A 40,407-nucleotide genomic window follows, 5' to 3' on the forward strand; every position below is an offset into this window, starting at 1 on the left:
GAGTATAATTTAATTAAATAATTTTATTAATAATATAAAACCACAAAGGAAAGTACAGCATAATATAATAAATAGGAATTTAAGTGTATCATAATTATTCATCATACTAATAAAATAAATGGCATTTTACGAAATGAAGATATATTAATTGTATATTTCATGTATTCACAAATAAATGTAGTTTTAATATTATTTAAACAATAAAAAACACGAATCTCTTTTAAATGTTTTAGAGATTCGTGCATAATGCATATTATTTTTCTATAGAAGTATATTGAATAATGACTTCTTCGATTAAATCAGAATCTAATTCTGCATATTTATTTAAAAATTCAGCGACACTGTGTTTACTGATGTAGTCGTCTTTTTCAAGTGTTTCTTTGTCGTTTTTATCATGATATGCCAATAAATAACATAAAGTTTTAACTAATCCTGAATGTTTCTTATTCTGTTTAGCTAATACTGTTAATGGCTTCACGATACGATCATTTGGACCGACTTTACGAATTACACCACGACCAACTCTAGTAACATCATCTGATAAATAAGCGTTATTAAATCTACCGATTATTTTTTCAACATAGTAAGCTTGATCTTCTTTAGTGAACGCTTCGAAGTTTGAAACAAGATACTGACTTGTTTCGTTTAAAACTTCATGTAAACCATCATTGATTTCTTTATCTTGAATAGCTTCAAGAATCGTTTTGTAACCTTTATATTGGCCAAAGTAAGCTAGGTAAGCATGACCAGTATTAACAGTTAAGAGTTTTCTTTCAATATATGGTGTTAAATCTTCTACATAATGTACATCTTCTAATTGGCTTCCTTGCCATTTTGAAGATTCAACAACCCACTCGAAGAATGGTTCAACGAGTACATCGAGTGAACCTTCTTTTTGACCTTGTGGAACGATGCGGTCAACGGCTGAGTTAGGGAAGGTGATGTTTTTGTTTAAAGGACCTGTAATATCAAGTATTGCTTTTTTGAGTTGATCAGTTGCCATAATCGCATTTTCACAGGCTACAATATTTAATGGTTTGTTTGCGTCGCGTTCTTTCAAGAAAGGAGCAAATGATTTAGCAATGATTGGCAAGATATTGACACCTACAGCGGTTGTGATAACATCTGCTTCTAGTATTGCTGCTTTCAATTCATCAGTTTGTGTTAGGCTATTAATGCCTTTCACACCTGAAACTGGTTCTTTCGTATTTGCTTCGTTTGCGATAACCACATCATAAGCTTGTTCTTTGTTGATTTGGTCAATAACATCGGCATTTACATCGACAAATGTTACGTCATAACCATTGTCATTTAATACTTTACCGATGAATCCTCGTCCAATATTACCAGCACCAAAGTGAATGGCTTTCATTAAAGTTCAACCTCCTCGAAGATAGCTAATATTTCATCTTTAGATTGAGCATTAATCACTCTTTCTACGTTTTCAACTTCACTAAATACAATTGCGATTTGTGAAAGGATATCTAAATGTTCTCCATCTTTACCAGCTATACCTACGACAACTTTTGCTTCATTACCATCCCAATCAACGCCATCTGGAATATGAAGTAAAACTAAACCTGATTTTAATACTTCAGTTTTTGCTTCATCAGTACCATGAGGGATTGCTAAGAAATTACCCATGTAAGTTGTAACAATTTGTTCGCGTTCTTTCATAGCTGCAGTATATTTCTCAGTTACTGCGCCATCTTCAACAAGTGCTTGTCCTACTTTTTCGATTGCTTCATCTTGATTGTTCACTGAAAGGTTCATAAAAATGTTTTCTGGGTTAAATAATTTTGTCATTTTTGGTCACTCCATTTTCGTTAATTTTTGTTTTAATTTATTTAAGAAAAATGATTTAAGTGTGTTTTCAATCAACACTTGATCATTTAACAACTGACTTATATCATCCAAATGTTCTGTTATTAATGATGATACTTCACTCATAAGTTGACCTTGTTCAGAGTTCATAGGTATGAACATTGAGACGAGCCAATTTACCTCTTGCTGTTTATTCTCTAATGTCGTTAGTGTTAAAGGTTTAGTTAATTCAGTTATAATCAGTTGCGGTTTCTTAATAAGCTCATCTGATAAATGAGGTATCGCAATCGGATAACCTGTTAATGCAAAACCTTGAAGTGTTATTCTTTGTTCAAGTTTTTCACTAAATTCATTTGATCGTTCGATAACATCATGTTTTGTTAATGTTTGAATTAAGTAACGATTAAGGTTCGTTACTTTTTTCTTTTCTACAATGATGTTTTGAATTAGTGCGGTACTATCTTTAATGAATGTCATGACATGATCATAATCATCATAAGAAAGGGTATAATCTTCCCCTTGAGTAGAACTCGGTTTTGTAACATTTGTTTGCTGTAACTTTAAAAAATATCTAACACTTTCTGCATCGTGTGTAGGTAACAAAGGATTGACAGTAATATGAGGATACTGGGTATCCACTGCAACTGTTGAAATCATGCCGTCATACTTCTTGATGTCAATTGTCTTTAAATCACTAACCGAAACTTCAGTAGTTTGTGTGATTTCAGGAAAGTTCTGTTTCAGACGGTTCGAAAGGATACGACTTGTTCCAATGCCACTACTGCAAACTACTAAGATATTTAGAGAATGTTGTGCTTTAGCTTCTACCATACCTCCAAAATGTAATGCGATATATGCAACTTCACTTTTAGGAAAATGATAATCACTGAGTACAATCTTTAGACCTGATGAAACGGCATTAAATAGTTGTTCATCATAACTTTCTATCATTTCGGTAAGCGGATTGTAGGTCTCAATGTTAGCCTCTATTCTATTTAAAGCAGGTTCTAAATGTGAACTTAAACCGTTAAACAAAGATGTTTCATCTTTGAAAATAAACCCTTGAGATTTTACGTATTGAATAAGTTCATTAACACGTTGTCCATCTAATTCATTATTTTCATGTGATGTTTCATGACGTCTTCTAGCACCTCTTAAATGCATCGTAATAAATGCAATTTCTGATGCATTAAATGTAACGTCATAAATATTACTCAGTAGATTTGTTAGTCTTTCTGAAACAGTGTATTCATCTGTCGTAATGAGGTCTTGTAATATATCATCTTCAATTTCAACATGACCATCGTGTTTAATTCGCTCAATTGCTAATACGATATGGATGGTTAAAGTTAAATAACTCGCTTCGGTTAATGTGTATGGAAGTGAACCTAACTCATCCATTAATAAACGTTCGACGTTAAACAATCTATCTATATCTACAATTCCTTGTAAATGCGTTTCATTTAATGTGTGATATACGAAATGATCTTCAACTACAGAATAAACGCTATCGCTATCAAGTTTTTCAAGCATAATTCTCGCGAGAAGTTGTCGTTTATCAACTTCATCACCAATTAAAATTAATCCTTCACCACGTTTTCTTTCTAGTGATAAATCGAACAGTTCAAGTTCAGGTGTTAAGTGTTCAATTATTTTATTTAAAGTATGCGTTGACGCACCAATTTCATTAGCGAGACTATACAGTTTTACTGGATCTTTTGATTGAATTAAGTTGTATAAAATAATAACTTTTCGTTCTTCGTCAGATAAATCAATAGTATGTTGTTCATTTAATCTTTGTACAAAACCATCGATATCTTCGGGTGTACCTTCGATTCTTATACCTAATTTAGGCACTCTTGATAACGAAAGATGATAAGTCTTAAGTGTTTCCTCAACGCGTTTCATCTCTCTATGAACAGTTCTTGAAGAAATTCCAAGTGTTTGTGCGATGTCATGAATCGTTAAAAAAGAGTGAAGGCGCTCAGATAGTAATTTGAGAATACTTTTTTCCCTGTTACTGATCATCATTGGCCAACACTCCTTTGTTTAATACTATTTTTTCAATTCATTAATTAATTCTTCATATCTTGGTGAATTCAAGAAATTATCAACTGAAATATGAATTGCTTTAGGATTTTTCTTGATTGCTCTGTCTGTTAATGTTTTTTGAGTAATAACGACATCTGCATCATCTGGTAATTGGTTAATTGCAGTGTTTGTTACTTCAATGTCAGTGAGGTCTGCTTTTTTGAATTTATTTCTAAGCATTCCCGCACCCATAGCACTTGAACCCATACCGGCATCACATGCAAAGATTACTTTTTGAACATGGCTATAATCATGAGCATCTACATTTTCAGTGTCATATTTATCTAATAAATCATCAGCTTCATTAGACTCAGCTTCGTCGTCTGTTTGTTCAGAAGTTGATTCTACATTTTCTTTATTGTTTTCGCCTGTTAATGCACCGCTAACTGAAGATTTCTTGCCTTTACGAGCTTCCATGTCAGCAGTTGCAGCTTCTAAGTCTCCTTCTGGATCTTTCGTGAACTTCAGGATAATTGATGCGATAATAAATGAAACGAGTGTAGCTAAGAATATGCCAAGTAGCATGACTGTATAACTGCCTTTAGGTGTAACTGCAAAGTATGCAAGTATGGAACCTGGTGATGCTGGTCCAGTTGTACCAAAGTTGAATAAACTAAATGTTGCAACACCTGTCATACCACCAAAGATAACAGCGATTAATAATAATGGACGCATTAATACATATGGGAAATAAATTTCGTGAATACCACCGAAGAAGTGGATAATAGCAGCACCATATGATGTAGCTTTAGCTGTCCCTTTACCAAATACCATATATGCTAATAAGATACCGAAACCTGGTCCAGGGTTTGACTCTAACGTATACAGAATGGACTTACCAAATTCTGTAACTTGCTCTGATGCTAATGGTGTTAGTACACCATGGTTAATCGCATTGTTTAAGAACACTGTTTTAGCAGGTTCGATAATAATACTTACAAGTGGTAACAAGTGATGAGATACTAAGAAATCAACACCGACACCGAGCACTTTCATTAAGCCTTCAACGAGAGGTGCTAAACCTTTAAAACCTAGAATTGCCATTACGAAAGCTAGAATACCTGCTGAGAAGTTATTAAATAACATTTCAAAGCCTTGTGGTGTTCTAGGTACTAAGAAAGCATCTACTTTCTTCATTAACCAACCTAATAATGGACCCATAATCATTGCACCAATTAACATTGGTGTATCTGGGAATGCAGCAATAACCCCCATAGTAGCTGTCGCCCCAACGACACCACCACGTAGACCATGTACTAAACGCCCACCACTAAATGCAATTAATAATGGAATTAAGAACTTGATCATCGGATCTACCATCGTCGCAAGTTCTTTATTCGGTAACCAACCATCCGGAATAAATAATGCAGTTATTAACCCCCAAGCAATAAATGCACCAATATTCGGCATGATCATACTACTTAAAAACGAACCAAAAGCTTGAACCTTTGGGCCTATGCCTTTTTTCTTTTCTGTTTGTTCTCCCATGTTAAACACACCTTCCCTTACTTAAAGTAATTTGTACTCCAATGATACGGGGATATGTAGCGGTAAACAATGAATAGTAAACACAACTTTGTCACAAGATAATTGACAGGTGTGACATAGCTCGAAAAATGTAGCGAAAGTAAAACAAAAACATTTTCATTGTAATTATACACTTAAGTGAATGTGCTGAACACTAATAAGAAAAAGTGCGTTTAAAATTTTATTCCTCTATGATGCGTTCATTGTGTAAGTTTATAAAATACACTTCATTATCTGTCCATTCATCAAACTCATAAATGAATTTTTCACGGGTGCATTCATATTTAAAACCTAATTTTTTGATGAGATTTTTAGATGGTTCATTGTCCACATTGATGTGAGCCTCGATACGATGTAATTGAAGCGTATCCAAACATTGTTCTATAATTTTATGCATCGCTTCATACGCATAGCCGTTCCCCCAGAATTGATTGTGTAAGAAATAACCACATTCACCCCATTGGAAATCAGAGCGACTCAAAATTTTAATATCTGCCATGCCAATATGCTGTCCGTTCTTTAAAAATAGTCCGAATATATATGTGTCATCATTTTTAATGAGATTTTGTATATTTTTCACGTAACTGAAGAACCAATCTTTATCACATTCATCCATATTTACTTTGCCTTTATCATGACGATATTGAGAAGGGTGTCTATTATTGAAACCTTCAAGCCATCCTTGCCGGTCATTAACAGTTATCGGCCTAATATATAGCCGTTCAGTTGAGAAATGTAAATCTTTTAGATTATACATAAAATAATCTCCTTTACATTACATATTTACATTAATTGTACGCCTTCTAAAAAATAAATAGAAGCAATACGAAATGAAAAAGAATAAACTAGAATATTTAACTAATATCAATTGAATAACCAAAGCGATAAATACTTTATCTTTGTCTAAGTAGCCAGACTTGAGAATCTAGCAAAATAGGAGAGGTCTAAGTGGCAAGACTAGAGAATCTAGCAAAATAAGAGAGGTCTAAGTGGCAAGACTGAAGAATCTAGCAAAATAAGAGAGGTCTAAGTGGCAAGACTGAAGAATCTAGCAAAATAGGAGAGGTCTAAGTGGCAAGACTGAAGAATCTAGTATAATAGGAGCGCGCTAAGTAGCAATGAATGAAAAAATTCTCCCTTTTTATTATTAATCAATATATATAAAAACCTGAGACACGAATTATGTCTCAGGCTCTTTATAGTTAAAATTATAATAAAATTGTAACTACGAAAAATGTAATAACAGATAGAACAACAGATGTAATAGCCATTGCGATCATTGGTTTGAATGCTTTTGTTCTTAAATCACCAAATGAAACGTTCAAACCTAATCCGACCATTGCCATAATGAGTGTTAAATTCGTGAATGTACTGATAACGCTCATAATACCTTCTGGAATTGTAATGAAAGTATTAACTGCACTCATAATTAAAAATCCAATTAAGAAATAAGGAAAATCAATTTTTTGAGATACTTTGTTAGAAGATCTACTATTCACGATAATTAAGAAAATAATACTTAATGGAATAAGTAAGAATACTCTACCTAATTTTGTTAATAGTCCTATAGATAGTGCGTCAGACCCACCAGCACCAGCAGCTAATACAACATGTGCAATTTCATGCAAGCTTGATCCAGCCCAAATACCGTAATGTGTTGGGTCCATTGGGAATAATACGATGAGTAGAGAATATACTAATGAGAATATTGTTCCCATAATTGCGACTAAACCTACACTAATACCAACATCACTTTCTTTAGACTTTAATATAGGTGAAATCGCGGCTATTGCTGCAGCACCACAGACGCCTGTTCCAACGCCTAATAATAAAACGAGATCTTTATCGCCTTTAATGAACTTATTTAGAAACAGTATAAATAATATAGCGAAAGCAACAACGCCAACATCTAGTAGTAATAATGTTCCACCTTGATTAATTATGGTAGATAAGTTCAATTTCAATCCATATAAAATGATTGCGAGTCTTAATAATTTTTTTGTAGAAAATGCTACACCAGACTCATATTTTGTTGGATATCCTAAAAAATGTCTATATAATATTGCCGTAATAATCGCAATTGCCAAAGCACCAACTTTATTAAAAACTGGTAAATTAGATAATAAAATACTGACAACTGCAATTACAAAAGTAAAACCAATCCCTAAAATGAAAGGCTTATTTAATTTAATGCCCACTGTAATCACCTCAGTTACATTTTAAAGTGAAGATGATTATTTGTGAAATGCTATTTTTAAATATATAATATAACAAAATTGTTATGGAGATGATGTTTTGGAAGATAAACTAAATATACTTAAAGTGATCGTGGAAGAAGAAGGTTTTACAAATGCAGCAAATAAGTTGTTCAAGTCACAGCCGTCTATCAGCAGAGACATCAAAACGTTAGAGGAAAAATATCAAATTAAAATTTTTGAAAATACGCGTAAAGAAATTATATTAACTGAAGAAGGTATGGAACTTTATAATTATGCATGTCAGTTAGCGATTTTAGATGAACAACTACAAACTAGAATTAATACACATAAGGAAGATGTTAAAGGAAAGTTTGTAATAGGGACGAGCCACACATTTGGGCAATCAAAGTTATTAGATTTATCGATATATCTTCAAACAAAATATCCAAGTTTAAACCTATACATCTATGTATATAATTCAAATGAAGTGATTAGTCATTTGAAAGATTATTCAGTTGATCTTGGAATAATAGAAAAACCAGTAATTGATGACAAAATTAGTAGTGAAGTATTAACGAAAGATCGATTATTGTTAATAAAAAATAAAAAAATTAAAGATAGCTTAGATGATATGAGAAGTTATGTCAGGGAAACAGGATCAGGCATTAGATATTATCAAGATATGTTATTACAAGAAATGAATCTCACATCTAGAAAGGTTGTCATTAATGATAATCAACTCATATTAGAACTTGTTAAACAAAATATGGGATATACAATACTTTCTAATTTCTCAATTAAAACTTCAGATAATCAGCATATAACAACACAAGATTTAAATTTGAAAAGAAACTTCTTCTTAGTTGCTAATCACTCAAGATACAAAACAAATAAATTTAATACAATTGTCGATGAAATTAAAAACTACGACTTTAAATAATATAGCGAGATATTTTTCAGAATCTTCAATTTAGTCATATTATTATACATTTCCTAATGATATAATTCGTTTAAAGGAGATGGTAAAATGACAACAAAAGAGCAAAAGTCTAACAGGGTTTTAGATGGTATCGAAACGATTGGTAATAGGTTACCACATCCATTTTTCTTATTTTTATATTTAGCTATTTTTGTAATGATTCTGTCGTTTGTATTTAGTTTCTTTAATGCAACGGTTAAACCACCAGGGACAGATAAAGTACTCGAAGTTAAAAACTTATTCTCTGGTGAAGGCATAGAATATATTTTAACGAATTTGGTAACGAACTTTACTGGATTTGCACCTTTAGGTCTCGTCATTTCTATGATGATTGGTGTAGGTTTAGCTGAAAAAGTAGGTTTTTTAGAATATATTATTCAAAAAACAATCGTCAAAGCACCACCGTCACTTGTTACATACGCGGTCGTCTTTATTGGGATAATGGGGAATATTGCATCAGATGCTGCAACAATATTAATTCCACCACTAGCTGCAATGGTATTCTATAAGTTAGGTAGGCATCCTATAGCAGGTCTAGCGGCAGGATTTGCGGCTGCAAGTTCAGGATTTACTGCAAACTTATTAGTTGTAGGTACAGATGCATTACTTGCTGGTATTAGTACAGAATCTGCTAAAATTATTGACCCAAGTATGGTCGTTTCACCAGTGGCAAACTGGTATTTTAATATTATTTCTACATTTTTATTAACGATAGTTGGTGCGTTAGTTACGACTAAAATTATTGAACCTAGACTAGGTGAATATAAGGGGAGTGTCGATGAACTAGATCAACACGAAGATTCACCTTATGCAAAGAAGGCTTTTGTTCTGTCATTAATTGCCGGTGCAATCTATGTCTTAATATTAGCGATTGGATTGTTTATACCGAATAGTCCGTTGATGGGACCGAAGGGAGATATTTTAGAATCACCATTTTTAGCTGGTATTGTACCAGTGATATTAGGACTGTTCTTAGTTGTGGGTATCACATTTGGTATAGTAGATAAAAAAATCAAATCAACTCATGATATTGGTGGGTTTATGACTGAAGCAGTAAATGATATGTCTGGATATATTGTGTTGATATTTGTTGCGGCTCAATTTATTAGTTTCTTCCAATGGTCCAATATGGCTACTTGGATTGCGATGAATGGGGCAGAGTTTTTAAAGAGTATACACTTAACTGGCTTAGGATTAATACTGTTATATATTGTATTTACGGCATCTTTGAACTTATTAATCACGTCAGGTTCTGCAAAATGGGCATTAGAAGCACCTGTATTTGTACCTATGTTTATGCAACTCGGCATTCATCCTGGTTTCACACAAGCAGCATATCGTATTGCAGACTCATCATTTAATATTGTGACACCTTTAAATCCATATTTTGTTGTCATCATAGCATTTTTAAATAAGTACGATAAGAAAGCAGGTATAGGAACACTTATTTCATTAATGATTCCTTACACGGTCGCTTTTATTATAACTTGGATTATATTATTAACATTCTTCTATTTAACAGGATTACCACTAGGTCCTGGTGTAACGAAAAACTTATAAGAGGTGAGTTAATTTGGAATTGGATAACGCATTTAAAGATTCACTTATTAAACTGAGAAGAAATTTACACGCTTTTCCAGAACAAGGATTTCTAGAAATTAGAACAGCCAATATTGTGAAAGAAAATTTAACTTCATTAGGGTATGAGATAAAGAGTGGTTTAGAAGTGATGAATAAAGATTATTTAATGGGGTATCCAAGTGAAGAAGCATTTAAAGCGCATATAGATAAACTAAACCAGCTTAATGAGGCGTTACCTGATTTTAAAGATGGTTATACGGGAATTGTAGCAACATTGGATACAAACAAACCTGGACCTACTATAGCGTTACGATTTGATATGGATGCTTTACCTATTACGGAAAGCGAAGATAGCAATCATTATCCTACTGCTCATGGATTTTCATCAAAAAATCATGGTTCCATGCATGCTTGTGGACACGATGTACATACTACAATCGGTATAGGCTTAGCGAAGTTGTTGATGGATCATAAAACAGAATTAAAAGGCATCATTAAATTAATCTTTCAGCCGGCAGAAGAAGGGGTTAGAGGCGCGAAATCTATGGTAGAAAGTGGTGTCGTAGATGATGTTGATTATTTTATAGGTTCGCATATAGGCTTAAATGCTAAATCAAATGAAATTATAACATCTGTTAAAGGGTTTCTTGCTTCATCTAAATTAGACGTTGAGATCCAAGGGGTTTCAAGTCATGCTGGTGCAAAACCACAAGACGGAAAGAATGCCTTGTTAGCTGCAGCAACATTTGTACAACAAGTTTACGCGATAGAACGACATGAACAAGGTGCATCTAGAGTAAATGTCGGTACGTTGCAAGCTGGAAGCGGGCGAAATGTCATTGCAGATAAAGCGTATTTACAAATGGAAGTAAGAGGAGAAAATAATATCGTAAATGAATTTATGATACAACGAGTTTATGACATTAAATCTGGAATTGAAGCGATGTTTGGTGTAAAGATAAATATTACAAAAGTAGGAGAAGCAATCAGTATTGAACCATCAGAAAACATGGAACAAACAATTTATTCATTACTGAAAGAAAAATTTCCAAAGTTAAATATTATTCCAAATGAAACGACACCCAGTGGTAGTGAGGATGCAACTTATTATATAGATAGCGTGATGCGTAACGGTAAAGATGCTATTTATATGAATATTGGGAGTGATCATGAATATAACCATCATCATCCGAAGTTTGATGTAAAAGAACATGATATGTTTAACGGCATAAGTTGTATGTATGAAATTGTGAAATTATATAATGGAAACTAATAAAGAAGCCGAGACTATTTGCGTCTCGGCTTCTTTATGTTTAAATTAAAATTGATTTAAATAATTCAATAGCAGGCTGAATATCTTCGGGTTTGATTTTAGCAATTCCGATGACGAAAGTCTTAGCATTTGAATTATCATAATAGTTATCTTGCGATGTAAACCTTTGAATTGTATAAAGTTCTAAACGATGATGTTTAGAACGTTTTTCAATTTCTTCATATGATAAAGATGTTTTAATTTTAACTAAGAAATGCAAGCCAGCTTTCATATCATAAATAGTAATATCATCACCAAAAGTTTGATTCAGAGAATTAATAAATAAGTGGTGTTTTTCAGAATATATATGATGCATTTTTCGGATATACTTTTCATAATCTCCAGATTTAATGAAGAGATGCAAAGTATATGCATTTAAAGAACTTAAATCTGAAATTTGACGCTCCGTTAGTTTATCATATTCTTGTAATAATGAATTAGGCAACACCATATAGCTTATACGTAAACTTGGCATCAATGTTTTCGAAAATGTCCCTAAATAAATGACGCGGTTATTTTTATCTAAACTATATAAAGATGGGATATTGTCTGTACCATATTTAAATTCACTATCGTAATCATCTTCTATAATATAACGTTGTTGTTCAGTAACCCAATTTAATAGCTCTATACGCCTAGATATAGGCATGATTGTTCCGGTTGGAAATTGATGTGAAGGGGTTGTAATGACAAAATCAGGTTTTTGCTGTTTGAGATGATAGATTGATAACCCTTTGTCGTCTAAAGGTATATTAACGACATGTTGGTTCATGTCTAAACATAATTGTCTGAATCGTGCATAGCCAGGATCCTCAATACCAACGCGCATAGGTTGATCAAATAAACTTAATAAACTTCTTAATAAATGAGTAGTACCTGAACTCACGATGATTTGTTCAGGATGACAAGTGACACCACGTTTATAAGAAATAAGTTGTGCAATTGATTGTCTTAGTTCTAAAGGTCCTTTGAAATCAGGCATCTCAGATAATTCTTTATTAAAGAGGTTAAATGCTTCTTTCAATCTTTTAGACCAAACATCTATCGGGAAAAGCGCATTATCCGTAGCCATATGAGAGAAAGAATATCGAAAAGGTAAATCAATCGTTTCTAAAGCACTACCTCCATTTATCGTAGAATCTTGTTGAATAATTAATTTGTTTAATGATTCAACAAAGTAACCTTGACGTTCTTGTGTATATATATAACCTTCAGCAATCAGTTGTTCATAAGCATTTTTGACAGTATTGATGCTCACGTTATAATCCATAGCTAGCTGACGTTTAGAAGGTAACTTTTCATTACTGCTATAATTTTGTGACATGATATCTTGTTTTAATTTATCGTAAATGACCCTGTATTTATAAGATTTAAGCATAATTTTCACCTCTGGTACCATTAATTAGTTCAAACTGGTACTTTTCATTATACCAACATTTTTATTATGATGTGCTTAATAATAAAATTGGAGGGATCATGATGGGTCAAACACAAGAAGAGTTAGAGCATTTACGATATCAATATGTATCAAAAGGGGTAGGTAATGGTAATTTGAAAATTGCTGATTACGCTAAAGGTGCGACTGTAGTCGACAGTGAAGGTAATGAATGGATAGACTTTGCTGGTGCAATTGGAACATTGAATGTCGGACATTCACACCCTAAAATAACTGAACATTTAAAAAATGAAATAGAAAGATTTATATTACCGGGATTTGGTGTCATTATGTATGAAAGCTATATTCGCTTAGCTCAGAAATTGACACAAATTACGCCGGGTACTTTTGATAAAAAAACAGTATTATTAAATTCTGGTGCAGAAGCAGTAGAAAATGCTGTGAAACTAGCAAGAAAATATACAGGTAGACAACAAGTAGTATCATTTATAAGAGGTTTTCATGGTCGTACAAATTTAACAATGTCTATGACGAGTAAAGTAAAGCCATACAAATTTGGATTTGGACCATTTGCTCCAGAAGTATATCAAGCGCCGTATCCTTATATTTCAGAAAAACCAGCGTCATTAACAGATGAGGCATATATCGATATGGTTATTAAAGATTTAAAGACATTCTTTACAGCAACAGTAGATCCTTCCGAAGTAGCATGTGTAGTGCTTGAACCTGTTCAAGGGGAAGGCGGTTTTATTATTCCAGATAAGCGTTACGTTCAAGCGGTTAAATCGATATGTGAAGATAATGGCATTGTATTTGTAGCAGATGAAATACAAACTGGTTTCTGTAGAACAGGTAAGACGTTCGCAATTGAACATTTTGATGTTGAACCAGATTTAATAACGGTGTCTAAATCATTAGCAGCAGGATTTCCGTTAAGTGGTGTAGTTGGACGAAGTGAAATTCTCGATAGCGCACAACCTGGAGAAATCGGTGGTACATATGCGGGGAATCCTTTGGCGTGTGAAGCAGCTTTAAAAGTAATAGAAATTATTGAAGAAGAAAATTTAAATGATAAAGCAGAAACATTGGGGTATAACATTGAACAGGCATTAACACGCTATAAAGATAAATATAATTTTATTGGTGATATAAGAAGGTTAGGCGCAATGGTAGCAATGGAAGTTGTGGATCCTCATACGCTAGCACCAGATAAACAGAAGACAACTCAAATAATTAAAGCAGCTAATGAACGAGGATTATTATTATTATCAGCCGGTATCAATGGCAATGTCATCCGTTTCTTAGCACCATTAGTTATAACAGATAGCGAACTGGAACAAGGCTTGTCTATATTAGAAAACTGCATAAAGTAAAACTTGTTAATGAAAAATAAGGGGGATTGTGTATGAATTCGCAATTTAAAAAATCTATGAACATATTTGATGTTCTATTCTTAGCTATAGGCGCCATGCTCGGATGGGGGTGGGTTGTCCTTTCAGGAGTATGGATTTCAGAAGCAGGTTTTCTTGGTAGTATTATTGCATTTTTACTTGGTGGTATATTAGTCGTCTTTATTGGACTGACATATGCAGAGCTAGCATCTGCAATTCCAGAAACTGGTGGCGGCTTTATATTTGTGAAGAAAGCATTTAGTCCAGGTATTGCCTTTATATCAGGGTGGTCTGTTCTATTTGGCTATGTTTCTGTCATTACATTTGAAGCGGTTGCTTTGCCGACGGTTATCGATTATGTCATACCATTTGAACATAAAGGCTTGCTTTGGAATATTGCAGGTTGGGATGTCTATATCACATGGATACTCATCGGTTCAATCGGTAGTATATTATTAACTTCATTAAATTATTTCGGTGTTAAACCAGCAGCTATTATGCAAACAGTCTTTACGATATTTATAGTAGGCGTGGGCTTATTGCTTGTTTGTGGCGCAGGTATTAATGGTGATTTCACGCATTTGAATCCATTATTTTCACATGGCGCAACTGGAACTATGTCAGTGCTGATTATGATTCCATTTTTGTTTGTAGGATTTGATGTTATTCCTCAAATTGCCGAAGAAGTGAATGCACCATCGAAGAAAATAGGAGGCATCTTAATTATTTCTATCATTGCTTCTGTTATCTTCTACTTACTTATTGTATTCGGTGTTTCAACAGGTTTAACGAGTAAAGAATTACAAACAAGTGAATTAGCTACAGCCGATGCAATGGCAAATTTATTTGGAAATGATGCTTTTGGATTATTATTAGTTTTAGGTGGAGTAGCTGGTATTATTACGAGTTGGAACGCCTTTATTATTGGTGGAAGCCGTATTCTATATGCCATGGCTAAAAACAATATGATCCCAAAGTGGTTTAGTTACATTCATCCAAAATATAAAACACCGACTCATGGCATTTTATTCCTAGGGATACTTGCTTTTGTTGCGCCATTACTAGGAAGACCCGCACTTGTATGGATTGTGGACGCTGGAGGTGTAGGCGTCGTGTTAGGGTATTTACTTGTTGCAATTTCATTTTTGAAATTAAGAAAAGTAGCCCCAGATTTAGAAAGACCTTACCGTGTTAAAAGTGGTAAAGCAGTTGGAATCATCGCCATTATATTAAGTATCGGTTTTATCATTATATATATGCCAGGGATGCCGTCATCACTTGTATGGCCAAATGAATGGTTTATCGTGTTCATATGGTATGGTATCGCAATTGTATTATATGTTATCAAATCAACTGCAAAAGGAGACGTAAAATATGGAAAAAATGAAAATATACAATCCAGCGACAAATCAATTAATTAAAGAAATAAAGATGGATACTGATGAAAGTGTGAAACAGAAAATTCAATCCTCACATGAAGCATTTTTAAATTGGCAAGAAGTAGATGCACATCAACGTGCTGAATTATTAGGAAAATGGTTTGAACTAATCGATGAACATAAAGAAGAACTCGCTAAATTAATTACTGAAGAGAACGGTAAAACTTATAAAGAAGCATTAGGTGAAGTTGCCTATGCTAATAGTTATATAAAGTGGTATCAAGAAGAAGCAAAACGATTATACGGTAGAACAATTCCTGCCAATGCGTCTAACAAGAAAATCATAACAGATAAATTTCCTGTTGGTGTAGTTGGGGCAATTACACCATGGAATTTCCCAGCCGCTATGATAGCTAGAAAGATGGCACCCGCTATTGCTGCAGGATGTGCGACAGTATGTAAACCTGCTAATGAAACGCCTTTAACAACAATAAGAATGGTTGAATTGGCACATGAAGCGGGTATACCGAAAGATGTAATTCAAGTCGTTATCATAAGTGGCAAAAAAGCCGGTCAATTATTTACAGAAAATCCACTGATTAAGAAAATAACGTTTACAGGTTCAACAGCTGTAGGTAAATCATTGATTAAAGGTTCTGCTGATTCAGTTAAAAATGTAACAATGGAATTAGGTGGCTTAGCGCCAGTTATCGTACATAAAGATGCAGATATATCATTAGCTGTAAAACAAACGATTGCGACTAAATTTAGAAATGCAGGTCAAACATGTATAAGTGCAAATAGAATTTATGTACATGAAGATATTGAAAGTGAATATATTAAGCAACTAATAGAAGAAGTACACAATCTAAATGTTGGCAACGGTATGGATGAACAAGTAGATATGGGGCCATTAATAAACCAACAAGCTGTAGACAAAGTGTTAGAGCATATCGAAGATGCAAAATCACACGGCGGTGAACTTTCAAGAACAATTGACGAAATCAAATTAGGTGGTAATTTTGTAGCACCAATTGTAATTCATAATGCTAATTTAGACATGAAAGTAATGCATGAAGAAACATTTGGACCAATTGCTGCAGTCATGACTTACAAAGATTTAGATGATGTGATCCAAATAGCCAATGACACAGAATTTGGATTAGCAGCATATTATTTCACAAATGATTATCGAACTGGATTCTATCTATATAATAAATTAGAATATGGAATCATTGGTTGGAATGATGGTGGACCATCAGCAGCACATGCACCATTCGGAGGTTTCAAAGAAAGTGGCTATGGCCGCGAAGGTGGAATAGAAGGAATTGAACCATATTTAGAAACAAAGTATTTATCTATAGGAAATATGTAAGCTTGTACTAACACGCTAATATAATATAATATATAAAAATGCCGCATTTAATGTAAACTCAATTGAGTGAAAATATTAAATACGGCATTTTTTTAATTGGTAACAGGCAGAATGCGCAGACCACGGATCAGAATTGAGTCTTTCGGTCCAGATAACGGATTATGTGGACCGCAAATGGATTATTCGGTCCAGATAACGGATTATGTGGCCCGCAAACTGGATATACGGTCCAGATAAATGAATATGTGGTCCGCAAATGAGATTTGCGGACCACAGACTAATTACCTAGGTAATACTTCTTTTGGTATAGGATTTTTATATACATTTTTCGACTGGAAGGTTTTAAATTCTTCGTCAACCGATGCTCTAAGGTCTTTATTCTGTAATAATTCTATTGCAGTATGTGCCATCGTCATGGCAGCATTGCTTGTTCCTTCGAAAGCTAAATTGGATAACCCTTGACTGGTCATTTGCCATGTGTGTAAAGGTGTTCCAATTGCGGATGTTGCACACGATACTTGGCCAGTTGGAACAACCCAACTTACGTCTGAAACATCAGTTGATCCAGATAAGATTTCATCGGATGGTTTGTAAGGACTGATTTTATCATAAATATATTTTCCTTCTAATGATTCTTCTGTATCCATGAAACCAAATCCGACTAAACTTGTTATTTTATTTTTTTGTTCATTTTCTGATAACGAATTAAAAATATCTTTAGCAAAATTTTCATCTTCTGAACTTGCATTATATTTATAAATATCATGCATAGATTTGTAAAGTTGATCACCTAACATAGCATTAGGTATGTAATTTGAGCATCCTTTAACAAAATCAATTTCGACATCAGTTTCTGTCATTAACGATGCACCTTTAGCAATTTGTTTAATGCGTTTGTACACATCATTAACGCCGTCTATTGTCTTAGCTCGTATGAGGTATTGAACAGTAGCGGTATCTTGAACGACACTTGGTGAAGAACTGCCTACATCGTGAAGGGCATAATGAAATCTCACATCATCTGTAACATGTTCTCTCAAATAATTAGAACCAACGTTCATAAGTTCCACTGCATCAAGAGCACTCCTTCCTAAATGAGGGCTATTAGCAGCATGAGAAGATATCCCTTTAAAATGAAAATTAACTAAATAATTAGCAAGTGACGATAAGTTCATGACACTATTTGATGGTGAAGGATGCCAACATAAAGCATAATCTACATCATCAAAAGCACCATCTCTCACCATAAATGTTTTTCCGGAGCCAATTTTTTCACCAGGACAACCATAAAAGCGAATAGTTCCATTTAAATGATTTTTAGAAATGTAATCTTTGACCATTGACGCGGCCATTAAAGCGCCTGTACCTAATAAATTATGTCCACAACCATGTCCAACTGCCTTCCCCTCATCATTTTTAGAAGACAAGTTAGGTGTTTGATATAAACCTGGTAGTGCATCATATTCCCCTAAAATAGCAATGACCGGTTTACCAGATCCATATGATGCAATAAACGCAGTTTCAATATTCGCGACATTTTCTTTTACGGTAAACCCTAATTCTTTACAACGAGATATCAAAAATTCTACAGACTGAAATTCTTTGAATTTTAATTCAGGATGATAAAAAAGATACTCACTTATATCTTTAAATTGATTAAGATGATTTTCTTTGAAATCTCTTAAAAAAGTTGTGCGATTCATAAAACATCCCCCTTTGTATGTATATAATTACACTTTATCATAATATTGCGACAATAATAAGCTGTGTGATTGTATGTCGCTATAATTGAGTGTTAATATTTATGTAATACAAAACAACGCTACAATGGTGGAGGGGAATTATATTGGCTTTTGAGATTACGAATTTAAACGAAGATAAAGGGATTGATTTAATTACAATCTTTGATCAAAATTCAGAAATCGTATTAACGAACTATGGGATGAGAATTGTGGATTGGAAAGTTAATGGGCGTTCTGTCGTGTTGGGTCCTGACAAAAATGATAATATTGTTGAATATTATCGTCAAAATCCGTATTTCTTTGGTGCAACAGTTGGGAGATATGGTGGGAGAATTGCAAATGGAACGTTCAAATTAAATGATTCAACGTATGAGCTAGAAAGAAATGAAGATCCACATCATATCCATGGCGGTAGTAACGGTTTACATACACAAATATGTGACTATGAGGTGATAGATGATGGAGATGTAGTGACAGTTACTTATCAAATCACATTAAAACAAGAAGATGATCAATACCCAGGTAATATTGAAGGGACAGTTACACATAGCTATCATTTAATTGATAGAAAATGGACAATCAGTTATGAAGCGACAAGTACGGAAGATACATTATTTAATCCAATGAACCATGTATACTTTAATTTGAATGAGACGGATACTACTATTGATAATCATGTTATTCAAAATGAAAATATTCTTATGTACAACCTAGATGATGACGAAATCGTAAGGTCAAAAGACAATATAAACCTAAACGAAGCAATTGGAAAGAAGATTATGTCTTTTAAAGATATTTTTGAAAGTCAGTTGAATCAAATTAGTAAATTTAATGGAATAGATCATCCAATTCTTATGGAGAATGAGAAATTCACAATTTCAAACGAAGATTTAGAAGTCACTTTAGAAACTGATCGACCATTTGTAGTTGTATTTTCATTGAATGAAGTGGAATGGAATGATACAAACCAGAATATTAAAACTCATGGCGGATTCACATTAGAAGCACAATCAATACCAGACGATATACATTTGTATGGTGATAAAGCACCTTCAATTTTGAGAAAAGGTGAACCATTCAAAAGTGTAACAAGTTATACCATATCAAATCGATAAAACAAAAAGCGAATGGGACACATTAATGTGTTCCATTCGCTTTTTTGTTTTGCTTATTATGATCTAATATCTTTAACGATGTTACCTTCAATTGCGACGATTTTGATTCTGTTTGGGTCTTTTAATACGGAAATATTATCTAGTGGATTTTGATCTAATAATATAAAGTCAGCTTTCTTACCAACTTCAATTGTGCCGAGTTCTGTGTCATAACCTAAACATTCTGCTGCAGTTTTAGTTGATGAAACAATGGCTTCCATTTCTGTCATGCCATGCTCTACCATTAATTCTAACTCTCTTAAATTTGTGCCATGTTTGAATACGCCTGCATCTGTCCCCATTGCGATTTTAACACCGTCTTGATGTGCTTTCTTAAAACTATTAATATGATCTTGCATAACTTGTTTAGACTTATTGATAGAATTTTGGCTCATGCCTAGTTCTGTTGCAAATTCTATTACTGAAAGTGGTGCAAGTAGTGTTGGTACAAGGTACATATCTTTTTCTTTCATTAATTGACAAGCTTCATCGTCTAAATAAATGCCATGTTCTATTGAATGGATGCCTGCTTCAATACATTGTTTAACACCTTCTAAACCTTGTGCGTGTGCCATGACTTTTCGATTATTTCTAAATTTAGCTTCTTGTACGATGACTTTTAACTCTTCAACAGAAAATTGCGTATAATCCGGATGATCGGTTGCGCTGGTTACACCACCAGTTGCATGTACTTTTAATACATCCGCACCTGCTCGTAACATTTCACGCGCTTTCTTACGGACTTCTTCTACACCATCGCAAATTCCGTTTGGCATACCTGGATAACCATCTTGTAAGATAGGTAACTGAATACCTGATTTCGTATAGCTATCTCCGTGACCGCCGGTAATCGTCAACGCATTAATGCTGATTTGTAATCTTGGACCTAGAATCAATCCATCATTTACGGCTTCTTTAATACCTAAATCAGCACCTAGCGCATCGCGTACAGTCGTTACACCTGCATCAACTGTACGTTTTAAGTAATCCATTGCTTTATAAAAATTATACGAAAATGGTGTGGAGAATTTGCTTTCTAATGGGGCCATCTCTAACATAATATGAACATGACTATCTATCATTCCAGGTAATAAGTATTGACCGTTACCTTCTATGACATCTGTATCATGTAAATTTTGACCGATTTCAGAGATAGTTCCATTTTTAATTTTTACATCGACATTGTGCATTACTTCATTACCTGTACCATCAATTAAATGAATATCTTTAATAAGCATGTGAACGCCTCCTATTTGATTAAATAAAGTTCATGATGATGGTCGTTAATACAACAGACGCAACAGTTACAGTTGTAAAACCACCAATTATCATTGGACTTAATAGTTCATTAAATACATCTTCTCTATCTTCTTCATTATCTGTAACAGATCGACTAACTTCTTCACATAAGATGTAATCTCCCGGAAATCCAAATAATGCAGTTAGAGCTACTGGTAATGCTTTAGTAGGTTTCCAACCGATTAATTTTGCACCTACGAAACCACCAACTAAAATACCAATCGTACCAATAATTAAAATTGATAGAATAGCCGGTAAATGTACCCATAAATCGTGAGGCTTAATCCCACCCATTGAGCCAATAACAATTAAAATAATAGATACCATCATAATAGTAAATGACTGATTACGCTCCATTTCCTTCTGTTCAAATAACCCGATTTTTAAACCGATAATACCAAATAATAAACTGATAAGCGTAAAGTGAATACCAGTTAAATCGCCAATAATGAAGGCGATACTTGATAATAGGAACATGATAAACAGTCTAACGACATTGTTTTGTAAAAATGGTTGTTTATTAAAAATATTTTCTTTTTGTTTTGTTTCTTTGTTAGATATAGAGGCAACATTTTTATCATGCTCTCTATTTTCAAGATAATACTTTGAATATTTCTTCATTAAAATTGCACTGAGTGGCATACCTATTACGCCTTGTAACGCTTGAACGATAGCAGGTAATACAATTAAGTTTGCTAAACCTATTTCTTTTAATTTATCAACTGTAATAAGTAAAGCTACAATACCACCTGCGATAGGTCCAACACCGGATGCTGCAGTACGAAAATCAAACATCAGAGTGACAAACAGCAAAATTAAAGTCGTAGATCCTATAATGCCAAATACAGAAATAACAACAGCTTTCCACTGAGATTTCAGAATATAAAGCGGCATCATTGTCCCCATATGCATAATAACAGGTGCAATGACTAACGCACCAAGAGAGGGCAAAATAGCATTATCTAAAATCTTATCAGGTAATATACCTGCCCAACTAAGTAATAAATAACTCACCATAGATGTTAAGAGCATCGGAACACGAGCTTTCGTTAAACTAGAAATAATCTCACCTAATACGATTAATGAAAATAATATCGTCATAGATATAAGTGGTTCATTCACCATGTTTCATCACTTCCCTTTTGAGTATAATGATGTTGATTTTAGCATAATAAAATAGAATAGTTAATAGTGTATTCTAAATATTTAGAATTTTGAGATATATTTACACTAATATTTCAAAATAAAGCACATTACTACTGAATATATGATTATAAAACATAAATGACGATTTATGGTTAGAGGCCCTATTTTGCTAGATTGATGAAACTAGCAAAATAGAAGAGGACTAAGTGGCAAGATTGAGTAATCTAGCAAAATAGGCATACAAAAATTAAAAAAACGCGAAAATCCGCAGTGCATACGGATTTTCGCGTTTTTTTTATTTTCTGTTTTTATTTATATAGTAAATGCACAACAATAATATGATCCAAATTGGTGAGTAGATTAATGCGGATCTCGTATCTTCTGCAAAGAATAATATAACAAGTACGAATGCGAAGAATACGAGTGCTAAGTAAGAGCCTATAACACCGAATGGATTCTTGAGTTTAGATTTCTTATGTAAGTGGGCATCTTCTTTTCTATATTTTATATAACAAATTAAGATGATGGACCAAATGAAGATAAAGAATATCGTTGCTAATGTTGTAACAAGAGTGAATACATCATCTGGAATAAAGTAATTAAGTATTGCAGCAAAGAATAATACAACACCCGAGAATATTAAAGCTGGGTATGGTACACCACGTTTGTTTGTTTTACTTAATTGCCTTGGTGCATGGCCTGTTTGTCCGAGACCGTATACCATTCTACTGTTACTAAATAGTCCACTATTCGCTGCACTTGCTGCTGAAGTTAAGACTACAAAGTTTACTATGCCTGCTGCAGCTGGAATGCCTGCTAATACAAATAAGTTCACAAAAGGACTTTCCGAGGCAGATATTTTATTCCAAGGTGTGATGCTCATAATAATTAATAAACTTAATACATAAAAAATTAAAATACGAATACCAATAGAATTTACTGCTTTTGGTAAGTTTTGTTCTGGATCTTTCGTTTCACGAGCGGTTACACCAATTAGCTCAATCCCAACGAAGCTAAATACTGCCATTTGAAATGCTAATAAGAAGCCCATAGCACCATTTGGAAAAACGCCGCCGTGTGAATATAAATTGTGGAATCCAGATTGTATTCCGGTGCTAGATTTGAAACCAGTAAAGATAAGCCATAATCCGATAACGATTAATAAAATGATTGCGATAATTTTGATTAATGCAAACCAAAATTCAATTTCACCAAAAAGTTTAACGGTTAACAAATTTAGCCCTAATAGTATGAGTACTGTCCCGATTGCTGAAACATATGAAGGTACATCAGGATACCAAAATTGTATGTATTTAGCGACGGCAGTGATATCTGCGATACCAGTTGCTACCCAGCAGAACCAATAAGTCCAACCGGTTAAGAAACCGAATAAATGCCCTAAATAATGTTCGGCAATATCTGTGAAAGAGTTATATTCACTATTAGATAAGAGGAGTTCCCCTAAAGCTCTCATCATAATAAATAAGAAGAAGCCAATTATAATATAAACTAACAAAATCGAAGGACCAGCTAATGAAATACTTTTACCAGCACCTAAAAATAAGCCAGTACCAATCGCGCCACCAATTGCAATTAACTGAATATGCCGATTGGACATACTGCGTTGTAACTCATGATTATCCATTCTTTTTCGCACTCCTTAATCGTAACAATCATTAAAAATTTACTTTCTAAAAATCAATATAAAGGAAATTATACTACTATTTTCAGAATAATCCATGAAAATTAATATTTATACATTTGAGGTGAAATGCTGTGAATTGCAACAGCGCCAATGAAAGCGTTTAATTATATTGTAAAATTTTTCTGGAATTAAGAAGTAAAAGATGAATATAAATACAAATTTAATAAGTTGACCACATCGGTCGAAAGATGTAAGATGTAATCGACCACATTGGTCTAATGTAATGAAGTAGGTGTGTAAAATGAACAAAGCTTTTTATAATTTAGACGAAGAGAAACGCCAAAAAATTATTAATGCAGGATTATTAGAATTTTCAAGTCACGGATTTAGTCGTAGTTCGACAAATCGCATTGTAGCCGACGCAAGTATAGGTAAGGGGATGCTTTTTTACTATTTTGACAACAAGTTAGGGCTCTTTAAATTTCTAGTGGATTATTCTTTAGAGTTTATCAAGACGTATTACTTTAAACAGATTGATATGGAGGAGAAAGATGTATTTGAAAGGTTGACTAAACAAACAAAGATTAAGGCAGAAATGTTCAAAAAACATCCTGAAATGTCCAAGTTTTTATCAAAAGTTCTACTGGAAGCATCAGACCATAAACATATTAGTAAAGCACAACAAGATTTTATAATTCAGTTACAAAAGAAGGTTGAAATAAATTTATATAAAGACATAGATACTTCTTTGTTTCGAGAAGATTTAGACATTGAACAAGCAATAAATATCATTAGATATTCGATAATTGGATTTGGTGAATCTCTTAAGGGACGAGTTACACAAGATATGATTGAGGATAATAATTATGATGCATTCTATGAAGAATATGATTTATTAATTAAAGAGATGCGAAAAATATTCTATAAAGGATAGTGAGCGATGATGACATTATTAAAAGTTAATCAAATAACAAAGTCATTTGGAAAATTTAAAGCATTAAACGGTGTGGAATTTACGGTAAATGAAGGAGAAATATTTGGATTTATTGGCCCAAATGGCTCGGGTAAATCTACTACCATAAAAGCGATACTAGGCATGTTAAAGACAAACTCAGGTACGATTGAAGTGTTTGGAAAAGATGCTTGGACACAAGCAGTTGAAATCCATGAGAATATCGCCTATGTCCCTGGTGATGTTAACTTATGGCCCAATTTAACTGGTGGAGAAGTTATAGATTTGTTTCTAAAGTTAAGTGGTACGAAAAACAACGAGAAAAGAGACGCATTAATTAAGAAATTTGATTTAGATCCAACTAAAAAATGCAGCTCCTATTCTAAAGGCAATAGACAAAAAATAGCACTCATAGCTGCATTTGCAACTAATGCTGATTTATTAATATTAGATGAGCCAACGTCAGGTTTAGATCCATTGATGGAACAAGTCTTTCAAGAATGCGTATTAGAAAAGAAAAGAGAAGGGAAAAGTATTTTGCTATCTAGTCACATATTAAGTGAAGTTGAAAAATTATGTGACAGAGTCGGTATCATTAGAAAAGGTGAAATCGTTGAAACAGGATCATTAAATGATTTAAGACATTTAACGAGAATGCATTTTGTTGTTCAAACGAAAGAAAAATTAACTGCCCTAGAGCAACAAGTGGGTGTACACGATATAACAATAGAAGAAGATACGTATCATTTTCAAGTAGATTCGAAAGAGGTATCTAATGTTATAAAATATTTAGGTCAATTTGAATTGATGAAACTAGAAAGTATGCCGCCTACTTTAGAAGATTTATTTATGCGCCACTACGGTGAAGATATCGAAAGAGGTGAGTAGTGATGAGAAATCTGTTTAATGGTGTTGGTAAATTAACTTTATTTTATTTGAAAACTAATAAATGGAAGATGTTATTTTGGACGTTAGGTGTCGTAATGTTAACACTTATCATTCCACCAGCTTTTCAAGAAATGTATCCAAACAAAACTGATATGAAACCAATAGTGGAAACATCTAAGAATCCTGCAATGGAAGCAATGCTCGGACCAGGTCAATTTGATCATGTGTCAGTAGGTGTATTGTTCACGCATGAAATGTTGCTGTTCACAGGCATATTAGTAGCCATTATGAGTATATTATTTGTTTCTAAAGGAACAAGAGGGGATGAAGAAACTGGACGAGTTGAAATGATTAGAGCGTTACCAATAGGAAAGATGTCCCCTCTAATAAGTTCAGTGATGAGTATGATCATAGTTAATGTAGCTATTGCTGTATTGCTTTCTATAGGGCTACCATTATTAAATATTGATAGCATTGATTGGAAAGGATCTGTTATATTTGCAGTTTCTTTAGGTGTAATTGGTATATTGTTCGGAATGTTAGCGGCAATATTTGCACAGTTAACAGAGACGAGCAGTAGTGTAATGGGATACAGTATTACCGTATTAATCGTATGTTACTTAATACGCGCAATTGGCGATGTTTTGAACGACACAATTTCATTGATATCTCCATTAGGTTGGGTAACGCGTACATTTGCTTATTCCGAAAATAATGTACTGCCATTGTTCTTTATGTTTATGTTGGCCATGATATTCTTATTGATAGCAATGTTACTTTATGCAAGACGTGATTTAGAATCAGGATTATTGCCTTCTAGACCTGGAAAGAGAAACGCCAATCCAATTTGGCTATCCCCACTTGGTATGCAATTTAAATTATATAAGGTAGGTAATATTTCCTGGGCAATTGGAATGTTTATCTTTGGAGCATCTTATGGTTCCATATTCGGAGAACTTGATGCTTTCATTAAAGACAATACGATGTTACAACAAATGCTTGCTGGCAAAGGAAGTAATTATGTTGAATCATTTTTACCGACTTTAATGGTCATATTAGCAATCGTCTCAACAATACCTGCATTGATAAGCCTTTATAAAATTAAAACCGAAATAAATGAACATAGAATAGAACATATACTTTCAAGACCAGTTTCTAGGGTGAAATTTTTCAGTAGTTATATTGTAGTCGCTTTATTTAATTCATTTATTATGATATTTCTTGCTGCATTAGGACTTTATATTGCACAGCGATCTGTATTAAATCACCCATTTCATTTCTGGACAATCATTCATTCAGGAATCGTACACGTGCCTGCTATTATCACGTTTGTCGCGCTCGGTGTGTTATTAATTGGCTGGTTGAATAAATGGCACTTTGTCGTGTACCTATATTTAACTTATACATTTTTTGTTGTATATCTCGGTCAATTATTAAATTTGAATGACTGGTTGAAAAATATTACACCGTTTCAACATATCCCTGAAATACCGGTTGAAGAAATGAGTTATAAGGGTATAAGTATATTGATTGCTATATCTATCGTATTCATTGTCATTGGTTTGTTAGGATTTAAACGTAAAGATATTACTTAAAGGGAGATGTATGTATGACACAATTACCTAAGATTGGGAAACCCGCAACAAATGCATTAAATAATAAGAACATCACGACTTTAGAACAAGTATCAACCTTAACTGAGAAAGAACTTTCGAAAATGCATGGTGTTGGTCCAAAAGCAATAAAAATATTATTAGAAAATCTAGAAGAAAATGGATTGTCTTTCTATGAAGAAGATGGATTATTTGCGAATTTGGATTTTACAGTTAGCGGTGATTTGAATTGTAATAATGCTCCTAAACGTAAAGATATACGAGATATATTAATCGCATCAACTATAGGTGATGAGAAAGTATTAAACGATAAACTAAGTGATGATTTTGTATGGATTGTACCAGGAGAAGTGCGAATCGAAGGTAAAGAAAATTTTATTAGAGAAATTAATGAACATTTACAAAAAGTCTCAAGTCTAGAAGTGAAATCGCTCATAACACATGGTAAAGAAGGCGCATCTCATGGAACCATAACTAATGAACATGGTGGGGAAATTCATTTTGCTGATATGTATGAGTTCGAAAGTCATAAGAAAGATTCAAAAGTTAAAACGATAACATCGTACGTGTTAATGAATGACTAACATGTAAAAATATTATCAATTTAAATACTTATATGATTCAAAATATGGTAAATTATAAAAGATAATATTATATTTTGGAGGTATATCTATGGAAGCAACACTACCAAATTGCCCTAAATGTGACTCTGAATACACATATGAAGATGGTCTATTATTAGTATGTCCTATGTGTAGTCATGAATGGTCAGCAAATGAGGATAATTCATCAGAAGAAGTAACAATTATTAAAGATGTAAACGGCGTAGAATTAAATGATGGTGATACAGTAACAGTAGTCAAAGACTTAAAGATTAAAGGATCATCAAATTCTATTAAACAAGGAACTAAAGTTAAAGGAATTAGACTAGTTGATCCAGAAGACGGTCATGACATTGACTGTAAAATTCCAGGCTTCGGTCAAATTGGCTTGAAGTCATCAGTAGTAAAAAAAGTAAGTAAGTGATTTATCTAATGCCAAATATGATACGAGTGTGAGACGATATAATGATATCTCACACTCGTATTTTTTACTAGTGGATGACCTATTCTATTAGTCACATTTGCTTTTTCGGTCCACATAAATGATTATCTGGTCCGAAAACGGCAAATGCGGTCCACATAAATGATTATCTGGCCCGAAAATAGGAAATGCGGCCCACAAAAAAGGTTATGTGGGCCGAAAACGTGATTTATAGATTTTCGATGTCTATATCCATCCCCAAATAAAGAAAGTTAATCCATGACTTTGTTATTTCTGTCTTGTTAGAATTTGAAATAAATTGTTTTAATATTAAAATTGTTATTAAAATTTTTAGAATAATGAGAATTCAACTTATTATATACATAAAGTTAAAGATATGGTAAACATATAATATAATACATATTTTAATAAGGGAGAAAATTATGAAAGCATACATGCAAAAGTTTGCCCAATCGTTGATGTTGCCAATATCTATATTACCAGTTGCAGGGTTATTATTAGGAATTGCTTCATTTCTCGATTCAGGTGCAATTAGTGGGAAAGGTAATAGTGTTGCTAACTTTTTAGCCAATGGTGGATTGGCAATTATTGAGAGTTTACCAATATTATTTGCAGTCGGTTTGGCGTTCGGGATGTCTAAAGATAAAAATGGTGCTGCAGCATTAAGTGGTCTTGTATCATTTTTAGTTGTGACGAAAGTACTTGATCCAGTATCAATGGCAAAAATTTTACATACTTCACAAGATAAAGTTGATATCGCATTTACAGGTATCAGTAATGTGTTTATAGGGATTATTTGTGGTTTAGTAACAGCAGCAATTTACAATAGGTTTAAAGATACTAAACTCCCAACTGCATTAGCGTTTTTCAGTGGGAAACGATTAGTACCTATCTTATCCGCGGCTACAATGCTCGTTATATCATTAGCATTAATGTTTATTTGGCCGCCAGTTTATAATAGTTTAGTATCATTCGGGGAATTGATTTCTGGTCTTGGGCCATTAGGTGCGGGATTATATGGATTTTTCAATAGATTATTGTTACCTTTCGGATTACATCATGCTTTAAACCAAGTATTCTGGTTTGATATAGCCGGAATTAATGATATTGCAAATTTCTGGTCAAGTAAAGGTGAAGAAGGAATAACAGGTAGGTATCAAGCAGGTTTATTCCCTATCATGATGTTTGGAATGCCAGCTGCAGCACTTGCCATTTGGAAAAATGCTGAAAAACGTAATAAAAAAGTAGTCGGTTCATTAATGTTAGCAGCAGGTCTTGCATCATTTATAACTGGTATAACAGAGCCGCTTGAATTTTCATTCTTAGTAGCAGCACCGTTACTCTTTGGAATTCATGCAGTATTAACAGGTATTTCTCTATTTATTGCAGCAACGTTCCATTGGACAGCTGGATTTACGTTCAGTGCAGGGTTAATTGATTACTTGCTTAGTTTAAGTATTCCGATAGCGAATAAACCATTGATGCTATTAGTATTAGGTGTAGTTATGGGGATTGTTTATTTCGTTATCTTTGATTTTGCTATACGTAAATTTGACTTAAAGACACCAGGTAGAGATGGCTTAATGCCAGAAGCTTCTAAGCAAGATCCGAGTCTTGAAGAAAATGCAAACACTTCTAATGAAGGTATTTCAAACAAAACAAGATTAATCTATGAAGCAATTGGTGGTAAAGAGAATATTCAAGACATCGATAATTGCGCTACGAGACTACGTTTAACTTTAAACGATACAAGTATTGTTGATCAAGAAAAGATTAAACAATCAGGCGCATTGGGAAATAAAATTATAAGTGATAAAAACATTCAAGTCATTATTGGTACGGATGTTCAATTCACTGCAGACGAATTAATGAAATTACAACAAAATTAAAATAAAGTTCTGACTCAATAACAATTGAAAAAATTGTTGTTGAGTCTTTTTTTGTCGATTACAAACGATATAATCAACGATTTAAAACATTATTGAACATTATTGAACAAAAATAACTAAAAATGAATGCTTTTTTAAAATTTTAGTAGTAATATGTACGTAATGAAGTACAAAAGGGGGAACGAAGATGGGAATTAAAAAAGCGATTTTGTTAGGTGCAGGTGATAGAGGTGGCAAAGTTTATGCAAATTTAATTAAATCATTGCCACATGAAATCCAATTAGTCGCTGTTGCTGAGCCGATTAAAGAAAGAAGAGAAAGAATTTCGAAAGAACATCATATAGAAGGAAAATCTGTCTATGCATCATGGGTAGATTTATTGAACGATAGACCTGATGCAGATGTCGCTATTATATGTACGCAGGATAAAGAGCATTTTGAACCGACAATGAAAGCATTAGATTCAGGTTATCATGTATTATTAGAAAAGCCTATGTCACCAAGTGCTGGAGAATGTATTAAAATGGTCGAAAAATCTGAAGAAATGAACAAAACGTTAACGATTTGTCACGTATTAAGATATACGCCGTTTTGGAATAGAATTAAGAAAATAGTCGAAAATGGAGATATTGGAGAAGTTGCATCTATACAATTAAATGAAAATGTAGAATATATGCATATGTCTCATAGTTTCGTAAGAGGTAATTGGAAGAGCAAAGAAACATCTAGCCCTATGATATTGGCAAAATCTTGTCATGATATGGATATTATTAGTTATATAATGGATAAAGATTGTAAGAGAATCAATTCGTTCGGTTCGTTAATGTATTTTAATGAATCAAACAAACCAGAGGGTGCACCACTTAGATGTCTAGATGGCTGTCCTGCAGAAAATGAATGCCCATTCCATGCTGGAAGATATTACTTAGGTAGAGGTAAAGGTTGGGCAATGAAATTTACTGAAGAAAATACAAATGAAGCCATTATTAAATCATTACAAACAACAGATTACGGTAAATGTGTATTCCAATCTGATAACGATGTTGTGGATCATCAAGTTGTAAATATGGAATTTGATAACGGTGCAACGGCCACATTTAGTATGAGTGCATTTACGAGAGAACAAACAAGAATCGTTCAAATTATGGGAACGAAAGGTGAAATAAGAGGTAATATGGAAACAAACGAAATAAGTGTTTTTGACTTTTTAACGAGAGAAGAAAAAGTTGTTAAATTCCCTGAAGTTGCGAGTGGACATGGTGGCGGAGACGAAGGCATTATTAAAGATTTTATACAAACGATAAATCGTAAAGATAATCAAACATCTAAGTCGGTAGCAAGTAAATCGTTAATCAGTCATTTAATGGCGTTTGCAGCTGAAGAATCAAGATTAAACCAAGGACAGTCTATCAATATAGATGAATTCTATACAAAAATAGCCTCAGGTGAATAATAATCTTTAACAATTTAATATAAAAAATGGGAGTGGGACAGAAATCTCATTTTATCAAAAAAGATTTCGTTGTCCCACCCCGGCAAGGATGACTAGAATTGAAAAAAGCTTGATATAAAGCGTATTTTCAGTTCAGTCATCTACTGCCAATATACAACAAAGGCTAGGACTCATTAATTATGTCCCAGCCTTATTTATTTAAATATAGAATTTATATTCCTAACTTCATATTTAATTTACAATAAAGTCAGGCTTTTCACCGTTTAGTTTTTTGATTGTATTATTTGCTACTATTTCAGCCATCATATCTCGTGCTTCAAATGATGCGTTTCCGATATGAGGTGTCAGTACGACATTATCCATAGATTTAAGCGCTTCAGTTATTTGAGGTTCGAATTCAAATACATCTAAAGCTGCACCTTCAATTTGTTTATTCTTTAATGCGTCTACTAATGCTTGTTCATCTACGATAGGGCCACGTGCCGCATTAATAATATATGCTGTTTCTTTCATTTTATTAAATGCATCTTTATTGAAGAGGTGATGTAATTGTTCTGAATAAGCTGCGTTTATTGTGATGAAATCAGCTTGCTCTAACATATCATCTAGACTGACATAAGACGCCCCGAGTTCAGCTTCTTGTTCAGGCTTTCTATTTGGTCCGGTATAGATGATATTCATGTCAAATCCCTTGGCACGTCTAGCGACAGCTGAACCTATCTCACCAAGTCCAACTATACCGATAGTCTTACCGGAGACTTCTCGACCTCTAAAGAATAGTGGAGCCCATCCATTAAATCCTGTCGTTCTACAAACTTTATCACCCTCCGGTATTCTTCTTGCTGCCGCTATTAAAATACCAATAGTTAAATCTGCAGTAGCATTTGTTGAAGCTTTAGGTGTATTGGTTACATCTATGTCTTTTTCACGTGCGTATTTCACATCAATATTATTGAATCCAGCACCATAATTTGCAATGAATTTTAAGTTTGGTGCATTATCTATGATTTCTTTATCTATATTTGTAGATAATGGGCTTATTATGGCATCTACATCTTTAACACGAGCGAGTAATGTTTCTTTCGTAATCAGTTTCTCACCTTCAAACACATCTACTTCAAAATGTTCTTTCAATAAATTTAATCCTTCGCTAGGTATTTCACCTGTAATTAATACTTTTGCCATGATAAAACCTCCTAGAAATATTCGTTGTACTATAAAGATACCCTATTTTTGCATTTTCCATTCACTGTACTTTCGGGTGATAATTTCAAAAGCGATATGGTAAGGGAGAAAACTTGATGCAGTGTGGTGACTAAATAATTCTATTGGTGAACTATTAACATAAATATTATAGCTTGCATTTTGTGCTAAATAATTATCTTTCAACGTTGTGATAGATATATACTTAATATTTCGTGTATGCATGATTTTTATTTTTTCTTTAAGATGTGCCGTATCGCCAGATAAAGAAATAATAAAGAGTAAATCCTCTGCTTTCATCTGATCTATTGCAATTTGAAGTTCATTTTCATCATTGATAACCATAACGCGTTTGTTTATTGAAAGGAAGTGTCTTTGAGCATCACGAGCAACGTTTAACTGTGCGATACCAGTACCATAAATATAAATGAAGGAAGACTTGTCTAATTCTGAGCTAATATAATCATAGTCTATCATTTTTAAATGTTTAATAGATTGGTTTATATCTTGTTCTAAACTATCTATTATATCAGTTGAAGGTTCAGAAACTTGTCTATTCAATTTAATATATGCTTTAAAGTCACTATACCCATCGAATCCGAGTTTGCGTGCAAGGCGATGAATAGAAGAAATAGAAGTATGTGAAATATCTGCTAGTTCTTGTATCTTTAAACGATGTAGTAAATGAATGTTTTCGTTAACCATTTTGATGATATGTATGTCATTGTCGTTTAACTGCTGATAATGCTCGTTTATAAGTTTATCCAAAATCATTGATTATCCTCCATTCTTATTGAAAATTTTTTCATGTTTTGAAAATATAACCTAAGTTTACTATGTGATTTCTAAATTCGTCAAACCTATTGGAATGTGTAAGCGCTTCCTATATTGTGGAGAGAAGACGAAATTAAAAAGGGGTTATGATATGAACACAATTAAACGATTTGGTAGTGCGATGATTGTACCAGTATTACTGTTTGCATTTTTCGGTATAGTTGTTGGATTAGCTACATTATTTAAAAATCCAAACATTATGGGTGCAATTGCAGATGAAGGTACAATGTGGTTCAAAATTTGGAGCCTGATTGAAGCAGGCGGATGGACGATTTTCAATCATATGGAATTAGCATTCGTCATTGGGTTACCAATATCTTTGGCTAAGAAAGCCCAAGGAAGAGCAACATTAGCGGCATTGATGATCTATTTAGTGTTCAATAATTTCATCAATGCAATTTTAACGCTTTGGCCAAAAACTTTTGGAGTAGATTTATCTAAAGGTGTAGAAAACTTAACGGGAGTAAAGGAAATTGCGGGAATAGAAACTTTAGATACAAGTATTATCGGTGCAATATTTATTTCAGCTATTGTGATTTGGATACATAATCGCTTTTATGATAAGAAATTGCCAGAAATGGTTGGGATTTTTCAAGGATTACCATTTGTTGTTATGATTGGTTTCTTTATTATGATTCCAATTGCATTTATTGTATGTGCGGTATGGCCATCAGTTCAAGATGCGATCGCTTCATTACAAGGAGTTATGTTGAAATCAGGTTTTGTTGGAGTTTGGTTATTCCATTTCTTAGAAAGAATTTTAATCCCAACTGGACTACATCATTTCATTTATACACCATTTGAATATGGTCCTGCTGTGGTAAATGGAGGGTTGAAACCTTACTGGATCGAACATTTAACTGATTTCTCAAATTCTAAAAAATCATTAAAAGAATTATATCCTTATGGTTTCTTATTACAAGGAAATATTAAAATTTTCGGATGTCTAGGTATAGCTTTAGCGATGTATGCTTCGACACCTAAAGAAAATAAGAAAAAGGTTCTGGCGTTAGTGCTACCAGCAGGTTTAACTGCAATATTTGCCGGAATAACAGAACCACTTGAATTTACATTCCTATTTATTGCACCATACTTATTCTTAATTCATGCATTGCTTGGAGCAACAATGGTAACAATCATGTATCTATTTGGTGTAGTGGGTATTCAAGGTGGTGGCGCAATAGAAATTGCTGCTATTAACTGGATTCCATTATCCGCAAATCATGGTATGACATATGTGTCTCAAATTATAATTGGTATAATATTTGTCGCGATTTATTTCTTCGTATTTAAATTTATCATTGAGAAATTTAATATTCCATTACCTGGACGTGTGGCAGATGAAGGTGATGCTAAGTTATTTACGAAATCAGATTATAAAGCGAAGAAAGGTTCTGGAACACCTGAGACTAACAACGGTGAATCAGAATACGATATGAAAGCTATTTACTATTTAGAGGGATTAGGTGGCAAAGATAATATTAAAGATGTCACAAACTGTGCAACTAGGTTAAGGGTAACGGTATTTGATGCGAGCTTAGTGAAAGATAATGATTATTTCATATCTAATCAAATGGCGCATGGTGTCGCTAAAAGTGGTACGAACGTACAAGTAATCGTTGGTTTAAGTGTTCCTCAAATTAGAGACTCATTTGAGACTATGATCTAGTGAGATGAAAAGTTTTAGCGAGAAAACCAACTTTCTTTTATAGCAAACTTATAAATGCTATAGTTAATCAAAAGGTTTAATATATTTTTATTAAAATATATAAGGAGAATATCTATGTATATAGAGAGAAAACCAACTGTTAACTTAGCAGCATTAAAAAGAGAGTTTGTACACAATATTGGTGAATTTGAGAATATAAAATCTCCAGAATATGCCCTTGAAGAATTGTTTGACTTTGTTGAAGTACAACATAATTATGCTTCAGCGTTAGAAGAAATTGGTACGAAATTAAAAATATTAGATGACGAATTTCGCGTTGCATATGAACATAATCCAATACATCATATGGAAAAACGCGTGAAAGAATTCCCGAGTTTAATTAAGAAGTTAAAGCGCAAAGGATTTCCTTTGAATGCTAGATCTGCCAAAGAAAATATTCAAGATATCGCGGGTATTCGTGTTGTTTGTAACTATTTAGAAGATATTTATACAATCGAGAATTTACTTTTAAATCAAGAAGATGTTAAATTATTAAAGCGAAAAGACTATATAAAATTTCCGAAAGAAAATGGTTATAAAAGTTTACACCTAGTCGTTTCAATACCTGTATATTTAGCCGAGAGTGTGAAAGTCATACCTGTCGAAATACAAATTAGAACAATTGGAATGGATATGTGGGCAAGTCTTGAACATAAACTCAGATATAAAAATACAAATATTTCAACAGAACAGTATCAAGAAAAATTGAGACAATGCTCAATGGAAATTACAAGTGTAGAACAGAAGATGCAAGACATGAATAATGAAATTTATCATAGCGATTTTTAATCACGAATGAATAAAGTAGAAATTTTTAGATATATCACATGAGGATATAATGATGAAGTCACCAATCTCTTGTTCATATTATGACGACAGTCATCGGAGGTTGTATCGTCGTGCTTTTTGCGCATTGACTACGCAATCGTGATGATCAAGATGATAAGTAAAATAGGCGACTAGCCAACACAAAAATCCCCTCACTACTCGCAGTAGTGAGGGGATTGGTGCATATATGCACGAAACGCTTGTTATAGAGCGTATAACATTATAGTGGTTGTGAATGTAAAACAAGATAATTGAGCCATATCTAGAGGTATTATAGCCGCCAGAGCGATTCCACCTGCCAAACCAGATGCATAAGACATACGAGTTGATTTAATAACGCTGAATTTATTGTTTTATGTATCACTTTATCTAGTTCTTATTTAGAATACAAAGTAGTTGGGGCATCTTCTAATAATTTACGAATATCCTTTTTAATTTGTTATAATTATAAATATATAGTAAATCGAAGGAGCTAAATAAATGGAAAAACATCCAAAAGTTGAAGCCTTTATGGAAAGAGAGAATAAGTGGAAAGCGCACTTTGAATTATTAAGAGAGATTATCCGAGAATGTGATTTAGAAGAAGATTATAAGTGGATGCATCCTTGTTACACACTTAAGGGGAAAAACGTTGTATTGATTCATGGATTTAAAGAATATTGTGCTTTACTGTTTCATAAAGGGGTGTTAATGAAAGATCCAGAGCATCTACTTATACAACAAACGAAGAATGTTCAAACTGCACGACAGTTGAGATTTACAACTGTTGAACAAATTAACGAACAACGAGACATCATAAAGGCTTATGTCCAAGAAGCAATTGAACTTGAAAAGTCGGGCGCAAAGGTAGAATTGAAAGAAACCGAAGAATATGACATACCAGAAGAATTACAAACAGCATTACAAGAAAATAGAGCACTTGAGGAAGCGTTTTATAATTTAACACCAGGTAGACAAAGACAATATATTTATTTTGTTAGCCAAGCTAAACGGTCTTCAACAAGACAATCAAGAGTTGAAAAGTATATCGATCACATTTTAGATGGTAAAGGTATGAATGATTAAGGAGAGTATGATTTTTGAGAACCATTAAATTCTGAAAACTCAATCTTATTATGACGTATTTTAATTAAATAATGTTAAAATACAATTGTTGAATAAAATATAGGGGGAATTGAAGTGGCTGATTCAGTAAAATTATTAAAAACTCTTACAGACATAAACGGTATATCGGGATTTGAGTTTTTTGTTAAAGAAAAGATGAGAGAATATTTAGAGCCAGTAAGTGATGAAATTATAGAAGATAATTTAGGTGGTATTTTTGGTAAAAGAAATGCCGACAACGGTTCTAAAACATTACTTATAGCAGGTCATTTGGATGAAATAGGATTTATCGTAACACGAATAGATGATGATGGATTCATTAAGTTTACGCCAATTGGTGGATGGTGGAATCAAGTTATGTTGTCACAAAAAATGACAATTACAACTGATGAAGGTAAAACTTATAGAGGTATAATAGGTTCTAAACCTCCACATGTACTTGGACAAGAAGAACGTAAAAAACAAGTCGAAATGAAAGATATGTTCATTGATCTAGGTGTTGATAATAAAGAAGCGGTTGAAGCATTAGGGATTGAAATAGGCAATATGATAACGCCATACTCCGAATTTGAAGAGCTAGGTGATGGAAATTATTTAACAGCTAAAGCGTTTGATAATCGCTTTGGATGTGCGTTAAGTGTAGACGTATTAAATCAACTTAAAGATGAGAGTCTTGGAATTAATTTAGTATCAGGTGCAACAGTACAAGAAGAAGTTGGTTTACGTGGTGCTAAAGTTGCAGCTAACAAAATTAAGCCAGATTTATCTATCGCAGTTGATGTAGGGATTGCATACGATACACCAGGAATGAAAGGGCAAGACCATGATACTAAATTAGGTGATGGTCCACTTGTATTATTGATGGATGGAACAAATATTGGTCATGTGGGCTTCAGAAAATTCATAAAAAAATTAGCTAAAGAAAAGAATATAGACTTACAGTGGGATAATATTACAGGCGGTGGAACGGATGCAGGTAGCATTCATGTCGCAAATGAAGGAACACCAACAATTTCAATTGGAATCCCATTACGCTATATGCATTCAAATGTGTCTGTCATTCATAAACAAGATTATTTAAAAACTGTGAATTTAGTTGCAGAAATTGTAAAAGCATTAAACGATGATACAGTTAAAGAAATTATGTGGTAATAAAGATGTTTAAAGAGTATGCGAGATAAAGCTTTGTAGTCGTAGAAGTCATGGAATAACACAGCAGTTGCTCCAACCAAGGGATGATTTCTACCATAATATGGATAAATATACTGAATATATCTAAGAGTAGGATTCGAAATCACGATTATAAGATGGTTTCTTACCTGCTCTTTTTTATATTGTAATATAATGAAATTTATTTGATAAATCCTTTCGTGAAAGGGTATATAGCTAGTGTTATGACTAAGTGCTAATTTATTATTAAAATAAAATAAAAAAACAGAAATATTTATAGAATGATAATAATGGATATTGTTTGTAAACGTTGATATTATGCTATATCATGAGTAATAGAATACGTAACGCTATTAAGATTCAGTGAGACTTATTTTTATATTTATTGAATAAAGGGAAGTGGAAAATATCGAAAAAGAAAAAAAGAAATTGCTCCGCAAAATGGTCAAACCATTTGAAAATAACAACTTAAAGAAAAGTACAATACAAATACTCAATACATTAATACCATTTGTTGCGATAGTAGTAGCAGGGTTTTTAAGTTATCAAATACATTGGTCATTATCAATTATTCTTGGTGCTGTGGCATCGGGATTTTTAATTAGAACATTTATTATTTTTCATGACTGTTGTCATGGATCATTCTTAAGTGAGAAGAAGAACAACGATTTGTTAGGAAATATAACGGGTATTTTAACGTTTTTCCCTTATGAAAAGTGGAGAAGAGAACATATTATTCACCATACAAGTAGTGGGAATTTAGAAAAACGTGGCATCGGTGATATTTGGGTTATGACGATTGAAGAATATCATGAAGCATCTAAATTTACTCAATTTAAATATAGAATGTATCGTCATCCATTTGTGATGTTTGTACTTGGACCGATATACTTACTATTCATATCAAATAGAATGAATGCTAAAGACGCTAAGAAGAGAGAACGACGAAACACATGGATTCATAATATTACATTGTTAGTGTTATACGCTGGAATATTCCTAATAGTTGGTGCGGTACCATTTATGTTGGTCTTTCTACCAATGTTATTTTTAGCTGGTATGATGGGCATTTGGTTATTCTACATTCAACATACATTTGAAGATTCTTACTTTGAAGAATCATCAGAATGGGATTATGTCAAAGCAGCAATTGATGGAAGTTCGTTTTACAAATTGCCTAAACTATTTCAATGGATGACTGGGAACATTGGTTATCACCATGTTCATCATTTAAGTCCTAGAATTCCGAATTACGAATTAGCACAAGCACATGAGAAAACACCACCATTACATCATGCAACGACAATTACAATTAAAGAAAGTTTAGAATCACTAAAATATAAACTTTATGATGAAAAAAATAAATGTTTCATTACATTTAAAGAATATACACGCAGATTTAAAGGCACGCATGCATAAAATTCATAGATAGAATGTTGAAACTCTATATGACAGAACACATTACTAGGTCAAATATACCCTAACTAATGTGTTCTTTATTTTTATGGAATTTCTCAGTTTTTGCTTGTTATTTATAATCTTTGCTTCAAACTATTTTCTTGGTCATCATCATTTTACAAAGTCGTGACAAAATGTTATTTCTATTTAAAAAAATACAACTATTTCGTATAATTTAATTAATCATTATAAAAATAAATGAATATGATATATATAATAAATTT

32 protein-coding genes and 1 pseudogene are annotated in these 40,407 nt (G+C 33.1%); 20 read left to right on the top strand and 13 right to left on the bottom strand.

What is annotated here, in order from left to right; genetic code table 11:
- Positions 1-253: 253 nt before the first annotated feature.
- The 6 genes from CD111_RS02460 to CD111_RS02485 form a co-directional block, all read right to left on the bottom strand.
- Entirely contained in the window at positions 254-1,372 is a 1,119-nt protein-coding gene (locus CD111_RS02460) for a mannitol-1-phosphate 5-dehydrogenase (protein ID WP_095089655.1), read from the bottom strand.
- Positions 1,372-1,806, bottom strand: coding sequence for a PTS mannitol transporter subunit IIA (locus tag CD111_RS02465; protein WP_095089653.1), 435 nt, complete (start codon positions 1,804-1,806; stop codon positions 1,372-1,374). The genes CD111_RS02460 and CD111_RS02465 overlap by 1 nt, the downstream gene beginning before the upstream one ends.
- A 6-nt stretch (positions 1,807-1,812) precedes the next feature.
- Entirely contained in the window at positions 1,813-3,855 is a 2,043-nt protein-coding gene (locus CD111_RS02470) for a BglG family transcription antiterminator (RefSeq protein ID WP_095089651.1), read from the bottom strand.
- A gap of 24 nt (positions 3,856-3,879) precedes the next feature.
- Complete coding sequence (locus CD111_RS02475; protein WP_095089649.1) at positions 3,880-5,403, bottom strand: PTS mannitol transporter subunit IIBC; 1,524 nt, start codon at positions 5,401-5,403, stop codon at positions 3,880-3,882.
- 220 nt (positions 5,404-5,623) lie between these two features.
- Positions 5,624-6,199 carry a GNAT family N-acetyltransferase gene (locus CD111_RS02480; RefSeq protein WP_095089647.1) on the bottom strand — a complete coding sequence of 192 codons (576 nt, stop codon included), beginning with the start codon at positions 6,197-6,199 and terminating at the stop codon, positions 5,624-5,626.
- A gap of 451 nt (positions 6,200-6,650) precedes the next feature.
- The gene (locus tag CD111_RS02485) at positions 6,651-7,640 is read right to left on the bottom strand and encodes a YeiH family protein (protein WP_095089645.1); all 990 of its coding nucleotides are present in this window, start codon (positions 7,638-7,640) and stop codon (positions 6,651-6,653) included.
- Positions 7,641-7,737: 97 nt separating this feature from the next.
- Here CD111_RS02485 and CD111_RS02490 point away from each other — a divergent pair, with 97 nt between their 5' ends.
- From CD111_RS02490 to CD111_RS02500, 3 genes are all read left to right on the top strand, one after another.
- Positions 7,738-8,580, top strand: a complete 843-nt coding sequence (locus CD111_RS02490; RefSeq protein WP_095089644.1) for a LysR family transcriptional regulator — start codon at positions 7,738-7,740, stop codon at positions 8,578-8,580.
- 87 nt (positions 8,581-8,667) lie between these two features.
- The gene (locus tag CD111_RS02495) at positions 8,668-10,179 is read left to right on the top strand and encodes an AbgT family transporter (RefSeq protein ID WP_095089643.1); all 1,512 of its coding nucleotides are present in this window, start codon (positions 8,668-8,670) and stop codon (positions 10,177-10,179) included.
- Between the two features lie 13 nt (positions 10,180-10,192).
- Complete coding sequence (locus CD111_RS02500) at positions 10,193-11,473, top strand: amidohydrolase (protein ID WP_095089641.1); 1,281 nt, start codon at positions 10,193-10,195, stop codon at positions 11,471-11,473.
- A 40-nt stretch (positions 11,474-11,513) separates the two neighbouring features.
- On the opposite strand, the gene gabR is transcribed toward CD111_RS02500, so the two are convergent.
- Entirely contained in the window at positions 11,514-12,890 is a 1,377-nt protein-coding gene (gene gabR / locus CD111_RS02505; RefSeq protein WP_095089639.1) for a MocR-like transcriptional regulator GabR, read from the bottom strand.
- Between the two features lie 98 nt (positions 12,891-12,988).
- On the opposite strand from gabR, the gene gabT reads away from it, so the two are divergent.
- Genes gabT through CD111_RS02520 form a run of 3 tightly spaced genes read left to right on the top strand, consistent with a single transcriptional unit; the run spans position 12,989 to position 17,053 of the window.
- Complete coding sequence (gene gabT, locus CD111_RS02510; RefSeq protein WP_371868692.1) at positions 12,989-14,281, top strand: 4-aminobutyrate--2-oxoglutarate transaminase; 1,293 nt, start codon at positions 12,989-12,991, stop codon at positions 14,279-14,281.
- Positions 14,282-14,313: 32 nt separating this feature from the next.
- Complete coding sequence (locus CD111_RS02515) at positions 14,314-15,720, top strand: APC family permease (RefSeq protein ID WP_095089635.1); 1,407 nt, start codon at positions 14,314-14,316, stop codon at positions 15,718-15,720.
- Positions 15,674-17,053 carry an NAD-dependent succinate-semialdehyde dehydrogenase gene (locus CD111_RS02520; RefSeq protein ID WP_095089633.1) on the top strand — a complete coding sequence of 460 codons (1,380 nt, stop codon included), beginning with the start codon at positions 15,674-15,676 and terminating at the stop codon, positions 17,051-17,053. The genes CD111_RS02515 and CD111_RS02520 overlap by 47 nt, the downstream gene beginning before the upstream one ends.
- 281 nt (positions 17,054-17,334) lie before the next feature.
- Here CD111_RS02520 and CD111_RS02525 read toward each other — a convergent pair whose 3' ends face one another.
- On the bottom strand, positions 17,335-18,756 hold the full coding sequence (locus CD111_RS02525; protein ID WP_095089631.1) for an amidohydrolase: 1,422 nt from the start codon (positions 18,754-18,756) through the stop codon (positions 17,335-17,337).
- A gap of 143 nt (positions 18,757-18,899) precedes the next feature.
- Between CD111_RS02525 and CD111_RS02530 the strand changes: the two genes are divergently transcribed.
- The gene (locus CD111_RS02530) at positions 18,900-19,910 is read left to right on the top strand and encodes an aldose epimerase family protein (RefSeq protein ID WP_095089629.1); all 1,011 of its coding nucleotides are present in this window, start codon (positions 18,900-18,902) and stop codon (positions 19,908-19,910) included.
- Between the two features lie 56 nt (positions 19,911-19,966).
- On the opposite strand, the gene CD111_RS02535 is transcribed toward CD111_RS02530, so the two are convergent.
- The 3 genes from CD111_RS02535 to CD111_RS02545 all read right to left on the bottom strand — a co-directional run bounded on the left by CD111_RS02535 (position 19,967) and on the right by CD111_RS02545 (position 24,039).
- Positions 19,967-21,187, bottom strand: coding sequence for a metal-dependent hydrolase family protein (locus tag CD111_RS02535; RefSeq protein WP_095089627.1), 1,221 nt, complete (start codon positions 21,185-21,187; stop codon positions 19,967-19,969).
- Positions 21,188-21,206: 19 nt separating this feature from the next.
- Positions 21,207-22,373 (bottom strand): hypothetical protein, encoded by a 1,167-nt coding sequence (locus tag CD111_RS02540; protein WP_095089625.1) that lies wholly within the window; start codon positions 22,371-22,373, stop codon positions 21,207-21,209.
- 316 nt (positions 22,374-22,689) lie between these two features.
- Positions 22,690-24,039: an amino acid permease gene (locus tag CD111_RS02545; RefSeq protein ID WP_095089623.1), complete on the bottom strand. Its 1,350-nt coding sequence runs from the start codon at positions 24,037-24,039 to the stop codon at positions 22,690-22,692.
- A gap of 301 nt (positions 24,040-24,340) precedes the next feature.
- Here CD111_RS02545 and CD111_RS02550 point away from each other — a divergent pair, with 301 nt between their 5' ends.
- The 7 genes from CD111_RS02550 (at position 24,341) to CD111_RS02580 (ending at position 31,878) form a co-directional block, all read left to right on the top strand.
- Entirely contained in the window at positions 24,341-24,973 is a 633-nt protein-coding gene (locus CD111_RS02550) for a TetR/AcrR family transcriptional regulator (RefSeq protein WP_095089621.1), read from the top strand.
- Positions 24,974-24,982: 9 nt separating this feature from the next.
- Positions 24,983-25,879, top strand: a complete 897-nt coding sequence (locus CD111_RS02555; RefSeq protein WP_095090179.1) for an ABC transporter ATP-binding protein — start codon at positions 24,983-24,985, stop codon at positions 25,877-25,879.
- A gap of 2 nt (positions 25,880-25,881) precedes the next feature.
- Entirely contained in the window at positions 25,882-27,474 is a 1,593-nt protein-coding gene (locus CD111_RS02560) for an ABC transporter permease (protein ID WP_095089619.1), read from the top strand.
- A gap of 14 nt (positions 27,475-27,488) precedes the next feature.
- Positions 27,489-28,076, top strand: a complete 588-nt coding sequence (locus CD111_RS02565) for a helix-hairpin-helix domain-containing protein (RefSeq protein ID WP_095089617.1) — start codon at positions 27,489-27,491, stop codon at positions 28,074-28,076.
- A gap of 88 nt (positions 28,077-28,164) precedes the next feature.
- On the top strand, positions 28,165-28,518 hold the full coding sequence (locus tag CD111_RS02570; RefSeq protein ID WP_095089615.1) for a zinc ribbon domain-containing protein YjdM: 354 nt from the start codon (positions 28,165-28,167) through the stop codon (positions 28,516-28,518).
- A 440-nt stretch (positions 28,519-28,958) separates the two neighbouring features.
- Positions 28,959-30,425 (top strand): N-acetylglucosamine-specific PTS transporter subunit IIBC, encoded by a 1,467-nt coding sequence (gene nagE / locus CD111_RS02575; protein ID WP_095089613.1) that lies wholly within the window; start codon positions 28,959-28,961, stop codon positions 30,423-30,425.
- A gap of 187 nt (positions 30,426-30,612) precedes the next feature.
- Positions 30,613-31,878 carry a Gfo/Idh/MocA family protein gene (locus CD111_RS02580; protein WP_095089611.1) on the top strand — a complete coding sequence of 422 codons (1,266 nt, stop codon included), beginning with the start codon at positions 30,613-30,615 and terminating at the stop codon, positions 31,876-31,878.
- Positions 31,879-32,109: 231 nt separating this feature from the next.
- On the opposite strand, the gene CD111_RS02585 is transcribed toward CD111_RS02580, so the two are convergent.
- Together CD111_RS02585 and CD111_RS02590 are read right to left on the bottom strand one after the other, a co-directional pair.
- The gene (locus tag CD111_RS02585; protein ID WP_095089609.1) at positions 32,110-33,063 is read right to left on the bottom strand and encodes a 2-hydroxyacid dehydrogenase family protein; all 954 of its coding nucleotides are present in this window, start codon (positions 33,061-33,063) and stop codon (positions 32,110-32,112) included.
- A gap of 42 nt (positions 33,064-33,105) precedes the next feature.
- A complete protein-coding gene (locus tag CD111_RS02590; RefSeq protein WP_095089607.1) occupies positions 33,106-33,855 on the bottom strand; it encodes a MurR/RpiR family transcriptional regulator in 750 nt (249 codons plus the stop codon).
- 151 nt (positions 33,856-34,006) lie between these two features.
- Here CD111_RS02590 and CD111_RS02595 point away from each other — a divergent pair, with 151 nt between their 5' ends.
- The 6 genes and pseudogenes from CD111_RS02595 to desA all read left to right on the top strand — a co-directional run bounded on the left by CD111_RS02595 (position 34,007) and on the right by desA (position 40,144).
- Positions 34,007-35,584 carry an alpha-glucoside-specific PTS transporter subunit IIBC gene (locus CD111_RS02595; protein WP_095089605.1) on the top strand — a complete coding sequence of 526 codons (1,578 nt, stop codon included), beginning with the start codon at positions 34,007-34,009 and terminating at the stop codon, positions 35,582-35,584.
- Between the two features lie 114 nt (positions 35,585-35,698).
- Positions 35,699-36,412 carry a GTP pyrophosphokinase gene (locus tag CD111_RS02600; RefSeq protein WP_095089603.1) on the top strand — a complete coding sequence of 238 codons (714 nt, stop codon included), beginning with the start codon at positions 35,699-35,701 and terminating at the stop codon, positions 36,410-36,412.
- A 62-nt stretch (positions 36,413-36,474) separates the two neighbouring features.
- Positions 36,475-36,540: pseudogene (locus tag CD111_RS12345) on the top strand (type I toxin-antitoxin system Fst family toxin); the annotation flags it as partial.
- 391 nt (positions 36,541-36,931) lie between these two features.
- The gene (locus tag CD111_RS02605; protein WP_095089601.1) at positions 36,932-37,516 is read left to right on the top strand and encodes a YdeI/OmpD-associated family protein; all 585 of its coding nucleotides are present in this window, start codon (positions 36,932-36,934) and stop codon (positions 37,514-37,516) included.
- A gap of 114 nt (positions 37,517-37,630) precedes the next feature.
- A complete protein-coding gene (locus CD111_RS02610; protein WP_095089599.1) occupies positions 37,631-38,707 on the top strand; it encodes a M42 family metallopeptidase in 1,077 nt (358 codons plus the stop codon).
- 426 nt (positions 38,708-39,133) lie between these two features.
- Entirely contained in the window at positions 39,134-40,144 is a 1,011-nt protein-coding gene (gene desA, locus CD111_RS02615; protein WP_095090177.1) for a Delta(5) desaturase DesA, read from the top strand.
- Positions 40,145-40,407: the final 263 nt, after the last annotated feature.

This window comes from Mammaliicoccus stepanovicii, from assembly GCF_002902525.1.
In the GTDB taxonomy this organism is placed as follows: Bacteria; Bacillota; Bacilli; order Staphylococcales; family Staphylococcaceae; genus Mammaliicoccus; species Mammaliicoccus stepanovicii.

Coding starts and splice junctions, on each gene's coding strand:
- CD111_RS02460 (WP_095089655.1), bottom strand. CDS start 1,372: ATGAAAGCCATTCACTTTGGTGCTGGTAATATTGGACGAGGATTCATC.
- CD111_RS02465 (WP_095089653.1), bottom strand. CDS start 1,806: ATGACAAAATTATTTAACCCAGAAAACATTTTTATGAACCTTTCAGTG.
- CD111_RS02470 (WP_095089651.1), bottom strand. CDS start 3,855: ATGATGATCAGTAACAGGGAAAAAAGTATTCTCAAATTACTATCTGAG.
- CD111_RS02475 (WP_095089649.1), bottom strand. CDS start 5,403: ATGGGAGAACAAACAGAAAAGAAAAAAGGCATAGGCCCAAAGGTTCAA.
- CD111_RS02480 (WP_095089647.1), bottom strand. CDS start 6,199: ATGTATAATCTAAAAGATTTACATTTCTCAACTGAACGGCTATATATT.
- CD111_RS02495 (WP_095089643.1), top strand. CDS start 8,668: ATGACAACAAAAGAGCAAAAGTCTAACAGGGTTTTAGATGGTATCGAA.
- gabR (WP_095089639.1), bottom strand. CDS start 12,890: ATGCTTAAATCTTATAAATACAGGGTCATTTACGATAAATTAAAACAA.
- gabT (WP_371868692.1), top strand. CDS start 12,989: ATGATGGGTCAAACACAAGAAGAGTTAGAGCATTTACGATATCAATAT.
- CD111_RS02515 (WP_095089635.1), top strand. CDS start 14,314: ATGAATTCGCAATTTAAAAAATCTATGAACATATTTGATGTTCTATTC.
- CD111_RS02520 (WP_095089633.1), top strand. CDS start 15,674: ATGGAAAAAATGAAAATATACAATCCAGCGACAAATCAATTAATTAAA.
- CD111_RS02525 (WP_095089631.1), bottom strand. CDS start 18,756: ATGAATCGCACAACTTTTTTAAGAGATTTCAAAGAAAATCATCTTAAT.
- CD111_RS02535 (WP_095089627.1), bottom strand. CDS start 21,187: ATGCTTATTAAAGATATTCATTTAATTGATGGTACAGGTAATGAAGTA.
- CD111_RS02540 (WP_095089625.1), bottom strand. CDS start 22,373: ATGGTGAATGAACCACTTATATCTATGACGATATTATTTTCATTAATC.
- CD111_RS02545 (WP_095089623.1), bottom strand. CDS start 24,039: ATGGATAATCATGAGTTACAACGCAGTATGTCCAATCGGCATATTCAG.
- CD111_RS02550 (WP_095089621.1), top strand. CDS start 24,341: ATGAACAAAGCTTTTTATAATTTAGACGAAGAGAAACGCCAAAAAATT.
- CD111_RS02555 (WP_095090179.1), top strand. CDS start 24,983: ATGACATTATTAAAAGTTAATCAAATAACAAAGTCATTTGGAAAATTT.
- CD111_RS02560 (WP_095089619.1), top strand. CDS start 25,882: ATGAGAAATCTGTTTAATGGTGTTGGTAAATTAACTTTATTTTATTTG.
- CD111_RS02565 (WP_095089617.1), top strand. CDS start 27,489: ATGACACAATTACCTAAGATTGGGAAACCCGCAACAAATGCATTAAAT.
- CD111_RS02570 (WP_095089615.1), top strand. CDS start 28,165: ATGGAAGCAACACTACCAAATTGCCCTAAATGTGACTCTGAATACACA.
- nagE (WP_095089613.1), top strand. CDS start 28,959: ATGAAAGCATACATGCAAAAGTTTGCCCAATCGTTGATGTTGCCAATA.
- CD111_RS02580 (WP_095089611.1), top strand. CDS start 30,613: ATGGGAATTAAAAAAGCGATTTTGTTAGGTGCAGGTGATAGAGGTGGC.
- CD111_RS02585 (WP_095089609.1), bottom strand. CDS start 33,063: ATGGCAAAAGTATTAATTACAGGTGAAATACCTAGCGAAGGATTAAAT.
- CD111_RS02590 (WP_095089607.1), bottom strand. CDS start 33,855: ATGATTTTGGATAAACTTATAAACGAGCATTATCAGCAGTTAAACGAC.
- CD111_RS02595 (WP_095089605.1), top strand. CDS start 34,007: ATGAACACAATTAAACGATTTGGTAGTGCGATGATTGTACCAGTATTA.
- CD111_RS02600 (WP_095089603.1), top strand. CDS start 35,699: ATGTATATAGAGAGAAAACCAACTGTTAACTTAGCAGCATTAAAAAGA.
- CD111_RS02605 (WP_095089601.1), top strand. CDS start 36,932: ATGGAAAAACATCCAAAAGTTGAAGCCTTTATGGAAAGAGAGAATAAG.